Genomic DNA, 57671 nt, shown 5'->3' on the forward strand with positions numbered 1-57671 from the left:
TTGCCGCCTTGGCTGAACGACGCATCCGTCGAGGATCTGGGGCTCTACTGCGAGCTGCTCAAGCGCTATTACATGGCCAGCGACGGTGGCAAGGACTTTCTCTTCGACATCCCATCCATGCACCGCTATGCCCGTGAGCAATTACTGGGGCGCTTGACAGTGGATTTTCCTGGTCAGGACCTGGACCCGAATCTGATCACCGTGACCTCGCGCAGTTTCATCAGTGCCTTTCCGGCGGCCGGGGAGTTGCCCTCCGCAGTGCCCGCTGCGACGGTCGTGCACAGTGAGTCGCTGACCGAATATGCGATTAACCGTTTCGCCCCTGACCAGGGCAGCATCTTGAGTGTCAGCTGTGCAGAGCACCCCCTGATCGCGCAAACGATGACCTCGCAATACCTGCGCTCTCTGGCCCGTAGTCTGAATGTCGGCGCCGGCTACATCGGCTTGCTGCGCAAGGCGCTCAGTCCCGACGCCGAGCACTTCGCCGTACGCAAACGACTGTTCGTCGAGCAATTGCCTCCCATGCTGCTGGCCGTTGCCCTGACCGAGAAACTCAAAGGGCATCTCAGTGCCCAGGGCTATGACTTGCTGTCGTCGGTCTTCGAAATGCCTGATGGCATCGCGCGCGAGCCGGTCAACGGTGTGCGGGCACTCCTCAGTCCGTTGCAACTGGTTGCCGACGAGGGCATGACGCCGGACACCGTGACAGGGTTTTACATCGTCTGTTCTCAGGACATCGGCGTCGGGCCACTGGTGCTGTACATCATTCATCATTCGCTATTTACGCTGCGCGAATACCCAAGCCAGGCCGCTCTGCTGGAGGACATCCGCACGGACGCCGCGCTGCAGCAATTGCTGCTGCAAAGGTTGGAGCCTGAAGTCCAGCGGCGTTACGACCATGGCGGCTTTATCGAGCCGCACCTGCCGTTCTCGGTCGAGGGGCTGGGAGAGGTGCCGTTCAGCGCGCCGGGGCCGGTCACGCTGAGTATTGAAGAGGTCAAAGGTAATGCGCTGCAGTTTCTGTTCGAGCACACGGTGAAGCTGCTGCTGGATATCGGGATATCCAACGTGGTGACCAACGCGCAGGAAAACGCAGCGGGTCGTGCGTTCCTGACCACCCTTGGGATTGAGCAAGTCTTGAGCCTGTTGCCCAGCAAGCTGGCGGCGATGGTGACGCTGTGGCAGAGCCAGTCCTTGTTGCAGGCTTCGGCGACTTCCGTGTCCGAACGCCATTGGGGCGAGGCCTTTTCCGAATTCACGGCGGCATTGGGCGTCATGGTCACGGCGCGCGAACAAGCGCGTCTGGCGCATAGCCGCGATGAGCAGCGCTCGGCCGAATCGGGTGGCGCTGCCCCCGACGAGCAAATGCCCACCGCCTCGACCTGGCCGGCGCATACGCTGGATGCCGAGCAAGTACAACGCCTCAGAGGCCTTCAGGTGCAAGGCCTGTCGCTGAAAGATCTTCGCCACGACAATCTGCTGAACCTGTATGTCGACGCATCCACCGATAAGACCTACGCCGTCGTCAGTGGGAAGGTCTACCAGGTTCGCCACCTGGAGCAGGATAGCCAGTGGATCATCGTCGGCGCCGATGGCAGTGCCGGTCCGAATATCATGATCGACGATAACCAGCACTGGCGTCTGGACCTCAGGCTTCGACTCAGAGGAGGGGGCGGCGGCGTTACCAAGTACAAAGCGACCAAAGCCGAGCGGAGCGCCAAGGATATCCTTGTGGTGGAAGCCTCCGGAATGCCAGAGATTCGCTTGCTTTACCGAGACCGTGCCAGGCGTATCGGCCAGGCTCACTTGCAGGCCAAACGCTATCTGGAGACCTGCCTGGACAACCTCAGCCCCCACCAGAGCGGCCAGTCGCTGGACGTGCGGGCGAATCGGATCATCACGGATTTTTTCGGCATCACGGCACCCTCGACCGCGCTGCTGGACGACACGCTCAATGCAGCCAAGGCGCTTTTCGCCGCCATCATGGACCCTTCACTGTCGCCTTTTTCCTCGCAGCGATTCGTGGTTGGCACGACGCGTCCAGGGCACGAGCGGGTGACCGCCTTCGTTCTGAAAAGCGATCCGAAAAAACGCATCTACCTGACCGAAGAGTTTTTTCTACCGCCGGTGTTTGCTATCAGGCCGGACGCGTTGGCCAAGGGGTTCTCGCCCGAGGTGCATTACCGTGCGGCGAACCTGATCCATGAGCTGTCCCATCTGGTGCTCGATACGCAGGACATTGCTTATCTCAACGCCATGGCGCCTTATCCGGACTTGATGCTTGACGACACGCCCGACAATGTCGTGGCAAGGGACCATGTCAGGTCACTGCACGAAACCCGCCTTTCACACCGCGGTCAGCGCGATGAGTTATTCACGCTGGTAGAGGCTGGCATACGCCGTGACATCGAGCCCGATGACGGTCGCGGGTTCGAAACGATCCTGAAGATGACTCGCCGCCGCACGCTGGATGAGGCCAGAGACGTCTTCATGAGCGATGACGCGGTGCGCGGTGCGTTGATCCAAGCCAATGCCGATTCATTGACATTGCTGCTGCTGTTATTGGGACGGGAGAATTTTGTATTACCGAGCCCCTAGAGCTCGGTAATAGGGCAACGGCGAATCAGAGCAAGTAATGCCGAAGCTCGCGTGCGATCAACAAGCGCTGAATTTCGCTGGAGCCTTCGTAGATCTGGGTGATACGCGCGTCCCGGTAATATTTTTCCACGGGGTAGTCTTCGAGATAGCCATAACCGCCGTGGATCTGAACCGCCTTGGAGCAGACCCACTCGGCCATCTCCGAGGCGAACAGCTTGGCCTGGGAGGCTTCCGACAGACAGGGCTTGCCCGCCGTGCGCAAGCGTGCGGCGTGCAGCACCATCAGCCGTGAAGCGTTGATGCGGGTGTGCATGTCGGCGAGCAGGTTGGCGACGCTTTGGTGTTCGATGATGGGCTTGTCGAACTGCACCCGCTCACGGGCATAGGCCAGTGCCGCGTCGAACGCCGCACGGGCAATGCCCAGCGCCTGCGCCGCAATGCCGATGCGCCCGCCCTCGAGGTTGGAGAGGGCGATCGCCAGCCCTTTGCCGCGTTCGCCCAGCAGGTTGGCTTCGGGAATCCGGCAGTCGCTCAAGGTCACGGCGCAGGTGTCCGAAGCCTTGATGCCCATCTTGTGCTCCATGCGATCGACGGTGTAACCGGGGTTGTCGGTGGGCACCAGAAACGCCGACAAACCTTTCTTGCCTAACTCGGGATCGGTGACGGCAAAGACAATCGCCAGTTGCGCGCGCTTGCCGTTGCTGACGAACTGTTTGGCGCCGTTGAGCACCCATTCGCCGTTTTTCAGTTCCGCGCGAGTCCGCAGGTTGTGGGCTTCGGAACCGGCCTGGGGCTCGGTCAGGCAGAAACAGCCAATGGCCTTGCCGCTGGCCAGCGCCTCCAGCCACTGTTTTTTCTGCGCCTCGGTGCCGTAATTCAACACCGGGCCGCAGCCCACCGAACTGTGCACGCTCATCAGGGTGCCGGTGGCGGCGTCGCCTGCTGAAATTTCTTCGACCGCCAGCGCATAGGCCACGTAATCGATGTAGGTGCCGCCCCATTCCTCGGGGACGATCATGCCCAGCAGGCCCAGTTCGCCGAGCTTGCCTACCAGCGCGTCGTCGATCCAGCCGGCTTTTTCCCAGGCCTGCGCATGGGGCGCGATTTCATTGCGAGCGAATTCCCGCGCCATGTCGCGGATCATGATCTGTTCTTCGGTCAGTTCAAGGTCTTGCATAGGTCAGGCCTCATGACCGCTGAAAAAACTCGCCACGTGTTCGGCATCCAGTGCCTCGACGGTCGACGGGTTCCAGTGCGGTTTCTTGTCTTTGTCTACGATCAAGGCGCGCACGCCTTCGATCAGGTCTCCCCGCTCGAACCACTGACGGTCCAGATGCAACTCCAGATCGAAGCAGGCCTCCAGCGGCAGATGCCGGCCCCGGCGCAGCAGCTCCAGGGTCACGGCCATCGCCAGTGGCGAACGGGTTTTCATCAGGTGAGCGGTGTCGACGGCCCAGCTGTGGGTGTCGATCACGGTCACTTCCAACAGTTGCTGAATGATGCTCGGAATGTCCGGCAGGGCAAAGAAGTGGTCGATGGCCGGGCGCAGTGTTTGCAGCGGCGGCTCGGGCAGTTGCTGCACGGCGAGCTTCGCCAGCGCACCTTGCAGATCCTTGAGCGGCGTGAGGGTCCATTTCAGCGTGTCCAGCTGACGGTCGAAGTCCGCCAGCCGTGCGCTTTGCAGATACCAGTCGGCAAGGCCGCAATACAGTGCATCGGCCGCCTGAATCTGCACCCCCGTGACGCCGAGATAGACGCCCAGTTCCCCCGGCACCCTTGAGAGAAAATAACTGCCGCCGACGTCCGGGAAATAGCCGATGGCAACTTCCGGCATCGCCAGGCGGCTACGCTCGGTGACGACCCGCAGGTCCACCCCTTGGGCCAATCCCATACCGCCGCCCAGCACGAAGCCGTCCATCAAGGCGATAACCGGTTTGCGGTAGTGATGCAGGGTGAGGTCCAGCGCGTACTCTTCGACGAAGAACGCCTGGTGGTCGGTCCGATTCTGTATATAGCTGTCGTACAGCGAACGGATATCGCCCCCTGCGCAGAAGGCTTTTTCCCCGGCACCACGCAGGACGACCGCGTACACCTTGTCATCCTTCGCCCAGGCGTCGAGCTGCTGTTGCAGGTGCCGGACCATTTTCAGGTCAATGGCATTCAACCCTTGCGGACGATTAAGGGTGATGTGACCGATGTGATTGCGGACTTCGGACAGAACGGTGTCGCAGGCGGGTTCCCGCTCTGAAGACGTGGCCGATACTACCTGTGCCGTCATTGCTGACTCCCTGAGGTTCTTGTTCTTCTTGATCGTTCAGGCGGCCAGACCGCGGCCGCGCTCCGTGAAAATCATCCGGGATGCTAACAGCCACATTTTGTAATTGAAATGGAGAATCGAGGAATGGACCGGGTCAGGGGCGAGGAGGGGAGTGCAAGGCCAGCCTTCGCTGGCCTCGCGCTGGCGGGGCTGTTGTGTGTGCAGTCGACGCGAGCCGGCACATGTTAGGCCGCTGACAAACCGGGTGTGTCAGGTGGCTCATGTGCGACCTGAAACACCGCTTCGCGGCCGTCGTTCCTCCGGCGGCTCCTACAGGATTCGCGGCGTGCCGAGATCCGCGTATTCGATCGGATGATGGGGTCGCGTACGATGCGATTTGACGCGCTCCCACAACGCTCGTTCGACACAACCCTGTAGGAGACGCCGGAGGAACGACGGCAGCGACAGCGGTGTGTCAGTCATTCAACACGCAACTGACACGCTGCCGTCGCCAGCAAGGAGACGCACCGCCCGCGTCTATCCCCGATCCTGTAGGAGACGCCGGAGCAACGACGGCAGCGACAGCGGTGTCTCAGTCATTCATCACCTAACTGACTCACTGCCGTCGGCAGCAGGGTGAAGCGCGATCTAGCGGCGCTTGGTTGTGGCGATCAAGCTTGCAGACGAAACAGCGCCACTTCGGGTGCATCGCTGATCCAGTGTTGACTCACCGACCACCCCGCTTGTGCGGCCAAGTCGGTGAACGATTCAACGGTGAATTTGTGCGAGTTTTCCGTGTGCAGCCGCTCGCCTGCAGCGAAGTGAAAACGGTGACCTGCTACCGTCACTACTTGCTCGACCTGGCTCACCAAGTGCATTTCCATGCGCGCTTTTTCTTCGTTCCAGACAGCCAGATGCCTGAACGCCTCGACGTCGAAATTACCGCCCAGCTCGCGGTTGATACGGGTCAGCAGATTCTGATTGAAGCGCGCGGTCACGCCTTGCGCGTCGTCGTAAGCGGCGATCAGCGTGTCAACGTCCTTGACCATGTCCACGCCCACGATGAATTGCGCGTGGTCGCCCAATACCTGATGGACGCCGCGCAGAAAATCCACTGCTTCGTCATGGGTGAAATTGCCAATCGTCGAGCCCGGAAAGAAGCCCACCCGGGTCAGGCCGTCGACTTCCTCGGGCAGCGTCAGCACGCGGGTGAAGTCGTCGACCTGCGGCGCTACCACCAGATTGGGGTAGCTCTGCCGAAGGGCTTTCGCCGCTTTTTTCAATGCCGTGGCGCTGATGTCGATGGGCACATACGCTGCCACATGAGGCGCAGCATCCAGCACCAACCGGGTCTTTTCGCTGGCGCCGCTGCCGAATTCCACCAGCGCGGCCCCGTTCGGAATCGATGCCGCGATATCGCCAGCGATGCCCTTCAACAGCCCGGTCTCAGCGTTGGTAGGGTAGTACTCATCAGTCGCGCAAATGGCCTCGAACAGCTCGGAACCCTTCGCGTCGTAGAAATACTTCGGCGACAGGGATTTGTGTTCGGCCGACAGTCCCCCAATCACGTCACGGGCAAATTCGCTGTCCTGAGGATTCACCACGCCTGGCTGGCGACTGTCCCGTGCCAGACGCAGACCGGTGATCACCCAGCGTTTGTCAGTGGGGAAAAAGTTGCGGTAGGTCAGGCGGGAATGATCGGGGGAGGTGACGCTCGCGCCGCCGCGCAGGACCATCTGATTGACCATGAATTTGCCGTTGTACTCGCCCACGGCACCGACTGACGGCTTGAAGCCGGGATAGGCGCTGTACGCACTCTGGGTCCACTGCCAAGCCACGTCATCGACCTGCTCAAGCAAGCCGGCGCGGGCGGCCGCTTCCCATTCCGCTTCGGTGGGCAAGCGCGCGTCAGCCCACATGGCGAACGCTGCGGCTTCGTAATAACTGATGTGCGTGACCGGCGCGTTCGGATCGATGTCTTCCAGGCCGCGCAGGCTCATGCGTTTCCAACCGTTGTCGTCATGCTGCCAATAGAACGGTGCGGTCCAGCCCTGCTCCTGAATCAGCGTCCAGCCTTCGGACAGCCACAGCGCAGCGGTCTGGTAGCCGCCATCGGCCATGAAGCTCATCCATTCGCCGTTGGTGACCAGCCGATCGCTGATTTCGAACGACTGCAAATAGGTGGTATGACGCGGGCCTTCGTTGTCGAACGCAAAGCCTTCTCCGCTGTGACCGATCTGCGTCAGCCCCGCGCTCAACGGCTTGAACTGACCTCGACGGCCCGCAGCGTCTTTAGGCCAGCTCGGATCATAGGCAGGTTTCAGCGATGACAGGCTGAACAAGTGCAGGATGTCGATCAGCAACAACTCCTGATGCTGTTCTTCATGGGCCAGCCCCAGTTCGATCAGACTCGACAGCTCATCAGACAGACCGCCCATCAACAGCGCCGACATATGTTTATCGACGTATTTACGGTAGGCCTTGACCTGGTCCACGCCCGGCCGGGTCATCAGCCCCCGCTGCGGACGAGGATGACGCGGCCCGACAGCTTCGTAATACGAGTTGAAGAGGTAACCAAAGGCCGGATCGAATGGGGTGTAGTCGGCGACATTCGGAATCAGCAGGAAGGTCTCGAAGAACCAGGTGGTGTGCGCCATGTGCCACTTCGCTGGACTGGCGTCGGGCATCGACTGCACCACCATGTCTTCGGGGCCGAGCGGTGCGACCAACTGTTCGGTGCGACCACGAACGCTCTGATAGCGCTTGCACAACGGGTCCGTGGTGGGGGTTTCGCGTAGCTGGCGTGAGTGCCGCATCGGTTTCTCTCCGGGTATCGTGTAGCGCAAGCGCTTCGAGCAGAGTGGCGTCGGTTTCAGTGAATGTCGAAGGTCACCTTGTCGGGGTAAAACGCGACATGGCCCTCGATTTCCTTGACCGCTGGGTAGGCCTCTTCATAAGTCCAAACGGCGTTCTCCGCGATGCTGCCATTGGCGCTGAGGCTGAAATAGTTGGCATCCCCCTTATAGGGGCAATGGGTTCGATGTTCGGTTCTAACGTAATGTTCAATCGAAATATCCGAGCGGGGGACATAAATGACTGGCGGATAGCTCGCTTCTTTCAACGCCAGCGCCTTGTCAGTGTGCGCGACGCGGACGCCGTTGAACTGAACCGAAACCTTGCCTTGGACCGGAGTGATGGCGATGGGGTGATCGGGACCGGGGATTTTCATGGTAGTGACACCTGTCAGGCGGTTGGAGGGGAGGGTGAGTGTTCAGCGTCATACGGCAGGCGCCGAGGAAGATGGGGAGTGTAATAGCATAAGTTTGTGGCTATCGCCTGCTTGTCGGCTTCCGAAGTGCCGCTGGGTGCTGGCAGGCGATGCCCCATGCCTCAATCAACGTGTATCCGCTGCATACCGTCTATCCTGCCGCCCCCCGGCGTATCCCGAGGCCCTTGACTAGACTCCCTCTGCGACTTACGCCAGCCGAGACCCAATGACCTGAACACCGAATCGTCACCGGATCCGTCGTGGGCGTGAGTAATATCGTTCTGCCCACGGTCACAGGACTGCATCTATCAGGTCTGCTCGATGAACGACAAGTACACCCCCCACAACTGGGCACCCCATGAGCGGCCGACGATACCGGGCTCACCGTCCACGCCGCTGCATTCGACGCCCAAGCGTTGGGCGTACGCCATCGTGGGCGTGATCGTCGCGCTGACCGGTGGGCTGGGAAATGCGCTGGTTGTCGCCAATCTGCAATACCTGCAAGGCGCGTTGGGGGCGACGCAGGCGGAAATTGCCTGGCTGCCCGCTGCGTACGTGATGACCAACGTGTCAATGAACCTGCTGCTGGTCAAATTTCGTCAACAGTTCGGCCTGCGAGCGTTCACCGAAGTGTTTCTGGTGCTGTATGCGCTGGTAACCTTCGCCCACCTGTTCGTCAACGACATCGAATCCGCCGTGGCGGTGCGCGCCGCACACGGCATGGTCGGCGCGGCGCTCAGTTCGTTGGGGCTGTATTACATGATTCAGGCCTTCCCGCAGAAATGGCGGATGAAGGCGCTGGTGCTGGGCCTTGGCACGGCGCAGTTGGCGACCCCGCTGGCGCGTCTGGTCTCCGAAGACCTGCTGCAAATTGCCGAATGGCGCGGACTTTACCTGTTTGAGCTGGGGATGTGTTTGTTGGCCCTGGGGTGCGTGCTGATCCTCAAGCTGCCGCCGGGAGACCGCTTCAAAACCTTTGAAAAGCTTGATTTCCTCACCTTCGCCTTGCTCGCCTCCGGGTTTGCCGCGCTGTGTGCGGCGTTGTCACTGGGGCGCATCGAGTGGTGGCTGGAGGAACCTTGGATCGGCCTGGCGCTGGCGTTTTCCATCGCGTCCATCATGGCGGGGCTGTGCATCGAACATAACCGTACCCGACCGTTGCTGATCACCCGCTGGCTGGGCAGCGGGCGGATGATCCGCTTTGCACTGGGTGTGCTGCTGACGCGCATTGTGCTGTCGGAACAGTCCACCGGTGCCGTGGGTTTTCTGCAAGGCATGAACCAGGGCACCGAGCAGTTGCACACGCTGTACCTGTTCATGTTGCTCGGGAGTATTGCCGGGCTGCTGGTCAGCGCCCTGACCATCAACCCGCAACACCTGTTCAAGCCGCTGATCATTTCGCTAGCGCTGATGGCCGTTGGCTCGACGCTGGACAGCTTTTCCACCAGCCTGACCCGTGGCCCGCAGATGTATTTCAGTCAATTTCTGCTGGCCTTCGGCGGCACGTTCTTCCTCGGCCCGACCCTCGTGCTGGGGATCAGCGGGGTGATCAGCAACCCGCGCAACATGGTCAGTTTCTCGGTGATGTTCGGGATCTGCCAGAACGTCGGCAGCCTTATCGGCTCAGCGTTGCTGGGCACGTTCCAGGTGTGGCGGGAAAAATTCCATTCCGCGCACATCGTCGAGCACGTCACGCTGCTCAATCCCCAGGTTCAATCGCGCCTGCAAAGCTCCACCGGCGCCTATCTGTCTGCGATCGCCGACCCCTCGGCGCGCACCAATCAAGGCATTCGCGCGCTGGCCACGGCGGCCACGCGGGAAGCGAACACCCTGGCCTATAACGACGTGTTCATGCTGATTGCCTTGATCGCCGTGCTCACCGCGATCTGGATCACCGCCCGGGCGACCTGGCTGTGGATCACCACCGAACCTGTCGCACCCTTTGCACCCACGCAAACCTCGGTCACTTCCGTCCCTTCTTCCGGCGCCCAACCTTCATGACAGAACCCGAAAAGCCTTCCGCCAACGCACCTTCACCCCAAGCCACGAGTCCTGCGCCGGCGCCTGCGGTGATGCCCGCGACCAGCCAACCGCGCTCGGCACGAATTCGTCTGGTGTCGTCGATCCTGTTCGGCGGCATCGCACTGGCCGGCTTCCTGATCGTGCTGTACGCCTGGCAGTTGCCGCCATTCAGCAGCCCCATCGAAAGCACTGAAAACGCTCAGGTGCGGGGGCAGACGACGATCATCGGCCCGCAATTGAGTGGCTACGTGTACGAAGTGCCGGTGCAGGATTTTCAGTGGGTGAAGGCGGGTGACCTGCTGGTGCGTATCGACGACCGCATCTACCAACAGCATCTCGACCAGAGCCTGGCTCAGCTGGGCATTCAGCGGGCGTCGCTGGCCAACAATCTGCAACAGCGTCGCAGCGCCGAAGCGACCATCCTGCAACGTCAGGCCGCGGTGGCCAATGCCCAGGCGCAAAGCGAAAAGGCCGCGGCCGACCTGCGCCGTAATTCGGCGCTGGTCGGTGACGGCTCGGTGTCGAAAAGCGAACTGGACGTGACCCGCGCAGCGGATGCCCAGGCCCGCGCGGCATTGGCCGAAGCCAAGGCCTCGCTGGAGATCTCGCGGCAGGACCTGCAAACCGTGATCGTCAACCGGGGCTCGCCGGAGGCGTCGGTGAAGAACGCTGAAGCGGCCATCGAACTGGCGCGGATCGACCTGAGCAATACCCGCATCACCGCGCCCCGTGACGGGCAACTGGGCCAGATCGGCACCCGACTCGGCGCTTACGTGAATGCCGGGGCTCAGCTCATGGCGCTGGTGCCGCGCCCGCGCTGGATCATCGCCAACATGAAAGAAACCCAGATGGCCAACGTACGCTTGGGGCAGCCGGTGAGCTTCACCGTCGACGCCCTGGAAAACCGCAAGATGCGCGGGCGGGTGCAGCGCATCTCTCCGGCGGCAGGCTCGGAATTCAGCCTGCTGCCGGCGGACAACGCGACCGGCAACTTCGTGAAGATCGCCCAGCGCATTCCGGTGCGCATCACCGTGGACGATGATCAGGAGGCTGTCGAGCGCCTGCGGCCGGGCATGTCTGTGGTCGTCAGTATCGACACCAGCCAGGACGGTCCCGTCCCGCCAGACCCGGTGGACGGGACGGTGGATCAGAGCAAGTGATATTCGCTGACGTAGCGACGGCCGGCCGACCGGCCCATCGGGGCAGCATGCGCGCTTGAGCAAAACGTCTACAGACCGGTCTGCGCCCGGCGACGCTTACAGGCTGACGGCTGAAACACGCTCATTTAATCACTCAGGGGTTACAAGGCATCGGCTATTGCAACTAATGCAACTAAGGCTTGGGGTGTTTCATTCGTTTTAACCACATACGTTGGCGTAGAGGCTTCAGTTTTTTGTTTAAGGCACCGGCCATAGGTTGTCGGACTTACGACAACAGCTGTAATACCGGTCATCAAAATTCTGGCGCTTTCTTCAAATGCTTTCGTTTGAAGTCATTCAATCGAGTGAAGCGGTTTATATTTAAATAGGTTTGATTTTTAATAATTTAGAATCTTATTTTTATAATTATTCGTGATAAGCAATCCATCAAAACGGATTTGACAGGGAATCCGCTTGGATCCATCTTTACCTTCGACGGTTCAAGGCCCCGGACTATCAGTCTGAATAGACTGGCATTTTGCCCAGAATCCTTTGGGACCTCTTTTGTCATTCACGACACACCGCAGGAAGGACTCTTCTCATGGATGTCCCCGATTTCGTTCGCCTTCTAAAACAGAAAAACATGGATTCCGAAGTGTGGTGGGATGCGTCGCCGACGCTTTATGCAGCGTTTAAACATACGCTGTTGATGAAATACCCCAGCCTTAGTTCAATGATTGAAAACCTGTTGCCCGATGGTTTTTCCGATAATAAAACGGGCGTTAGTGGGGCGACTACCAATCCGAGGCTTATTACTCAAGCGGTCTTGAATGCGCCACAGCGCTGGCGTGAATATTTGTCGGCGCTACCAAGCCGTTTCAGCGACGAGGACAAGGCGCGGCAGGTCTACGAGCACATGATCACGGTAGGGGCCGCCGCTCTGGAGCCGAGGTGGGAGGCGTCGCGGCATCGGCAAGGCTGGCTGTCGGCGCAAATCGAAGGCGCCGTCGGCATGAGCGCCGACGCATTGGTTGCACGGGGGCTGCAATTGGCCAGCCTGGCGCCAAACGTCATGGTCAAAGTGCCGGGCAGCGAAGAGGGCTATCAGGCCATTGAAGAGCTGGTGGCGCAGGGCTGTTCCATCAACAACACGTTCTGCTTTTCGGTTTCTCAGGTGGCGGCGTGTCTGAAGGCTATCCATACCGGGCAGTTGCGGGCCCGGTTGCACGGTGTGGACACCGATCAGGCGCAGTACGTCATCAGCTTCATGATCGGGCGACTTGGCGCCGAACCCGAGTTCGAACGCCAGGCCGAGCAACGCCGCCTGCGCCTGACCGCTTCTGACCGGCGATGGGCGGAAATTGCGGTCTATCAGGCCATTCAGGCACTGATGCGCCGCCATCCGATACCGGCCCGGCTGTTGTTGTGTAGCCTGAAGATCGACGTCGATGCCTGCGGCCGGGAGCACTGCTGGCATCTGCAACGAACGGGCGCCGATACCACCCTGTACACGTTGACGCCGCACATCATCGAGTTCCTCATCCGGCGGCAGCAGCAGAAGCAGCCGATCACTCCGGCCGGAGGCTGGGTACAGATGCCGAAGCGCGTGTTGCAGCGCCTCATGGCCATTCCGTATTTCAATCAGGCGTACTTCGAAGGCGATCTGGCGCCGTGGGAGTTCAGTGCTCACCCCGCGTTCGTCACCGCAAGCCAGTATGCCCGCGAGGGGCAAGAGACCTTGCTGGCGTTCGTCAGGGGCGGGCATGTTCGGTCGCGGCCCAACCCTTGGCCACAGTCATCGCTGGAGCGCGCGTCATGAACCGCATGATCGCGCTCTGGGCGCATCCCCGCTCCCGGTCCACGGTACTGGAGCGGGTGTTCATCGAGCGCGGCGATTTCGAGGTGTTTCACGAACCCTTCGCTTCGGTTGCCTTCGATGAGCAGTCCGCCATCCCGCACGACGACCTCAATTGCGGCCTGCCCCGCACCTATGAAGGGGTGAAGACGTTGCTGCGTGCAGCCCGCCAACGACGAAACGTGTTCCACAAGGACATGTGCTACCACTGCCCGGACGAGCTGAGCGCCGACCCCGAATTTCTACTGGAGCAGCAGCACGTCTTCATCATTCGCGAGCCGGCGCGGGCCATCGTTTCGCACTTCGCGATGTTCGAGCAGATGCCTCTGGAAGCTATCGGCCATCGCGCGCTGTACGAAATCTTCTGCCGAGTGACCCGGCTCACCGGGAAGATTCCCTATGTCGTGAACGGCGATGATCTGGCCAGGCGCCCCGAAGACACTGTCCGCAGGCTCTGCGATCACCTGCAGCTGGCGTTCTTGCCCGAGGCGCTGAGCTGGGCGCCTGCCTGCCCGCCGCAGTGGAAAGCCTGGCGCAGCTGGCACCAGGCTGCCGAACGCAGCAGCGGCATCGTCGACACGGCATCGCCGTTCGACGACCAGCTTCTCCACACCCACCCGCACCTGATGGCGTACTACCAGACCCATCGGCCGTTTTATGAACGCATGAACCAGTTCGTGCAGCAGGAGCACTCATGAAGAAAATCGTCATCACGGGGGCAGGCAACGGCATCGGCATGGCCACGGCAAAAGCCTGCGTCGACGCAGGGTATTTCGTGATCGCCGCTGACAAGGACGCAGCAGGGCTGCGGGATTTGCAGGGCGAGATCCCTGTTAGCCGGCTGGAAACCTATCACGTCGATTTTTCGAAGGCCGACGTCTACAAGTCATTCATCGGCAACCTCTACAAGCACCATTCGGCGCTGGACGGGCTGATCAACAACGCAGGGCTCTATCACGGCAAAAGTGTTTACGACTACAGCGATGAGGAGATTGAAGAGATATGGGCGGTGAACCTCAAGTCGTTGATTTACCTGTCCAAGGATTTCGCCCAGCGGGAAGTGCACGCGCCGCACATCCGCAGCATCATCAATATCACCTCGGTAGCCGGTGAGGTCGGCAGCATGGACGCGCTGTACGGCGCCACCAAAGCCGGCGTCATCGGGCTGACCAAAGCCAACGCCTGGAATTTCGCGCCCCGGGTTCGGGTGAATGCCGTGTCACCGGCGTTGATTCGCAACACCTCGATCCACGACCGGATCCCTGAGCATCGCCGCCGAGAGTACGAGCGTCAGGAAATCCTCAAGGACCCGATCGAGCCCAGCGGGGTCGCCGACGTGATCCTCTTCTTGCTTTCCGCACAAAGCCGACACCTGACCGGCAAAGTCATCGCAGTGGACAACGGTGCTTATCCCCGCTAGCCCCGGCGCCATACAGTCCCTTCTGGAGATTCATCATGCAACGCAAAAAAAGGCTGCTGATCGTTGGCGGCGGGAATCTGTGCCTGCAGATTCTGCAAATCCTGGTGCCTCGCGACCAGTTCGAGTTTCACGTCGCCAGCCGCGACCTGGAAAAGGTCACGCGGATGTGCAACCTGGTGCGTCTGGCAGCGCTGCAACTGGACGTTCATGCGCAGATTCACTGCTGGAAGATGGACCTGGTCGAGTCGGACATCGAGCGTAACGCTGAAACCCTGACGCGGATCAGACCGGACATCATCCTCAATTGCGCCTCGCTGCAGTCCTGGCGGGTCATCACTCAGTTGCCGAAGGCGGCGTTCGAGGCGCTCGACCAGGCGCAGTTGGGGCCTTGGCTGCCGATGCACCTGGCCCCTGCCTACGCCTTGATGCGCGCCGTCAAACACGCCTGCCCAAAAACGCTGGTGGTCAACGCGGCGTTTCCCGACGCGGTCAACCCGGTGCTCTACAAGGTAGGCCTGGCGCCGACGGTGGGAATCGGCAATATCGCCAACCTCGTCCCGGCGACCCGATCCGCCATTGCCCGACTGGCACGCTGCGAGCCACACGACGTAAGGGTCAAGTTGATCGGCCAGCATTACTTCAGTCATTTCGTTCCCCGAGGGGGCATGCCGAGCAAGGCCCATTTCAACCTGAATTACTGGATCAACGGCAGGGACTTCTCCGGATTCCATGACCCCCGCGAGATTTTCAAATGCGTGGCCGAACACTTCCGGCGCCTGGGCGGGGTGGACGGGCAATACCTGACCGCCATGTCGGCCGTTTCGGTGATCAGCAATCTGTTCTCCGACACCGAAGTCCACACCCATGCGCCCGGTCCGGACGGCTTGCCGGGGGGATACCCCGTGAAAGTCGGCATGGGGCGCGTGCTGCTGGACATACCGTGGGGCGTCCTGCGCAGCGTCGCCCTCGAGATCAACAACGCGGGCTTGCGGCAAGACGGTATCGAAGCGATTCATGCCGACGGCTCTGTCACGTTCGGGGCCCCGCACATGGCCGTCATGGAGGAGGTGCTCAAATACAAATGGGCGTCGAACGAAAAACTGGACGTTCACAACGCGGCCGCACATGCCGACGCGTTGGGCCGTACCTACCAGACATACATCGACACGATCCGTCAGCAGGGAGACCGCTATGTTACTCGACCATCTGGCCATGCCCGTCGGGCTGGCTGACCCTGACCATCAGGATTACGCCCGCCAATACAACGCCGACTTCGTCGGCCGCTGGGACGAATTGATCGACTGGGACAAGCGCGCAGCAGGTGAAGGGCATTTCTTTACCGACATGCTGCTGACGGCCGGGGCCTGCCGCGTGTTCGACGTCTCCACGGGCAGTGGCTTTCATGCCGTGAAATTGCATGAGGCCGGCTTCGTCGTCGCGGCCTGCGACGGCAGCCCCACGATGGTCGAGCGTGCGCAGGCGAACCTGGCGAGGCGCAAGATCAAGTTGCCGGTGTACCACAGTGACTGGGCCGATCTCGACCGCCTGCAGCGCAAACATCGGCTTGAGCCGTTCGACGCGGTGCTGTGTCTGGGCAGTTCGTTGTGCCACATTTTCGATCGAGAACAGCGCATCGAGGTGCTGCGTCGTTTTCGAGGCCTGCTTAAACCCGGCGGCATGCTGCTGATCGACCAACGCAACTTCGAGGCCATTCGTGCCGGGCACTTCACATCCTCCGGCCAGTATTACTACTGCGGCAAAACGGCCAAGGTCTCGATCGGGGCCGTGCACGCGTCGCTGTGCGAATTCGTTTATTCCTTTGCTGACGGGGCGCAATACCGCTTGAAGGTGTATCCGATTCTGCCGGCGCAGTTACGCAGCGAATTGAGCATCGCGGGCTTTTCAGTGCAGGGCAGCTTCGGCGATTTCAAACGTGTCTACGACCCGATGCACACTGACTTCATCATTCATCAAGCCATCGCCTAATGAGCCGCGGAGGTTTTTCATGAACAGTCCACAGCACATTCCGCCCGTCGCCAGCCATCTGGTGACGTTCCCGTTCCGCCCGTGCACAGGTATCAGCGGTGCCACGACCGCCCGGGTGATCTGGCTGACCGGATTGTCGGCGGCGGGGAAGTCCACCCTGGCGGATAACCTGAATCCGATCTTGCAGGCGCGCGGTTTGACCACCTGCGTCCTCGATGGCGATGCCGTGCGAACCGGGTTGTGCCGCGATCTGGGTTTTTCCGACCACGATCGGGAAGAAAACGTGCGGCGCGTCGCGGAAGTGGCGGCCATCATGGCCGACGCCGGGTTGACTGTGCTGGTCGCGCTGATTTCGCCCTCACGTGCATCGCGCCACCACGCCCGCTCGATCATCGGCAACGCGCGGTTTGTCGAGGTGTTCGTCGACGTTCCGCTGGCCGTGGCCGAAGCCCGCGACCCTAAAGGGCTGTATGAGCGGGCAAGGCGCGGGGAGATTCTCGGTTTCACCGGTATCGACTCGGCTTACGAGGCACCGGTCTGGCCGGAGCTGCACATTCGCAGCGATCAGGTTGGGGTGTCCGAAGCGGCGGGCATCATCGATGAGTGGCTGCGGGCCTCCGAACGCGTACTGGCGTCGGGTTCGTAGCGCTCGATCACACCCTGCGACGCCCCGGACATCCCCGGGCTTTTATTTCACGGCTGTCAGAAACCCGGGCATATTTGCCCATCTCTGCCATTATTGAGCGCAATCAAGGGTGGAGGCGGGCGATGTCCATCGGTCAGTTGAAAATTAACGCGATTCGCTTGGTCGGCGGCGTGGGGGTGCTGGATTACTTGAACAGTTGCGACGGCAGACGTCCAGGCACCGCGTTGACGGAAGTCGTGGACAAGCTGTCGAACCTCGATGACATCGTGCACTGGTTCCTCCATGCAGCGTTGATCACTCCGGCTGAGCATCAGCGGCTCATCGAGCTGGTGGCAGCGTCGTCCTGGCATTCGATCACCGCGTTCAAGCGGTTGATCGTGGTGCGTGAGACGTTGTATCGGTTGTTCCTGGGTCTGGCCTTGGGAGCGTCCGCCGATCCCGAGGCGCTGGAGGCGCTGAACGAGATGCTGGTGGAGAGTGCGGATCAACGGGTGTTGGTGTCGACGCCGATGGGGGTGATCTGGCGGTGGCGCTCGCCTGAGACGCTGGACGCGATGGTCGCGGGTTTTACCGGGCGCCTGGCGGTGCAGGCCGCCGACTTGCTGACCTCTGCCGATCTGGCGCGGTTGAAGGTCTGCGGTACGCCGAACTGTGACTGGTTGTTTCTCGATACCTCGAAAAACGGACGTCGTCGCTGGTGCCAGATGAACGTATGTGGCGCGAAGGAAAAAGCGAAGAGGGCGGTGGGGCAGAACGCTTATCCGTGACGGGCCCCTCCACGTCGCCGTCCTCCTGACCTCACCCCGATAAAAACCACGGAACCTGCCTCGCTCCCAGGCTTCTTATCTCTTGTTCAGACCCGTCGCGGCATCCGCCGTGGGGGTGAGCACAGAGAGCACTTGCATGAGCGATATCCGAATCGGCATATCGGGCTGGCGCTATGTGCCATGGCGCGGGGATTTCTACCCGGAGAAACTGGCCCAGAAAAACGAACTCAAATTCGCCTCCAGAGCCGTGAACAGCATTGAAATCAATGGCTCGTTCTATTCTCTGCAGTCGCCGGATCTCTATGCCCGCTGGTACGCCGACACCCCCAAGGGCTTCGTGTTCAGCCTCAAGGCGCCGCGCTACATCACCCATGTCAAACGCCTGAACGACATCGATGAAGCTCTGGCTAATTTCTTCGCTTCGGGGATTTTCAAGCTCAGGGACAAGCTGGGGCCGATCCTTTGGCAGTTTCCACCGAACTTCAAATTCGACGCGGCGAAGTTCGAAGCCTTCCTCAAGCGACTGCCCCATGACGGAAAGGCCGCCAAGGCATGCGCCAAAGGCTGCGCCGAGCGGATGGAAAAACCGGGTTACCTCGACATTCCTGCCAAGGCCCGGCTGCGCCATGCCGTCGAAATCCGCCACGAAAGCTTTGCCGTGCCCGAATTCATTCGACTGCTGCGCACTTACAACGTGGCGCTGGTGGTCGCCGACACGGCCGGCAAGTGGCCGTACCTCGAAGACCTCACCTGTGATTTCGTCTACCTGCGTCTGCACGGTGACAAACAGCTGTATGCCAGCGGCTACACCGAAAACGCCCTCAAACGCTGGGGCGACCGGATCGAGTTGTGGCGCCACGGCGGGCAACCCGAGGACGCACACGTCGCCGAACCCAAGCCACCCCGGGCGCGCAAGACGCGCGACATTTATTGCTACTTCGACAACGACATCAAGGTACGCGCCCCTTACGACGCCAGGGCCTTGTTGCAACGTTTCGAACTGACCGCCGACCTGGAAGTCGCCCCCGGGGATCTGCAAGGAGTGACGTTTTGACCCGAGCCCTGACCCCCGAAGACATCACAGGCCGACGCCAGGCCGCGTCAACCGAGATTTCCCTGAATGTGCTGACCATGAACATGCACATGGGCTTCGGCTTTCTCAATCGCCGGTTCATCCTGCCGGAATTGCGCGACGCCGTGCGCAGCGTGTCGGCGGACGTGGTGTTTTTGCAGGAAGTCCACGGCGAGCAGCAAAACCATGCCCAGAAGGTCAAGGACTGGCCGACCCAGTCGCAGTACGAATTCCTCGCTGACAGCATGTGGAAAGACTTCGCCTACGGGCGTAACGCCGTCTACCCCCACGGCCATCATGGCAACGCGCTGTTGTCCAAATACCCGATCATCCGCCATGAAAACCTCGACATCTCGATCACCGGCACTGAAGAGCGCGGCCTGCTGCACTGTGTGCTGGACGTGCCGCGTTCCGGCGAGGTCCACGCGATCTGCGTGCACTTGGGCCTGAAAGAAGGGCACCGTCAGCAGCAACTCAAGCTGATGGCCGATTTAGTGGCGAGCCTGCCTGCCGACGCACCGGTGATCATCGCTGGCGACTTCAACGACTGGCGGCAGAAAGCCGATGCTGCGCTGAGCCCGACCGGCTTACGCGAGGTCTTCGTGGAGTCTTTCGGCGCGCCTGCCCGGAGCTTTCCGGCGCGTTTCCCGTTGCTGCGACTGGACCGAATTTACGTGCGTAATGCACACACCCGCGCGCCCAAGGTGCTGTCGAATCGCCCTTGGTCGCATCTTTCCGATCATGCGCCTCTGGCGGTGGAGGTGACCCTGTGAAAGCGTTCAGCGATCGATGTGGCGTGTGGCAGGACGGCAACTCCGCCGAGCTGCTGATTAACGGTGAGGATTTTTATGGCCGGGTATTCGAGTGCATTCGCGCCGCGCGGCACGAGGTGCTGATCGAAACCTTCATCATCTTTGAAGACCGCGTTGGCGAGGGCTTGCAGCAAGCCGTCATCGAAGCGGCGAGCCGGGGCGTGCGGGTGGTGATTACCGTGGACGACTACGGCACCAGCGATCTCAGCACCGCGTTCGTGCAAGCGATGATCAGCGCGGGCGTGCAAATCCAGCTGTTCGATCCACGCCCGAAGCTCATGGGCATGCGCACCAACCTGTTTCGCCGGTTGCACCGCAAAGTGGTGGTCATCGACGCTGAACTGGCGTTCATGGGCGGCATCAATTACAGCGTCGACCACATGACCGACACCGGCATCACGGCCAAACAGGATTACGCGGTGCTCGTTCGCGGCCCGATTGTGGCGGACATTTACCGCTCGACCCTGAACATGCTCAGCCCCGCGCTGCGTAAGGGCTTCACGCCGCTCAAAGTGGTGACCCGCAAGGCCGGCAGCGCACGCATGCTGATGGCTGAACGCGACAATCGGCGCCACACCACCGACATCGAAGAGCAGTACCTCTTGGCCATGCGCAGCGCCAATCAGCGCATCACCATCGCCAATGCCTATTTCTTCCCCAGCTACCGTTTCCTGCGGGAGCTGCGCAACGCCGCGCGGCGCGGGGTCAAGGTCACGCTGATTCTTCAGGGCCAGCCGGACATGCCGTTCGTGCGTGTGTGTTCGCGCCTGACCTACACCTGGCTGCTGCGCGAGGGCGTGATCATTCACGAATACAAACAGCGGGCGCTGCACGGCAAGGTCGCGCTGGTTGACCAGGAATGGTCCACCATCGGTTCCAGCAATCTGGATCCTCTGAGTCTGGCGCTGAACCTGGAGGCCAACCTGTTCATCCGTGATCGCGCGTTGAACCATCAGCTGCACGAGCATTTGCAGGAACTGGCGGCCACTCAAAGCAAACAGGTCAACCTCAAGGGCTTGGCCAAAGGGCAGTGGTGGCGGGCGCCGATGATCTTTTTCAGCTTTCACTTTCTGCGGCATTTTCCGGCCATTGCCGGATTGTTCCCGGTGCATGGGCCGCGACTGAAGCCAGTCCGCGCGCCAGATGCCATTCCCGAAGCCGAAGTGCTCAAGAACGAGCTGTCGCCCGACCAGGAGAAGTCGCTATGAGTGGCGTATCGCACGCGTCAACCCATCCGGAAAAGCCCGCAGCGGCTGGCAAACACAAGGTCTGGCTGACGTGGGCCAAGCGCGGTTTGACGGTGTTTTTCTTTATCGCCGTGCCGGTGATGCTGTTCATGCTGATGAAGAACCTCGACTGGAACGAGGTGATGCACGCGTTGGAGTCATACAAGGTCAGCACGCTGGCGCTGGGTTTCGTGATCGCGGCGGGCAGTTACCTCACGTACTGCGGCTTCGACGTGCTGGCCCGGCGTTACACCGAGCATAAGCTGTCGGTGGCGCAGATCGTGCCAGTGACGTTCGTCTGTTACGCGTTCAACCTGAACCTCAGTTCATGGGTCGGCGGCATCGCGTTGCGCTATCGTCTCTATTCGCGGCTGGGTCTGGACGTGCCGACCATCACCCGAATCCTCAGCCTGAGCCTGATCACCAACTGGCTCGGCTACATGCTGCTGGCCGGGTTCGTGTTTGCCGGCGGGTTTATCGATTTGCCAGACGGCTGGAAAATCGGTGACACCACGTTGCAGCTGATCGGCGTGGTGCTGTTGGTCGTGTGTTTCGGGTATTTCCTGGCGTGCCGCTTCTCGCGCAAACGCACCTTCACGATCCGCAAACAGCAGCTGGTTCTTCCCTCGCTGAATCAGGCACTGCGCCAGGCGCTGCTCGGGGCCTTGAACTGGGGGCTGATGGCGCTGTTGATTTACGTACTGCTGCCGGAAAAAGCCTTCTATCCGGCGGTGCTGGGAATCCTGCTGATCAGCAGCATCGCCGGGGTCATCGCGCACATACCGGCAGGGCTGGGCGTGCTGGAGACCGTGTTCATCACCCTGATGCAGCACCAGTTCAGCAAGGGTCAACTGCTGGCGGCGTTGATCGGGTATCGGGTGATCTATTTCCTGATTCCGCTGATGCTGGCGCTGATCGTTTACGCGGTGCTGGAGAAACGCGCCAAGGCCATGCGCAACAAGAACGAGGCGCGGATGGCGGATTGATCGCGAGACGTCTGGCACGCTGTGGTTAGAACTGTGGGAGCCGGCTTGCTGGCGAAAGCGGTGGGCCAGTCAAGGATGAGGTGACTGACACTCCACTTTCGCCAGCAAGCCGGCTCCCACAGTAGACCGACTTAGCCCCGACGTTTGGCGATCAATCCCGCCCGGCAAATATCCTTACCGCATCCACCGCTTCATTCGTCCCTTGGCTGATTTGCACGATCGCCGACCCTGCCTGATCCGCCAGGTCGACACCTTTGGCCGCGTTGCTGCGGGTGTTGTCCATGCTGAGGATGGCCTGTCGGGTTTCGGTCTGGATCAGTTGAATCATTTCGGAAATCTCCTGGGTCGAGCGGCTGGTGCGGCCTGCCAATTGCCGCACTTCGTCAGCCACCACGGCGAACCCGCGGCCCTGGTCGCCGGCGCGTGCCGCTTCAATCGCAGCGTTCAGCGCCAGCAGGTTGGTCTGATCGGCGATGCTGTGAATCGTATTGACGATGGCAGTGATCTGCTCGGAGCGCTCGCCCAACTGGCCGATGATGCGCGACGAATCTTCGATGTTCTGCGAAATCTGGCGCATTTCACCTGCCGCCTGCTGAATCACCTGGGTGCCTTGCTCGGCGACTTTCTGGGTCTGCACCGAAATGTGATACGCCTGCGCCGCGCTGTGGGCGTCCTGTTCGTGCTTCTCGATCCGCGCGGTGACGTCGGAGGCAAATTTGACGATTTTGCTCAGCTGGCCGCAGGCGTTGTAGACCGGGTTATACGAGGCCTCCAGCCACAAGGTCTGCCCGTGTTTGCCGATGCGTTTGAACTGGCCGCTGAAAAATTCGCCCTTGTTCAAGCGGCGCCAGAAGTCTTGATAGTCGGGGCTGCTGATGAGCTCGGGAGGACAGAGCTGCCTGTGCGGCTTGCCGATCAATTCCTGACGGCTGTAGCCCAGCAAACGCAGCAGATTGTCGTTGGCGGCCAGCACACGGCCTTCCAGGTCGAACTCGATCACCGCCATGGAGCGGTCAATGGCCTGCAGCTTGCTGCGTGATTCGGTTTCGGCCTTGAGCCGCTCCGTCACGTCCATCGCATATTTGACGATCTTGCACACCTTGCCACTGGCGTCCCGTACCGGGTTGTAGCTTGCCTCCAGCCACACTGTACTGCCGTCGCCAGCCACCCGCTGGAATGTCGCGGACACGAACTCGCCGTTGCGCAAGCGCGACCACAGCTGCGTGTACTCCTGACTGCGGGCGTGTTCAGGGGTGCAGAACATGCGGTGCGGCTGGCCGATCACCTGTTCGGGGCGATAGCGCATGGCCGTGTAGAAATTCTCGTTGGCGCTGAGCACGACCCCGTCCAGGTCGAATTCGATGCTCGCCATGGAGCGGCCGATGGCTTCCAGCAGGCTGGCCTGGTGCGCGACGGTCAGCTGCAGGTCCTGGATAGTCTTGGTCTTTGACGAGTCGAAAAACATGATGGCGGCCCAGGCAAGAGGAACGGAAAAGGGTGCCTTTCCGTGGCCGTGGAGCGTGTGGCTGTGCTCAGCTGCCATTTCCTTTTGCAGTGCATGGATCATCACAAACGTGATATCAAAAAGCTACACGTTAGTTGTACAGCTCGTCGGGTTTTGTACAGGATTTTGAGTGATGCGCAGATCCAGCGCTGCGGTAACAGCAACTTACGGTTCCGCCCATACGGCGAGTCACTTTTGGCAAACGCCCGGAACGCCGGCCCAGCCAGATGTAACCAAAAAAGGCTGGCTCCTGGTTTGGCCCTGACTTCGGCCTGCACCCAAGTCGGGTTCGGTGGTGTCTGTACGGTCGTGGGAGCAGAGCAACAGCCGGAGCGGAACTGCGCCTTTTTGCACTGCACGCGTTTGCTGGATACACGCGATCGAATGTAGGAGCCGCCGGAGGCACGACGGCCGCGATAGCGCTAGATCGGTGATAAACGATTTGCCTGATACACCGCTTCGCTGCCGTCGTCCCTCCGGCGGCTCCTACAGGAATAGCGCTGGGACGCAGCTCGGCGCTCGCCTTTGATCTTGACCTTGCTGCGCGAAATTCCACACCACCGAACGCGACTCGGGTGCAGGCTAAACCAGGAGCAGGGCCTTTTTGGTTACGTTTGTGTGGTTCGGCATTCCGACTCTTGGAAAAGTGAGCCGCCGTAAGGGCGAAGCCCCAAGTAGCCGTTACCGCAGCAATGGATATTCACACCACACCCAGGCCCAAAAACCTAATCCTCAAACCCCACCTGCTCCGACATTTCGTCCACCTTCAACTCCAACCGATACGCCACGGCTATGAACAGCGCCTGACACAAACACAACGTCGCGCTCAGCGAGCGGAACGCAAACGAACTGCCTTCGTTTACCAGCAACACGGCATTTGCGCGTTTGGCGAGGGGCGAGAGGTTGCTGTCGGTAATGATCAACGTCTTGGCCTGATGATGCTGGGCGATGCGCAGGCAGTGCTGGGTCTCTTTACCGTAGGGCGTGAAGCTGATCGCGATCACCAGGTCATTCGCCCGCACGCTGCGCATTTGCTCGCGGTAGCTGCCGCCCAACCCGGAGATCAGATGAATCCGCTTGTTGGTGTGTTGCAGGTTGTAGACCAGATAATCCGCCACCGCGAAGGAGCGTCGCACGCCGACGACATAGATGTTGTCGGCATTGACCACCAGATCCACCGCGCGCTCGAAGGCGTCGTCGTCCAACTCCAACGCCAGCCGTTCGAGCCCGGACAGCGTGGCGTTGACGCACTCCCGCGCGAGGTCGCCGCCGCTGGCTTTCTGCGACTTGTTGGCGATCATGCTGCGAATCCGCTGCTGGTAGTTCTGCACCGGGGTGGCTTTGTGGGTGTAGGCCTCGCGGAACAGCGCCTGCATTTCGCTGAACCCGCTAAAGCCGAAACGCTGGGAGAAACGCACGATGGCCGACGGGTGCACCTCGCATTCCCGCGCGATGTCGCTGATGCGGTCGACCATGATTCGGTCGCTCTGCTGGCTCATGTAAGTGGCGATGCGCTTGAGCTGACGGGGCAGGCCTTCGTATTCCGCAGTGATCAGCTTGAGCAGCGCGTCCGCCGTGTCTGGCGCACTGATCGACGAGGGCAAGGTGTCCTCGGTCTCGGGCGAGTTCGGCTGATCGGGGCTTGGCATGCGGATGAATCCTCTGACTCGTTCGTGTGTCACGCAAATGGCTGGTTTTGGCAGGGTTCCGCGGAGCGTGTGCCGGACCGTTGGCGAAGTTTACCGTGGCTTTTCCCTGCAGTGGCTTCTGTTTAGCACGATCTTCCGCCGTTTGCGCAAATTGGAATAAATATTCCACATGAAAATAATTTGGAAAAAATCATTGATCCGCGCGAGACCGCGTTCTAGTCTGCATGCCACAGACAGCGCTTCATCGAAGCCAGGCTTATAAAAATAAAAGGAGCCAGCATGGGCCAGACTCGTTTTGCCAGTGGACGTACGTTGGACGTGGTGTGCCTCGGGCGGATGGGCGTCGACCTCTATGCGCAGCAGATCGGCGCGCGCCTCGAAGACGTCAGCAGCTTCGCCAAATACCTGGGCGGTTCGTCTGCCAACATCGCCTTTGGCACGGCCCGACTGGGCGTGAAGTCGGCGATGGTGACCCGCGTCGGCGACGACCATATGGGGCGTTTTCTGGTCGAAACCCTCGCGCGCGAAGGCTGCGACGTCAGTGGCATCACCGTCGATGCCGAGCGCCTGACGGCCATGGTGCTGCTGGGCATCAAGGATCGCGAAACCTTCCCGCTGGTGTTCTACCGCGAGAACTGCGCCGACATGGCGCTGAACGCCGAAGACATCGACGAAGCACAGATCGCCTCCAGCAAGGCACTGCTGATCACCGGCACGCATTTCTCCACTGATCAGGTGTTCCAGGCCAGCAGCCAGGCACTGGACTACGCCGAAAAGCACCACGTCAAACGTGTCCTCGACATCGACTATCGCCCGGTCCTCTGGGGCCTGACCGGCAAGGCGGATGGTGAGACGCGCTTCGTGGCCAGCCAGAACGTCAGCCAGCACGTGCAACGCATCCTGCCGCGCTTCGATCTGATCGTCGGCACCGAAGAAGAATTCCTCATCGCCGGCGGCGCGAGCGATCTGCTCGGCGCCTTGCGCAGGGTGCGCGAACTGACCGCCGCGACGTTGGTGGTCAAGCTCGGCCCGCAAGGCTGCACAGTGATTCATGGCGCCATCCCTGCGCGACTCGAAGATGGCGCAATTTATCCCGGCGTACGCGTCGAAGTGCTGAACGTGCTGGGTGCAGGCGATGCCTTCATGTCGGGTTTTCTCAAAGGCTGGCTCAACGACCAAAGCGACGCACGCTGCTGCCAGCTGGCCAATGCCTGTGGCGGACTTGTCGTCTCCCGCCACGCCTGCGCCCCGGCCATGCCAACCCTGGTGGAGCTGGACTACCTGTTCAACAGCCCGCTGCCGATCACCCGGCCGGATCAGGATCAAACGCTGCAACGTCTGCATCGGGTCAGCGTGCCGCGCAAGACCTGGAAACAGTTGTTCATCTTCGCCTTCGATCATCGTGGGCAATTGGTCGAGCTGGCGCAGAAGGCCGGGCGCGATCTGGCCTGCATCGGCCTGCTCAAGCAGCTGTTCATACAGGCCGTCGAGCGCGTCGAGGCTGACTTGAACAAGCGTGGTATCGAGGCGGATGTGGGCCTGCTCGCGGATCAGCGTTTTGGCCAGGATGCCTTGAACGCCGCCAGCGGTCGCGACTGGTGGATCGCCCGTCCCGTTGAAGTCCAGGGTTCGCGCCCGTTGGCGTTCGAGCAAGGCCGGTCAGTGGGCAGCGACCTCGTGATGTGGCCCAAAGAGCAGATCATCAAGTGCCTGGTGCAATACCACCCGGACGACGAGCCCATGTTGCGGCTTGAGCAGGAGGCGCAACTGATGGGCCTCTACCAGGCCTCCCTGGTCAGCGGCCATGAACTGCTGCTGGAGATCATCCCGCCGAAAGACCTGCCCGGCGCACACCCTGACGTCATCTACCGTTCACTGAAACGCCTGTACAACCTCGGGATTTATCCCGCGTGGTGGAAGATCGAAAGCCAGTCCGCCGAGACGTGGGAACAACTCGACGCGCTGATTCAGGAACGCGACCCATACTGCCGGGGCGTGGTGCTGCTGGGCCTGAATGCCCCGGCGGAAACCCTCGCTGCCGGTTTTCGCGAAGCCCGCCACAGCACGACCTGTCGGGGTTTTGCCGTAGGCCGCACGATTTTCCACGAGCCCAGCCGTGCCTGGCTGGCGGGGGAAATCGACGACGCCGGGCTGATCAGCCGGGTGCAAAGCACCTTCGGCTTCCTGATCGAATCCTGGCGCGAGGCACGCGGCTGAGGCCCTACGCTGATCATGGTTCTGACCCGCGTGAACACTTTCCAAAGCGACAAGAACAATAAAGGTGCAGACATGCCCGCTTCCGCAATCCGAATTGGCATCAATCCGATTTCCTGGAGCAACGACGACCTCCCGGCCCTGGGCGGCGAAACCCCGCTGAGTACGGCGCTCAGCGAAGGCAAGGCCATCGGCTACGAGGGCTTTGAACTCAACGGCAAGTTTCCGAAAGACGCCAAGGGCGTCGCCGACGTCCTCAAGCCCTACGGGCTGGCGCTGGTGTCGGGCTGGTATTCCAGCCGTCTCGCGAGCCGTTCAGTGGCCGAGGAAATCGACGCCATCGCCGGCCATGTCGATCTGCTGAAACACAACGGCGCCCAGGTGCTGGTGTACGGCGAAGTGGCGGATTCGATTCAGGGCCAGCGTATTCGTCTGGTCGAGCGTCCGCGTTTTCACAGCGACCGCGCGTGGCAGACCTATGCCGACAAGCTCACCGAACTGGCGCGTTTCACCCTGTCCCAAGGCGTGCGGCTGGCGTATCACCACCACATGGGTGCCTACGTCGAATCCCCGGAAGACATCGATATGCTCATGGCGTTGACCGGCAGCGAAGTCGGCCTTTTGTTCGATTCCGGGCATTGCTACATGGGCGGCGGCGAGCCATTGCAGGTGTTGCGCAAACACATCGACCGGGTCTGTCACGTGCACTTCAAGGACGTGCGTAAACCGGTGGTGCAACTGGCGCGCAATCACTTGTGGAGCTTTCCGGACTGCATCGTCAACGGCACGTTCACGGTACCGGGGGACGGCGATATCGACTTCGCGGCCTTGCTCGACGTGTTGATCGAGGCGGATTACGCAGGGTGGCTGGTGGTGGAAGCCGAACAGGATCCGGCCGTGGCGCCGAGCTACGTGTACGCGAAGAAGGGCTATGACACGTTGCGCGCGCTTCTCGCGGCGGCCCACGAAACGAACGCTGCACAAAGGAGCGTCTGAACATGAATCTTCTGGTCAAAAGCAAAGCCGAAGGCCGCGACGTCGTGGCGTTGGGCGAGGGCGTGCTGGAATACGTCGGTTTTTCGGCTCATCGGTTGACGGTGGGCGAACGTCTGCCGGTCAAGTCGGGCGACAAGGAACTGTGCCTGGTGTTGCTCAGCGGTCGGGTCAGTGTCAGCGGCGAAGCGCCGGGGCAGGGTGCGTTCCACTGGGAAAACCTCGGCGACCGACAGTCGGTGTTCGAAGACAAATCGCCCTTCGCCGTGTACCTGCCGCCCAACAGTCACGCGCAGGTCACCGCCCTCAGCGCGGTGCAGATCGCGGTGTGTGCCGCGCCCGGCGATGCGTCGAAAGACCTGCCCGCGCGATTGATCGCACCCGACAGCATGAAGCGTAGTGTGCGCGGCAAGGCGGCCAATACCCGCTACATCTGCGACATTTTGCCGGACACCGAACTTGCGCATTCGCTGCTGGTGGTGGAAGTGCGCACGCCGTCGGGCCACTCGTCCAGCTACCCGCCGCACAAGCACGACAAGGACGACCTGCCCCACGAGAGTTTTCTCGAAGAGACCTACTATCACCAGATCAACCCGCCCCAAGGCTTCGTGTTCCAGCGGGTCTACACCGACGACCGCAGCATCGATCAGGCCATGGCGGTGGAGAACAACGACCTGGTGACCGTGCCGAAGGGCTATCACCCGGTCAGCGTGCCGTACGGCTACGAATCGTATTATCTGAACGTGATGGCGGGACCGAAACGCGCGTGGCAGTTTCACAACGATCCGCAGCATCAATGGTTGATCGATCTTTGATGCTGAATCCGGCAATTGATCGTTGCCATGCTCTGGGGCAACGATCTCACACTCGATGCGCATGCCTCTGTAGGAGTGAGCCTGCTCGCGATAGTGATCCAACAGTACCTCACGCGCTACCCGCTACACCGCCATCGCGAGCAAGCTCACTCCTACAACGTATTGCGGTGCGGTAGACAGATCGCATGCAGCTTCATCACCGCCCATACAAACAAGGTGCAAGCATGAGCACGACACGATTGACCATGGCCCAGGCCCTGGTGAAGTTTCTCGATAACCAGTACGTCGAAGTCGATGGCGTGCAGAGCAAATTCGTCGCCGGGGTGTTCACCATTTTTGGCCACGGCAACGTGCTGGGCGTGGGCCAGGCGCTGGAGCAGGACAGCGGCGAGTTGATCGTGCATCAAGGCCGCAACGAGCAGGGCATGTGCCACGCCGCGATGGGCTTCGCCAAGCAGCACCTGCGGCGCAAAATCTACGCCTGCACCTCGTCGGTCGGCCCCGGTGCGGCGAACATGATCACCGCTGCCGCCACCGCATCGGCCAACCGCATTCCACTGTTGCTGCTGCCCGGCGACGTGTACGCCAGCCGCCAGCCGGACCCCGTGCTGCAACAGATCGAACACTTCCACGACCTCAGCATCAGCACCAACGACGCCTTCAAGGCGGTGAGCAAATACTGGGACCGGATCAATCGCCCCGAGCAGTTGATGAGCGCCGCGCTGAATGCAATGCGCGTGCTCATCGACCCTGCAGACACCGGCGCGGTCACCCTGGCGCTGCCCCAGGATGTACAGGGCGAGGCCTACGATTACCCGGATACCTTCCTGCAAAAGCGCGTGCACCGCATCGACCGTCGCCCGCCGACTCAAGCCATGCTCAAAGACGCGGTGACGCTGCTCAAGGGCAAGCGCAAACCGCTGCTGATCTGTGGCGGCGGCGTTCGCTATTCCGGCGCAGCCGCAGAATTGCAAGCGTTCGCCGAACGTTTCGACATCCCCTTCAGCGAAACCCAGGCGGGCAAAAGCGCGATTGTCTCGGCGCACCCGCTGAACATGGGCGGCATCGGCGAAACCGGTTCTCTGGCGGCCAACACCCTGGCCCGCGAAGCTGACCTGATCATCGGCGTCGGCACCCGTTACAGCGACTTCACCACCGGCTCCAAATCGCTGTTCCAACACCCGGAGGTGCAGTTCCTCAACCTCAATGTCGGCGCCTTCGACGTGCAGAAGCTCGACGGCGTGCAGGTGCTGGCCGACGCGCAACTGGCGTTGCAGGCACTGACCGAAGCGTTGGGCGACTACCGTTCGCAATGGGGCGATGCACCGCGCGAGGCTCGGACGGCGCTGGATGCGGAAGTGGACCGCTTATACGCCGTCGACTACCAGGCTGAGGATTTCCAACCGGAAGTCGCCGGGCATCTGGACCCGCAGGTGCTGCGTGATTTCATCGAAATGACCGGCTCGTGCCTGACCCAAAGCCGCGTGCTCGGCGTGCTCAATCAGCAGTTGCCGCAAGACGCGGTGATCGTGGCGGCGGCGGGCAGTCTGCCGGGCGATCTACAGCGGGCCTGGCGCAGCACCAGTGTCGACAGCTATCACGTCGAGTACGGCTATTCCTGCATGGGTTACGAAGTGAACGCGGCGCTGGGTGTGAAGATGGCCGCGCCCGAGCGTGAGGTGTATGCGCTGGTCGGCGACGGCTCGTACATGATGCTGCACTCGGAGCTGGCGACGTCGATTCAGGAGCGGCGCAAGGTCAACGTGGTGCTGCTGGACAACATGGCCTTCGGTTGCATCAACAACCTGCAAATGGGCAACGGCATGGGCAGCTTCGGTACCGAGTTCCGTTATCGAAATCCCGAGACCGGGCTGCTGGACGGTGACTTCGTGCCCGTGGATTTCGCCATGAGCGCGGCGGCCTACGGCTGCAAGACGTATAAAGTGACGACCGTCGACGAGCTGGAAGCGGCGCTGGCCGATGCGCGCCAGCAAAGCGTTTCGACGTTGATCGACATCAAGGTGCTGCCCAAAACCATGATCCATGGTTACCTGTCCTGGTGGCGGGTGGGCGTGGCAGAAGTGTCCACCACCGGTGGCACCGCCGACGCGTATGAACGGCAGAAAACGATGCTCGCCAAAGCGCGGAAATATTGATGCACACAAAACGTGTAGGAGCGTGGCTTGTCCCGCGATCGGCTGCGCAGCAGCCGTAAAATCGGTGTACGCGGAGTGTCACGCAAATGGCGTCGTCAGAGTTCACGACTGCTGCGCAGCCGATCGCGGGACAAGCCACGCTCCTACAGTGGAGAGGAGTAGACCTTTATGAAAATCGGACTCATCGGTTACGGCAAAGGCGGGCGGTTCTTTCACGCGCCGTTGCTGGCCAGCCTGCCGGGCGCGACGTTTGCCGGGGTGGTGACGCGTTCCCCCGAGCGGCGCCAGACGTTGAATAAGGATTACCCCAACGTCCCGGCATTCGACAGCCTGGGCGACCTGGTCGCGGCAGGGGTCGATGCGGTAGTGATTTCCACGCCGCTGGCGTCGCGTCGTGCGCTGATTCTGGAGGCCATCGAGCTCGGCATTCCGGTGGTCAGCGACAAGCCGTTTGCCCCTTCGGCCAACGATGCGCAGGCGCTGGTCGACGCCGCCGAACGCAAGGGCGTATTGCTCGGCGTGTACCAGAACCGCCGCTGGGATTCGGATTTCCTCACCGTGCGCAAACTGATCGATCAAGGTGTGCTGGGTGAAATCACGCGGTTTGAATCGCGCGTCGAACGTTATTCGCCGTCGTCGGTGGGCAAGGAAAGTGGGGGCGGAATTTTGCGGGATTTGGGCAGCCATCTGGTGGATCAAGCGCTGCTGTTGTTCGGCCCGGTCACGCGGGTGTATGCCGAACTGTTATTCCCCACACCCGAGCAAACGGTCGATCACGGCTTTTTCGTGTCATTGATTCATGAACAGGGTGTGACCTCCCATCTGTGGGGCAACTGCCTGCAAAACGCCCAAGGCCCGCGCTTTCGGGTTAACGGCTCCCAGGGCTGCTATACCGTTGAAGGCCTCGACGGCCAGGAAGCGGCTGCCCTGGCCGGGTTGTCGCCCCGCTCCGAAGGCGAACGCTGGGGCGTCGAAGAACACCGCCGCTGGGGCTGGTTCGAGCAGGGCGAACACCGCGAACGCGTCCCGTCTGAACGAGGCGATTGGCTGGCGTTCTACCGGCAATGGCAAGAAGCCGTGATGAATCAGCGCCCAAATCCGGTGGATGCACGGGACGCGGTGGCGTCCGCGAAGGTGCTGGATGCTGCCAGAATCAGCGCCTTGGAAGGACGAGTTATAGCGCTGTAACTCAAACGCCATGGCTCAGCATTCTGTAGGAGTGAGCTTGCTCGCGATTGCGGTCATGCTGACACCCTCGAATTGTCTGGCCGGACGCAATCGCGGGCAAGCGCGCTCCTGCAATGGGCTGGCTTGCACCCATGAAAACACGTGGTTGAACATCGAAATAGAAAAATAGAAATAAATTCTAAAACCGGTTGAAGTAGAAATTATTTTCCAATAGAGTCGTTTCCAGGTTGCCGAATCTCGACGTTCAGACCCGATCCGCTACGCTTCCGGCCTGATCGATTCACACAAAAACAAGAATGCCAAGAAGACAGGTACCGTCGATGAAGATGTTCAAAACAGCCGTCAAGGTCTGCCGTTCCGCATCACGTTCGTTGCTCGCCGCCCCCCAGGCGCCGTCGCGTATTGCCCTCGACAGCACGCTCGACAAAACCCTCGAAACCATCGCCCGCGTTCTCTGCGTTCAAAGCAGGGGCGTGATGGTCTGCGGCTCGGCGAGTGTGTCGGTGGCACATTTTCCCTCCCCGGCCTTTTCCCCGCCCGGCAATACCCTCTGAACACAGCTGTCGTTAGCCAATTCATACAACAACAAGAATTTGGAGAAAGACCGTTCATGAACACCAAAGCCCGTTTTACCTCGCTGGCACTGGCCCTGATGCTCAGCAGCGGCGCTGCGTTGGCGGCCGACCTGAAAATTGGTGTGGCCATGTCGCAGTTTGACGACACCTACCTGACCTACATGCGCGAAGACATGGGCAAAAAGGTCAAGGACATGGGCGGCGTCGACCTGCAATTCGTCGACGGCCGCAATGACGTCAACAAACAGCTCGACCAGGTGCAGGAGCTGATCGGCAAAAAAGTCGACGCGCTGATCGTCAACCCGGTGGACACCGCCGCCACCGCCCGTATCACCAAAGCCGCCACGGCTGCCGGGATCCCGCTGGTCTACGTCAACCGTCGCCCGGATGACCCGAAACTTCCCGAAGGCGTGGCCTCCGTGACTTCCGACGACAAGGAAGCCGGACGGATGCAGATGGAATACCTCGCCAAGAAGATGGACAGCAAAGGCTCGGTGGTGATTCTGCTGGGCGAGCTGGCCAACAACTCGACCCGCGACCGCACCGAGGGCGTGAAAGAAGTCCTGAAAAAATACCCGGACATCAAGATCACCCAAGAGCAGACCGGCGCCTGGCAGCGTCAAAAGGGCATGGACCTGACCAACGACTGGCTCACCCAGGGCCGCGATTTCAACGCCGTGATCGCCAACAACGATGAAATGGCGATCGGCGCTGCGATGGCCTTGAAAAGCGCGGGCAAGAAGAAAGGCGACGTGCTGGTCGCCGGTGTCGACGGCACGCCGGATGGCCTGGCGGCAGTCAAGAACGGCGACCTGACCGTCTCGGTGTTTCAAGACGCCAAAGGCCAGGGCGAAGGCGCCATCGATGCTGCCGTGAAGCTGGCCAAGAAGGAGACCCTGCCGCAACAGGCCATCGTCATTCCCTTCAAATTGATCACGCCGGAAAACGTCAACACCTTCAAATAACGTTCACACCACGACAACGCACTGGGTGCAGCGGCCGACCTGAGGCCCGCTGCGCCGATGTCGCTTGAGGAGCCTGTGATCATGTTTGCTTCGGCTACTGCTTCAACGTCCGTTACCACCACCGCCGACCTCGCGGCCTCCGCTGCGCCGCCTCCTTATCTGCTGGAAATCAGCAACATCAGCAAAGGCTTCCCGGGCGTGGTGGCGCTGGACAACGTCGAACTGCGGGTGCGTCCCGGCAGTGTGCTGGCGTTGATGGGCGAGAACGGCGCGGGCAAGTCCACGTTGATGAAAATCATCGCCGGGATCTATCAGCCTGACGCCGGCGAAATCCGTTTGCGGGGCAAACCGGTGGTGTTCGACACGCCGCTGTCGGCGTTGCAATCGGGCATCGCGATGATCCATCAGGAACTCAACCTGATGCCGCACATGACCATCGCCGAGAACATCTGGATCGGTCGCGAACAGCTCAATGGCCTGCACATGGTCGATCACCGCGCCATGCACCGCTGCACCGCCGAACTGCTGGAGCGGCTGCGCATTGACCTCGATCCCGAAGAACATGTGGGCAACCTGAGCATCGCCGAGCGGCAGATGGTCGAGATTGCCAAGGCGGTGTCTTACGACTCGGACGTGCTGATCATGGACGAGCCGACCTCGGCCATCACCGAAAAGGAAGTCGCACACCTTTTTTCGATCATTGCCGACCTGCGGGCGCAGGGTAAGGGCATCATCTACATCACTCATAAAATGAATGAAGTGTTCGCCATCGCCGATGAAGTGGCGGTGTTTCGCGATGGCGCCTATATCGGCCTGCAGCGCGCCGACAGCATGGACGGCGATAGCCTGATTTCGATGATGGTGGGGCGCGAACTCACCCAACTGTTCCCCGAGCGCGACACGCCAATCGGTCAACGGCTGCTGTCGGTGCGCAACCTGTCACTGGACGGCGTGTTCAAGGACGTGTCTTTCGATTTGCATGCTGGTGAAGTGCTGGGCATTGCCGGATTGATGGGCTCCGGCCGCACCAACGTCGCCGAAACACTGTTCGGCATCACCCCCTGCACCGGCGGTGAAATTCAGCTGGATGGCGTGCCGATCAGAATCAGCGACCCGCACTTCGCCATCGAAAAAGGCTTCGCGCTGTTGACCGAAGATCGCAAGCTGAGCGGCCTGTTTCCGTGCCTGTCGGTGCTGGAAAACATGGAAATGGCAGTCCTGCCGCATTACGTCGGCAACGGCTTCGTGCATCAGAAAGCGCTGCGCGCGTTGTGCGAAGACATGTGCAAAAAGCTGCGGGTCAAGACCCCGTCGCTGGAGCAGTGCATCGACACGCTGTCCGGCGGCAATCAACAAAAAGCGCTGCTGGCGCGCTGGCTGATGACCCATCCACGAGTGCTGATTCTCGACGAGCCAACCCGGGGCATCGATGTCGGCGCCAAGGCCGAAATCTACCGGCTGATTTCCCTGCTCGCCAGCGAAGGCATGGCCGTGATCATGATTTCTTCGGAGCTGCCTGAAGTGCTGGGCATGAGCGACCGGGTGATGGTCATGCACGAAGGCGAACTGATGGGCACGCTGGACCGCGCCGAGGCGACTCAGGAGCGGGTCATGCACCTGGCATCGGGGCATTCGATCCATTGACGGCCTGCCACGGGGCTTGAAGCCCGCGACGTTCCCGACGCGGCTCTGCAGAAGAACAAGAGGCACAGATGAAGATGAACGCGATACTCGACAATAAACCTGCCCTGGCGCCGACTCGGCACAAGCGCCGGATGCCCACCGAGCTGAGCATCTTTCTGGTATTGATCGGCATCGGCCTGATCTTTGAAATCTTCGGCTGGGTCGTCCGCGACCAGAGCTTTTTGATGAACTCCCAGCGCCTGGTGCTGATGATCCTGCAGGTGTCGATCATCGGCATGATCGCCATTGGCGTGACCCAAGTGATCATCACCACGGGCATCGACCTGTCGTCGGGCTCGGTGCTGGCCCTGACCGCGATGATCGCCGCCAGCCTCGCGCAATCCTCCGATTACACCCGTGCCGTGTTCCCGTCGCTGACCGACCTGCCAGTGTGGATCCCCATCGCCGCCGGGCTTGGGGTAGGGCTGCTGGCCGGCGCGATCAACGGCAGCATCATCGCCATCACCGGCATCCCGCCGTTCATTGCCACCCTGGGCATGATGGTCTCGGCCCGTGGCTTGGCGCGTTTTTACACCGGCGGTCAACCGGTGAGCATGCTCAACGATTCCTACACCGCCATCGGACAGGGGGCGATGCCAGTGATCATCTTTCTGGTCGTTGCGGTGATCTTTCACGTCGCCCTGCGCTACACCAAGTACGGCAAATACACGTATGCCATCGGCGGCAACATGCAGGCAGCGCGCACTTCCGGGATCAACGTCAAGCGCCATCTGGTGATTGTCTACAGCATCGCCGGGCTGCTGGCCGGTCTGGCCGGAGTAGTGGCCTCGGCGCGTGCTGCCACCGGGCAAGCGGGCATGGGTGTCTCGTACGAACTGGACGCGATTGCCGCAGCCGTCATCGGCGGCACGAGCCTGGCAGGCGGCGTGGGTCGTATCACCGGGACCGTGATCGGCGCGCTGATCCTGGGCGTGATGGCCAGCGGGTTCACCTTCGTCGGCGTCGATGCCTATGTGCAAGACATCATCAAAGGCCTGATCATCGTGGTCGCGGTGGTGATCGACCAATACCGCAACAAGCGCAAACTCAAGCGCTGAAGCCTCGAGCAATATCGACAAAGGGCCTGGATTCAGGCCCTTTTCGTTTTCAGGCGGCTTGAACCGAAAAGCGACAGACCTGTCAGAAGGCGTCTTCAACGAAAACATCACGCCGTAATCAATCGAAACATAGGTTTGGCTCAATACCACAAGGGTTTTGGGGGCTTGTTGAGCGAATCTTGTTCAATTATGTTGCCGAGTACGACACCCGGCCTTAGACTGCCGCCCCTCGTAAATGGAGTGTCGGGTGCGGCTGGAGACGACGGCGCTGGTGACTCGCGACCATTACGACGGGCCAAGATGCTCCCTGGATTGGCCCTCATGCACGTTTTTTTATTAGAGAAATCAATGACCAAGGAAAAGTTGCTGGCGATGCCGGCCGATGACTACATGAATGCGGAGCAACACGCTTTCTTCATCGAGCTGCTGCAAGCCATGAAAGTGGAAATCCACGAGCGCATCGAGCAGAGCCGTATCGCTATCGAAAGCCTGGACACCCCGGCTGATCCCGCCGACGCCGCTTCCGTCGAAGAAGAGCGCCATTGGCTGGTCAACGTGATCGATCGCGATCAGCGCATGTTGCCTCAACTGGAAATGGCCCTGACCCGTATTGCCGAAGACACCTTCGGCTGGTGCGATGACAGTGGTGAGCCCATCGGCCTGAAGCGTCTGCTGATCAGCCCGACCACCAAATACTGCATCGAAGCGCAGGAACGCCACGAGCAGATTGATCGGCACCAGCGTCAGGCCTGATCCGCCCACGGTGGCTTGAAGCCCGATTGCCTCGCGAGGCCGTCGGGCTTTTTGTCGCCTGCGATATGTGAATCCACCCACTGATCGAGCGGCAGAAATCCGACCGGCTACCACTAACGGCTCATGGCGCATGGCCGCTATCTGGCGTTTAATGCTTTCAAAATAACGATAAGCAGGGTGGTCACGGATATGACGGCTAACGGCATCGGCACAGGGGCACTTACATCACCTGACCACTCGGCGAAGCGCGTTGCGCCTTCGTCACATCCCCGCCGGCTGGCGCTTGCGCTGCAAAGTCTGGCGCTGTGCCTGCTGTTTGCGGCGATGGCATGGGGCGAGGTTTCGGTCTATGTGTGCTTGCCCCTTGGCTTGCTGACCCTGTGGCTGCCACGTTTTTTTCCCCGCCGAACTGAGGCCGAGTCTGCCGGCCAGCCCGAAGACACCCTCGAACGCCTGACCCAAGACCTGTCCCGCAGCACCAGCCACAACGCGTTGTCGGCGGCGGCGGTGGCGTTTTCGGTCAAGCAACTGGCGGGCAAACTGCAATCGCAAGTCGATGCCGCCGAACAGATCGTCAACAGCGCCGACGTGATGATTGCCACCGAGCGGGCCACGTCCTCCCTCAGCCAGCAAGCCTTGGGCGCGGCCAGCGAAGTGCGGCAAAGCAGCGATGCGGGGCTGACCGTGCTCAACACATCCATTGCCTTGATGCACCAGCTCAGCGAGCGCGCCGACAGCAGCCGTCAGTTGATCGAAGCGTTGAGCCAGCGCAGCGAAGACATTCAGCGGGTGACGGCGGTTATCCAGTCGATTGCCAGCCAGACCAACTTGCTGGCGCTCAATGCAGCCATCGAAGCTGCTCGGGCCGGAGAACATGGGCGCGGGTTCGCAGTGGTGGCGGACGAGGTGCGCGGGCTGGCAGGGCGAACCGCCACGGCCACCGGCGAAGTGGGCGGGATGGTCGCAGACATTCAGCAGCGCACGGCGCAAGTGGTCGAGCAGATTCGCCAGCTGTCGAGCGATCTGCAAAGCGGCGTGGAGCAGGTCGAAACCACGGGCCGTCAACTGGCGAGCATTGCGCGACTGGCTGCCGGGGTCGAAGGGCAGGTCAGCGAGATCGCCTCGGGTGCCGAGAACAATCAGGGCCAATTGAGCAGCCTGTTCGTGGCGATTGAACAAATGCGCAGTGATCTGGCGATCAGTGACGATCAGACCCGTCAACTGGCGAAATCCGCCGTGCAGATGGAAGGCCAGGCCGAAACCATCAGCGAACGTCTGGCCGAAGTGGGTCTGGATGACTATCACCAACGCATCTACGACCTGGCTCGCGAGGGCGCCGCTCAGATTGCGCGCCAGTTCGAGCAGGACATCGATCAGGGCCGCGTCAGCCTGGACGACCTGTTCGACCGCCGCTATCAACCCATCGCCAATACCTCGCCAGCGAAATTTCAGACGCGCTTCGACCGCTACACCGATCAGGTGCTGCCAGCGATCCAAGAGCCACTGCTGAGCCGGCACGAAGGCCTGGTGTTCGCCATTGCCTGCACCCAGGAGGGTTATGTGCCGACTCACAACCAGGCGTTCAGCCAGCCGCTCACCGGGGATGCGGCCGTCGACACCGTGAGCAACCGCACCAAACGCAAATTCGACGACCGCACCGGAATTCGCTGTGGCAGCCATCAGCAGGCCGTGCTGTTGCAAACCTATACCCGCGACACTGGCGAGCTGATGCACGATCTGTCCGTACCGATCAAGGTCAAAGGACGGCATTGGGGCGGCTTGCGGCTGGGCTACAAGCCCGAAAGCGGCCTTGACCCTCGACGTTGAGCGTGAACGTTGGAAGGCACTTGGCGTGGGAACACGTGGGCCGAGTGCTTCGCCGACACAAAAGAAAAATGCAGAAGTAATATTTATTTATTGTTCGCGTTAATAATGCATGTTTATGTGTAGTTGTTGCTTGTCAGTCAGCGCCCGATAAGTTGTGGGAAGTTGGGTGGTGAATTTATTAATAGTCTGATAATCCGGTGGGAAGTTTCTGAAGTGCTCTTTGCGGTATTGACGTTTCCCTGTGTGCACGCATTCTGTGAGTTATATGTCCGAATATGTAAATTCTCTCTTCGGACGGTAACCAAACATACACAGGTAATGACAGATGACAGCACTACACTGGGGTACGGGATCACGCTCTGCAGCGGGCAAATTGAGTGTCATCGTCCGCATGGGCATTTTCTTCGATGGCACGGGCAATAACCGCGTCAACAGCCAGATTGGCGCCGATTGTCAGGCCATGTTAGAGGTCTACAACGGCGCCCATATCAAAGAGTGCGGGGGTCGCCACTCCGACCCCTCCAGCAGTTACAGTAACGACTTCACCAATATTGCAAGGTTGGCTGATTTATATCGGCATCAACCCCGGGCATCCAATGAAGGCGGTGGACTGAGGCTTTATCAGGCTTTCTATATAAGCGGCATTGGCACGACATCCGGCGGTCGCGATTCACGCCTGTCGGGACAAGGGTTTGGGCGGGGGAATACCGGAGTCGTCGCGAAAGTGTCGAGTGCAATTAAAAAGGTCTACGCGTTTCTTCAAACGTTTGAACTTCATAACCCTGGCTGCGTCATTGCTGGCCTGGAGTTGGACCTCTTCGGCTTCAGCCGGGGGGCGGCGGCGGCGCGGCACCTTGCCAATGAAGTGCTTAAACAGTCCCGTGGCGCGTTGGGGCCGATTCTGGACCCGCGCAAGTTGCCGCTGGCGGTGGATTTTTCCTGGGCCAGAGGCAGCGTTCAACTGAAGGTCATTGGCCTGTTCGATACCGTGGCAGCGGTCGGTGGGCTGGCGGATCTGGGCAACGTGCGTGACGCCGCCAATGCCCGGGTCAATCTGTTCCTGCCCCCGGGGTGCGCGCAACAGGTGCTGCACCTGGTGGCTGCCGACGAACACCGTCGCAACTTTGCGCTGAACAGCATCCTGCCCGGTTGGCCCAAGGAAATCGTCCTGCCCGGCAGCCATTCGGATATCGGCGGCGGGTATCAGCCCCAGAGCATCGAGACGGTCTCCTTGACCCGGCCGCGGCGGAGTCTGGTCAGCGTCAACACCCCGTTCGACACCACGGATGCCTGGCTGCAGACCCATGCCGAAATGAGCGAGCTGGATGCCCAGCGCTGGATCGACCCGACCGATGACACATCCTCTATCAGCGTGGAATGCCACGAGCGCCTGGGCCAGGGAAAGCACGGCATGAAAACCGTGGTCGCCAGCGTCAAGCTGCAACGGCGGGTGTTCGGTCACTTGTCGCGGGTGTATTTGCGGGTGATGCACGGCCTGGCCTGCGATGAGGGTGTGCCGTTCTTGCCCATTCCGGATGTGGCGGACCTGAGCCTGCCGCCTGAGCTGCGGGGTGTGGCGGACAAACTCATGAAGTACGCCCGAGGGCAGGGCGATTCACTGACGATCGAGGAGCGAGCGATGCTGTATCAGCGCTATATCCACTGCTCCGCCCACTGGAATGCCACGCTGGGGCGGCGAGGCGCACTGGTGGACACGTTGTTCGTGCACGCCCCCGAAATGCACGGGCGGCAACGGTTTCCCAACGTGTCGCAACGAGGTTATCCGATGTGATGGTGCCGCTCGAAACGAAGGCGGCCTGAATCAGGTCGCCCTCACTTCATGCCCCGTGTCACTTCTGGTCATGCAGCCGCTGATTGAGCTCATCAACGATTGGCGCCCATTCGGCATCAACGCGCAGCTCTTCTTTCAGAAAGCGTGCTTGCTGTGGGCTCCAGAAATCGGCATCGATCAGCTTGACGTCATCGGGCAGCGGGTGGGCTTCGATGAAAGCATCAATGCTTTGCTCATCGGCATCCAGTCCCAGTTGTTCGAACAGTGTCGCAAGCGTCGGGGTCGTGAGTTCCATGGTGTCTCCCTTTAAGGCCTTGGCCGTGATTGGCGTGATCAGGGATAACCCTGTGTTGCATGTGAGTGTGCGATGCACGCCAGAGTTCGACACATCTGCCTGAACGATTCAGCCTTCGTCTGCCGCGGCTCGATCCGATTGGACACCGCGCCGTCGACACCTCCGTGTACAAAAACAGCCACATTACGGACGAAAGGCATATATCCCGGATAGACTCACAGCCGGTAGAATCCAGCGTCGTGCCACGTCCGGCACCCGAAGCGCACTTTTTTCTTGTCATTACCCTTGCCTGGCCGGTTGCCGGGCGAGTTCATATCAGGTTGGGAGTTTGTACATTGGCAGTCAGTAATCTGGATACCCACGCGTTATTTGTGCTTGGCGATTTGCGCGCGAAGTTGGTAAAGCTGTTCCAGGCACGTTTCGTTTATGTCATCGAGCAGTCCCCCGACGGCATTTACATGTCGGAAATCGACACCGAGAGCGCCATGGTCGTCGATGACAAACCGCGTCTGGAACTCAAGGTGGGTGATCACTTCCGCGCAGCCGTGTTACCCAGCCGTGAAGGCGGCAAGTTCGACATCCGCTTCCGCGACATCAAGATGACCATTTATGGCCTGGGCGAGTACGCCTTCGTCGAAGTGCCCGAAGGCCATGGCATTGTGTTCAAGGAATCGCATACCGTGTTCATGGTGTTCGCAGCCCATGAGCAGATTCCATCGGGCCTGAGCAAGGTTCTGAAAGCCGCCACCGCCAAAGCCGCCAAGTGGCGCAAGGGCGAACTGGTGTTCAAGGCCAGCGAATGATTCGCCGACCCTGAAACGCCAGGCAGTTGATCCCCCTTTCGCCACCTGTAGCAGACAGCCCGGAACCTTTAGCTCGCCGTTGCCTCAGCCCTCTTCGGACACCTCAGGCGGCACGTCCTGATCCCCGGCCATGCGCTTGCGGAACAAACCGGTCCGCGCCAGCAGCAGGGTGGTGACCGGCACGGTGATCGCCAGCAGAATCGGGATCAGCCATGCGTGCAGCACCGGGCCTTCGTTGAGCGCCGAGAAATAGACGATCGAGGCGAGCGCGACGCACCACGCGCCAATCGTCGAGGCCAGGGCGGGCGGGTGCATGCGCTGGAAAAAATCTTTCATCCGCACCAGGCCCAATGCACCGATCAAGGCAAACAGGCTGCTTGCCACCAACAGCAACGCCGTCAGCGCTTCTACCCAAAACGGCAACACGTGCAGCGAATTCATTCGATCACCTCGCCGCGCAGGAGGAATTTCGCCAACGCGAACGACCCTACGAAACCGAACAGCGCGATCAGCAGCGCCGCTTCGAAATAGGTGTCACTGGCGTAGCGAATCCCGAGGACCAGCATCATCAGCATCGCCAACAGGTACAGGTAATCCAGCGCCAGCACCCTGTCCTGCGCGGAAGGGCCTTTGAACAGGCGTAGAAGCGTCAGGATCATCGCCAGCGTAAACAGCGACAGGCTGATCAGGATCGCGTAGGTCAACAACGGGCTCATTGAAAGATCTCCATCAACGGGCGTTCGTAAGTGGACTTGAAGTGCTCGATAAAGCGCGCTTCGTCGTCCAGATCGAACACGTGCATCAGCAACACACTGCGGTCCAGCGCCAATTCCGACCACACCGTCCCCGGCACCACGGTGCAAATCATCGACAGCGCCGCCAGCCCGTGGGCATCGTGCAGATCGAGGGGCACTTTGACGAACGCCGAGCGCGGCGGCGTTCGACCCGCGCGCAACACGCCCCAGGCGACGAGCAGGTTCGATACCACCACGTCACGGCCCACCAGAAAGAACAGCTTCAGCGCCACGCCGGGTTGGCGAATCCGTGCCGGCTGCGGACGCAGGGGGGCAAACAGGATCGGCGCGAGAAACCCCAGCAGCGCGCCGAGCAACAGATTGCCCGCGCTCAGCGACAGGTTCAGCAACAGCCACAGGGCCCACAACGACAACGACACCAGCGGCGCGGGAAACAGGCGTTTCATGGCTGCACCTCCGCGCCGGCGCTGCTGGGGGACGGCACCGGTTTCGCGGCCATCACCGACAACACGTATTGCTGCGGGTCATGCAACGCCTGCGCGGTGTCCTGGGTGTAATGCAGCAGCCCCTGCGCCTTGAAGGTCAGCACGATGCAGGCGCCGAGCAGCAGCGCGATGGGGATGCATTCATAGCGGCGCAGGGCAGGGGACGGGCGATCCTGAGCGGTCCAGAAACGCTTGATGCCCACCCGGACGAAGGCGAACAGCGACGCCAGGCCCGAGACGATCAGCAGCGTGACCAGCGACCAACTGGCACCGCGAATCGCCTCGTCTTTCGCCACGTCCAGCCCCAGCGGATTGATCAGCGCGCTGATCAGCGTCAGCTTGCCCAGAAAGCCTGACAACGGCGGCATGCCGATGATCAGCAAGGCGCAGACGATGAAGCTCAGGCCGAGGAATGCCATGGTCCAGGGAATCACTTGGCCGACCATGGCCTTCTGTTCGTCATCCAGATTGGTACCCGGCAGCGGATGCAGCGATTCCAGCGCCTTGGGCAGCTGATCGGCGTCGTCCTCCAGCGGGATTTCATTGGCCGAGCGCGAACGCTCCACCAACTCGGCGAGCAAGAACAGCGCGCTGAGGGCCAGGGTCGAGCTGACCAGATAGAACAGCGCGCCCGCCGTGAGGCTCGGTTGGCCGAAGCCGATGGCCGACAGCAGAATGCCTGCCGACACCAGAATGCTCAGGCTGGCCATGCGTTCCAGCCGCTGGGCGGCGACGATGGACACCGCCGCGACGACCAGGGTCGCCATGCCACCCCAGATCAGCCAGTCGCCACCGAAGAACGCCGAAGCGCCTGCTTGCCCCGAGAACAGCAGCGTCCACAGGCGCAGCAAGGTGTAGGCGCCGACTTTGGTCATCAGCGCAAACAGCGCCGCCACCGGGGCACTGGCGGCGGAATAGGCCGGAACCAGCCAGAAGTTCAGCGGCCACATGCCGGCCTTGGCCAGAAACGCCACCGCCAGGATCGCAGCCCCCGCGTGCAGCAGGCCAAGATCGGCCTCGGAGACTTGTGGGATTTTGACCGCGAGGTCGGCCAGATTCAGGGTGCCGGTGACGCCGTAAATCAGCGCGGCGCCAATCAGAAACAGCGACGAGGCCAGCAGGTTGATGGTGATGTAATGCAGCCCCGCCGACACCCGCGCGCGACCCGAGCCGTGGAGCATCAGGCCGTAGGACGCAGCCAGCAAGACCTCGAAGAACACGAACAGATTGAACAGATCCGCCGTCAGAAACGCGCCATACAGGCCCATCAACTGAATCTGGAACAGCGCATGAAAACTCGCGCCCGCCCGGTCCCAGCGAGCCAGCGCGAAGAGCAACGCGCAGAACGCGACGATGCCAGTCAGCACCAACATCAGCGCCGACAGGTGATCGACCACCAGCACGATGCCGAAGGGCGATTCCCAATTGCCCGGCAAATACACGCCAATCGAGCCGGTGGTGCCGGTCTTTTGCACCCACACCATCAGCGTGATGGAGATGGCCAGGCCCAATGCCGTCGACAGCACGTTGATCGCGGCCTTGATCGGGCGACGCTTCTCGCCGATCCACAGCATCAGCGCGGCGGTCAGCACCGGCAGCAGGATCGGCGCGATGATCAGTTGATTCATCAGGCTCATTCACTGCCCTCCCGACCGTCGACGTGGTCGTTGCCGGTCAGCCCGCGCGAGGCCAGCAATACCACCAGAAACAGCGCGGTCATGGCGAAGCTGATGACAATGGCGGTAAGGACCAACGCTTGAGGCAGCGGGTCGGTGTAGTTGAGCAAGTCCTGCGGCACGCCGTCCTTGATGATCGGCTCCTTGCCGATGAACAGGCTGCCCATGCTGAAGATGAACAGGTTCACGCCATACGACAGCAGGCACAGCCCCATGACCACCTGAAAGGTCCGCGGGCGCAGGATCAGCCACACCCCGGACGCAGCCAGCACGCCAATGGCAATCGCAATGACTTCTTCCATCACAGGGCTCCTTGTGAAACGGCAGGGGGTGTCGGTGCGGCGTGGGCCGGGTCGATGGGCTGCGGCAGCGAGGTCGGACGATGGCTGCGCACCGATTGGTGAGCCAGCGCGGTGAGGATCAGCAGCGTCGAACCCACCACCACGGCATACACGCCGATGTCGAAGAACAGCGCGCTGGCGACGTGCAGATCGCCGAGAATCGGCACATGCAGATGCGCGGTATGGGTGGTCATGAACGGATAACCCAGCGCCATCGAACCCAGCCCGGTCGCCAGGGCGAAGATCAGGCCGGTGCCCATCCAGCGCAGCGGTCGCAGGCTCATGTGTGCTTCGACCCACTGCGTGCCCGCCACCATGTACTGAAGAATGAACGCCACCGACATCACCAGCCCGGCGACGAATCCGCCGCCCGGCTGGTTATGGCCGCGCATGAACAGGTACATCGAGACCACGAACGCCACCGGCAGCAGCAGGCGCACCAGCACGGCGGGCACCATCATGAAGCCCAGCGCAGTGTCTTTGGCGTGGCGCGGGTTGACCAGATCAGTGACCACGTCCCGCGCCAGCAGGCGTTGTTGCGAGGGCAGGGCGATGCTCTCTTTCGGCGGACGGAAGCGGCGCAGCAGGGCGAAGACCGTCAGCGCCACCACCGCCAGCACGGTGATTTCGCCGAAGGTGTCGAAGCCGCGGAAATCCACCAGCATCACGTTGACGGCGTTGGTGCCGCCGCCCTGGCTCAACGCGCGGCTGAGGTAAAACTCGGAAATGGCATTGGGCGTCGGGCGGGTCAGCATTGCGTAGGACAGCAGCGCCATGCCGCCGCCGACGCCGACCGCGAGGATGAAGTCGCGGATCCGCCGCGCCCGCGCGCGATGGCGGGCGCGGGTGGTTGAGACGACGTTTTCGTTACGCCGGGGCAGCCAGCGCAGGCCGAGCAGAATCAGCACCGTGGTCACCACTTCCACGGCCAGTTGAGTCAAGGCGAGGTCCGGCGCAGAGAACCAAACGAAGGTCACGCAGGTCATCAAGCCGCACACACCGACCATGGTGACCGCCGCCAGTCGGTGATATTTGGCCTGCCATGCCGCGCCCAGGGCACAGGCGATGGCGATCAACCAGAGCATGACGAACACGCCGGAGCCCGGAATTTTCGGCCGATCACCCCAGGTCAGGCCGCTTTCATACATCGGCACGAACCCTGCGACCAACGCCACCAATACCATCAAAAACAGTTGGGCCTGCAGGCGCCGGGTCGTCAGCAGATCTTCCAGCCCGCGTGCTACGCGCAGTTGGCGGATCAGCACGGCTTCGAACAGGCGCTTGCCGTTCAGCCGCCCGATCACAGGGGTCTGTTTGAACCGATCACGTTTGAAATGCGGACGCAGGAATAGATAGAGGACTATGCCCGCCGCCATGGCGATCAGGCTCATGATCATTGGCGCGTTCCAGCCGTGCCAGATGGCGAGGCTGTAGTCGGGCAATGTGCCGCCCACCACCGGCTGCGCCGCAGCGGCCAGCAGAGGGCCTACCGACAGCGCAGGGAAAATCCCGACGATCAGACAGGCCAGCACCAGCAGCTCCACGGGCACCCGCATCCAGCGCGGCGGCTCGTGGGGCGTGAGGGGCAGATCGGTGGCTTTCGGGCCGAAGAACACATCCACGGTGAATCGCAGGGAATAGGCGACGCTGAAGGTCCCGGCGATGGTGGCAATCACCGGCAGCGCCGCTTCCACCCACGCGGTGGAGGTGATGAACACGGTTTCGGCGAAGAACATTTCTTTCGACAGAAAGCCGTTGAGCAGCGGTACACCCGCCATGGCGGCGCTGGCGACCATGGCCAGCGTCGCGGTATAGGGCATCAGCCTGATCAGACCACTGAGTTTGCGAATGTCGCGGGTGCCGCTTTCGTGATCGATGATCCCGGCGGCCATGAACAGCGAAGCTTTGAAGGTCGCGTGGTTGAGGATGTGAAACACCGCTGCGACCGCCGCTAGCGGACTGTTGAGGCCCAGCAGCAAGGTGATCAGGCCCAGATGGCTGATGGTGGAATAGGCCAGCAGACCTTTGAGGTCGGTCTGGAAAATCGCCGAATACGCGCCGATCACCAGGGTGCAAGCCCCGGCGCCGCTGACGATCCAGAACCACTGCTCACTGCCGGACAGCGCCGGCCACAGTCGGGCAAGGAGAAACACGCCGGCTTTGACCATCGTCGCCGAGTGCAGGTACGCCGACACCGGCGTCGGCGCGGCCATGGCGTGGGGCAGCCAGAAGTGGAAAGGGAATTGCGCGCTTTTGCTCAGGGCACCGATGAGGATCAGCGTCAACAGAATGGGGTAGAGGGCGTGGGCGCGGATTGCATCGCCGGACGCCAGCACCCGGTCGAGGTCGTAGCTGCCGACCACGTGGCCCAGCAGCATGACCCCGACCAACAGCGCCAGGCCGCCCGCGCCGGTGACCATCAACGCCATGTAGGCGCCGCGTCGAGCGTCGGCGCGGTGATGCCAGTAGCCGATCAACAGGAAGGAGAAGACGCTGGTCAGCTCCCAGAAGAACACGATTTGAATCAGGTGGCCGGACATCACCAGACCAAGCATCGCGCCCATGAACGCGAGGAAAAACGAGAAGAAGCGTGGCACCGGGTCGTCCGGCGACATGTAATAGCGGGCATACAGCGAGACGAGGGTGCCGATGCCCAGCACCAGCATCGAGAACAGCCAGGCGAAGCCATCGAGACGCAGCACGAAGTTGAGGCCCAGGCTGGGCAGCCAGAAGAACTCTTCGCGGATCACCCCACCGTGGGCGATTTGCGGGTACCAGAACGCGACCTGCACCGCGCCGATCAGGGCGATCAAGCCGGCGAGAAGGGATTCAGCGTTACGGGCGTTATGCGGCAAGAGCGCCGCCAGACAGCTGCCGATGAAAGGCAGAAGCAGTAGAACTATCAGGGACATAGGCTTCTAATCTGCGCAAAAATGTCAAGGATCATACGGGCTGGGTCCAACATCACCAACCGTCAAGATGTCGCAGAATCCTACAAAGGCTGTAGGCAGCAGCGTAGTTGACCGCGGTAAATGACGTTCGTTGAACCGTCGAGGCCGACGCCAACTTCGGGCACGCCTCCGCTCCTGTTGGAGACGCCGGAGGTCACGACGGCAGCGTGTCAGCGGCGCAGAAGTCGGCTGATCCTCCGCTATCACGGCCGTCGTAACCTCCGGCTGGTCCCGCAGGTCTTGTGTTGGGCTCGGACATGGAGGACGTCAGCACGTTCAGCGAGACCAACGACGATTGGCGGCTCTGTTCATTTAAGCGACAATGCCCGCCAGTTTCCGGAGCGCCTCATGTCTGATTCCATCCAAAGCCTTGCCGTTGACGCCGTTCTCGACGCGTCGGGTCTCAATTGCCCTGAACCTGTGATGATGCTGCACCAGAAGGTGCGCGATCTGCCGGCCGGTGGCTTGCTCAAGGTCATCGCGACGGACCCGTCGACCCAGCGCGACATTCCCAAGTTTTGTGTCTTTCTCGACCACGAATTGGTCGAGAAGCAGGCGGCTGACGGTGTTTACCTGTACTGGATTCGCAAGAAATCCGCCTGAGCACGGCCCTGATGTGAGTGCGGCGCTGGCCCCCTCGAACGCCAGCGCCTACACTGCCGCCACTTCAGGGAGCCCCCACCATGCGCATCGTTGCCGACGAAAACATTCCACTGCTTGACGCCTTCTTTTCCGGATTTGGCGACATCCGTCGTTATCCCGGCCGCACCCTCGACCGCGCTGCCGTCGTCGACGCCGATGTCCTGCTGGTGCGCTCGGTGACGAAAGTGACCCGCGAATTGCTGGAAGGCACGCCGGTCCGTTTCGTCGGCACGTGCACCATCGGCACCGATCACCTCGACCTCGATTATCTGACTGAAGCCGGCATCCAGTGGTCCAGCGCGCCGGGCTGTAACGCCCGTGGCGTGGTGGATTACGTGCTGGGCAGCCTGCTGACCCTCGCTGAAATCGAAGGCGCCGACCTGACACGCCGCACCTACGGCGTAGTGGGTGCGGGGCAGGTCGGCGGTCGTCTGGTCAAGGTGCTGCGTGGGTTAGGCTGGAACGTGCTGGTGTGCGATCCGCCCCGCCAGGCGGCAGGAGGCGGCGATTACGTCAGCCTCGACGACATCATCGCCCGCTGCGACGTGATCAGCCTGCACACCCCCCTGAATAAAAACGGCGACCTGCCCACCTGGCACCTGTTCGACCGGGCTCGGCTCGACGCCCTCAAACCCGGCGCCTGGCTGATCAACGCGGCGCGCGGCCCGGTGGTGGACAATGCAGCACTGCGCGACGTCCTCCTCGAACGGGAAGACCTGCAGGCCGTGTTGGATGTGTGGGAAGCAGAGCCGCGTGTCGATGTGGAGCTGGCCGACCTGTGCGTCATCGGCACCCCGCACATCGCCGGTTACAGCCTCGACGGTCGTCAGCGCGGGACCGCGCAGATTTATCAGGCGCTGTGCGCGCACCTCGGTCAGCCCGCGTCGATTCAGCTCGACGATCTGCTGCCCAAGCCTTGGCTGGCGCAGGTCGCTCTCGATGCCAGCGCCGACCCGATCTGGGCACTGAACATGCTCTGCCGGGGGGTGTACGACCCCCGCCGCGATGACGCGGATTTTCGCCGCAGCCTGGTGGGTGATTCGGCGAGCCAGCGCCTGGCCTTCGACGCCCTGCGCAAACATTACCCGCCGCGCCGGGAGATCGAAGGCCTGCGGGTGAGCCTCAATGGCCCATCCGCGGCGTTGCAACAGATCCTTCAGGCGCTGGGCGCCATTGAGGTTTAGCGGAATACGTATTTCACGACGTAGGCGTACAGATCGTTGAAGACCGGGTAAGGCACCGGTTCGACACAGCGTTCGGCGTTCGCCAGCGCCAAGTGCGCGGCTTTGAGAGTTTCGCCGCGCTCCTCCAGCGAGATGATCGGGGCGTTGACCAGTTTGGCGTAATTGTTGAACGCGCAAGGTTTATTGGCTTCGGCTGTTCGCAGGATGCGCATCGCGTGGTGTTCCGGGGCAACGGTCATGCCGCGCTCGTCGGTGATCGGTTGTGGCGTCAGTTCACTGTCTCGGGTACACAGGCTGCTGCAGACGACCCTTCGATTTCGCAGGACACCGAAACCTCGTTCGTACAGGGTGATCGTCGAGCCCACCGATGCCGCGCAAGCATTCTCGAACGCGTTCAGAATCGACTGAGCGTTGGCCATGCTGTCGTCGATGTTGGAGAGCGTGACGAAGCGCTCGAGCGTCTTATCCTTGATGCTCTTCAGTGCGCGTTCGATCGTCGACACATGGGCGAACTCGCGCTTGCAGCCGATCAGGTGCACCTCGAACTGATAGCCCTTGCTGGCGGCGTACATCGGCAAGCTGGCGAAGTCGATGCTGTCCAATGCCGTTTCAATGATGATGTTGTAGCTGTTTTCGAAGGCATCCTGAAAAATTCTGCGCCCCAGGTCCCAAATGAACGCTTCGGTGTGTTCGTAGGCATGCAATACGCCGTGCTCGATCATCTGTGCGTATTGCGGGTGATGCGCTCGGTATTCAAGGAGATACGGCCGAATATAGTCGGCGTATCGGTCGCTTTTCAGCAGTGTGTTTTCCAACAGATACGTCTTTCCAGACCCCTGAGACCCCGCCACGACCAGCATCTTGGGGGGCTCATTGGAGCGTTCGGTGCCTGACACGGCATTGAAGATGCCAGGTGCGATCAGACTGTAAGTCCGGTGGATATCGTCTTGGGTATGGGTATAGCGGCTGTCAATCGTCATGGAGCGGTCCTTCTGCTCAAGTGGAATTAATGTGTTGAACAGGGGGGGACGTAATCGCGACCGACTGTTTCAGTCAATCACGTTCGAGTGGGACGATTCCGCGTTTTTTGTCAGATGCTGATGGGGGCGCGCCCGTGAGGGCAGAAAAAACCCGGCGCGAGGGCCAGGTTTCAAGAGAGTCTATGCATCAGTCTTGTTTTGCGGGCTTGACCCAGTACTTTTCACATTCCTGACATGCGGCCTGAACCATCTCTTCAGTAATCAGGACCTGATTCCCGTACTCGTCCAGAATGGCGCCGCCCAGCTGTGCATCAGGCTGCGGCCGTACCACGGGTTCTTGATTGCTGCTGTTTTGCAAGCTCATGGCCTGTCTCCTCATCAGGGGTGCGCTTCAGGTTATCCACGCTCGATGACCACGCCATGACATCCGAGGACGCTTCGGGCGCCCTGTCTGTCCACGCTGACCATCATCGGGGGCGTCACAACGCGGCGCTTCACTGTCGTTGACACCTTTATCCTGACTGGCATCTCGCGCTTGAGTTCAGCAAAACACGACGAGCGTGCGACGCAAGGCAGGTGTAGGCTCTGCTGAATTTTCTTACAGGTGACTTCATGGCTTCTGTGTTTTCCGGTCGCCAGCGGCAGGCCATTCGTCTGGCGCTGCGGATGATCGCACCGTACCGCAAGCAGGCCATCGGCGCATTGGTGGCGCTCATCGTCACCGCAGCCATCACCCTGTCGATGGGGCAGGGCATCAAGATGATGGTCGATCAAGGCTTTCTGACCCGCTCACCGACGCTGCTCAATGAAAGCATCGGCCTGTTCATGGTTCTGGTGATCGCGTTGGCCATCGGCACCTTTACCCGCTTTTATCTGGTGTCCTGGATCGGCGAACGGGTAGTCGCGGATCTGCGCAAGCAGGTGTTCGATCATCTGGTCAGCCTGCACCCCGGTTTCTACGAGAACAATCGCAGCTCGGAAATCCAGTCGCGTCTCACGGCAGACACCACCTTGCTGCAATCAGTGATCGGTTCGTCGCTGTCAATGTTCCTGCGCAATGCGCTGATGGTGATCGGCGGGGTGATCCTGTTGTTTTTCACCAACCCCAAGCTGACCAGCATCGTGGTGGTGGCGCTGCCGCTGGTGGTGGCGCCGATTCTGATTTTTGGCCGACGGGTGCGCAGCCTGTCGCGGGAAAGCCAGGACCGGGTGGCGGACGTCGGCAGTTACGTTTCCGAAGCGCTGGGTCAGATCAAGACGGTTCAGGCCTATAACCATCAGGAACAGGACCGACAGCGTTTTTCCCAGACCGCGGAAGACGCGTTCGAAACCGCCCGTAAGCGTATCCTTCAGCGCTCGTGGCTGATCACGCTGGTCATCGTGCTGGTGCTGGGGGCGGTGGCCGTGATGCTTTGGGTCGGCGGCATGGACGTCATCGCGGGGCGGATTACCGGGGGCGAACTGGCCGCATTTGTGTTCTACAGCCTGATCGTCGGCAGCGCGTTCGGCACCCTCAGCGAGGTAATCGGCGAGTTGCAACGGGCGGCAGGGGCGGCCGAGCGCATCACTGAACTGCTGCAGGCCCGCAGCGACATCACGGCCCCGAGCCACGATCTGCTGACCTTGCCGGCACGCGTCAGTGGCCGTCTGGCGTTGGAGGACCTCAGCTTTGCCTACCCATCGCGCCCAGAGCGCAATGCGGTCGAGGGCCTGAACCTGACCATCGAAGCAGGAGAAACGCTGGCGTTGGTGGGGCCTTCGGGGGCGGGCAAGTCGACGCTGTTCGACCTGCTGCTGCGTTTTTATGACCCACAGCAGGGGCGAGTGCTGGTCGAGGGTCTGCCTGCCGATCGTCTGGACCCGCTGGACCTGCGCCGATGTTTCGCCTGGGTGTCGCAGACGCCAGCGCTGTTTTTCGGCAGCGTCGAGGACAACATTCGCTATGGCAACCCCGGCGCCAGCGATGAGCAGGTCGAAGCCGCCGCGCGGATCGCCCACGCCCATGAATTCATTCAACTGCTGCCACAGGGGTATCAGACCCATCTGGGTGACAATGGCATAGGCCTTTCAGGCGGGCAGCGTCAGCGTCTGGCGATTGCCCGCGCGCTGCTGGCGGATGCTCCGATTTTGCTGCTTGACGAGGCCACCAGCGCGCTGGATGCCCAAAGTGAACATTTGATTCAGCAAGCGTTGCCGACGTTGATGAGGGACCGCACGACCCTGGTGATCGCGCACCGTTTGGCCACGGTGCAGAACGCCGACCGGATTGCCGTGATGGATCAGGGGAAGCTGGTGGCGGTGGGAACACACCGGGAATTGATCGCCAGCAACCCGCTGTATGCGCGGTTGGCGGCGTTGCAGTTCAATGGGGGGTGAAGCCTTGACGAATATGTTCAGCGGGAGGGGAAATCTGTAGGAGCGTGGCTTATCTGGGCCGCATCCGGATGCGGCCCAGAGACGGGTCACGCTTCTACACTGAGTCCGTTCTGATAAAAAACTGCGCCCGTGATGGGTGGGGCCGTCGTATCAGCCCTTACGGTATTCACACAAATAGGCGGTTTCGACCGCGACTTCCAGGTCGAACTTGATGTTGGCCGGCAGGTGAAATTTTTTGCCAGCATTATAGGTTTGCCACTGGGTTTCATCCGGCAGCCGCACTTTCAGCGAGCCGGAAATCACATGCATGATTTCTGGATCAGCGGTTCCGAAATTGTAGTTGCCGGGCGCCATCACGCCGATGGTGGCAGCCCCTTCTGCTTGCTGGAAGGCGATGGACTTGACGGTGCCGTCGAAATACTCGTTGACCTTGAACATGGCTGATCTCCTCGAAAGGGGTGAGAAAGGGCGGACAGTATGCCGAACGTACAAAAGGCCGTCATCCGCTTTGATATGGGGGGCATTACTCAGGAAGGAATGACCAACGGTATCAATCGTGCGGTGTTGCGGGCGTCGGTCAGTGCCCGATGTTGCTGGCCGTTGAAGTGCATGCCCGCCAGCTGCAGCGCAGAGTTCAGGCCGCACGGCTTCTGCAGTTGACGCGCTTGGGCGAAGCGTTGTTTGAGGTTGATGTGCGGCAGGTTGCTCAGGTCGCTGGTCAATTGGTGCTCCTGCCATTGCACGGTCAGTTGTTCCCGGTCGTAATCGCCCCAGCTGATCCAACCCACCAATCGCGAGCGGTGATGACTCATCCAGCGCTCGAATTGCGGCCAGATCGTAGTCAGCGGCATCGCCGTGTCGACCTGGCTTTGTTGAATGTGGGTCAGCTCCCGGCAGAACGGGGTCAATTGAGGTCGACGCGCCGGGCGGACAAACCGTTCGAAATGGTCAATTTCGCGTCCTTCCGAATTGACCACACAGGCGCCGATTTCAATGATTTCCATCTCTGCCACTGGCCATCCGCCTTCTTCGGTGGTGGCCTCCAGATCTATCACCAGCCAATGGGGCATTGCTCGCTCCCGTTCCTAATCCGTGGCACCGTCATGCAGCGTAGTCAACTTCCGCCCGCCGCGTCCAACCTGGCGATCACCCTCGAGTAATGGGTGGGACTCGTCCGACAGACGATTGTTTAATCCTCGGGTCAGATTTTTTTCGTCGGACAGACACGCCAAATGCTGGCCAAGCGCTTGCTTGGCGGCAGCGGTCAGCATAAATTGCCGCGCGACCCAGGGTTTTGTAGGCGTTTTTTTCGCGATGCACGAAACGGGCTCGCCGCTGGCTAAGCCCATGATTTGAAGGTGCCAGGGCTGGCCTGAGGTTGAAATGACTGGCCGAGCGAGCGTTGCTTCAAGAGCAGAGGCCGTAGGATCTGGCATAAAGCCAGCTTCGATGTCGTTTGACCGTTGTCTAATTGTTCGCGAACGCATAGCTTACGCGTACTCCGATTCGCCAGAGGTGCTTTGTGTTGATGTCTACGCCGGTGCGAATGGCTTTGAAAACGTTGCTGTTGGCCACGACGACGCTGTGGGCCTGGCACGCGAACGCGGCGCAGGTCGTGCGCATTGGTGCGGCGCATTTCCCGCCCTACACGATCCGTCCCGAGCGCGGTGAGGACACGGGGCTGTTGCCGCAAATGGTCGAGGCATTGAACGCCATGCAGAGCGACTACCGCTTCGAGATGGTGCCGACCTCGATCCCTCGGCGGTTTCGCGATTTCCAGCAGGAGCGCTTCGACATGGCCATCTTCGAGAACCCGGCCTGGGGCTGGAAAGACATTCCCCATGAGGATGTCGACATGGGCCTCGAAGATGCGGAAATTTTCGTCGCCCATCGGATCTCGGGGCGCACGCAGAATTATTTCGATGACCTCAAAGGCAAACGGCTGGCGCTGTTCAGCGGTTATCACTACGCCTTCGCCCAGTTCGACGCCGACCCCAAGTTTCTGACTGATCACTACAACGCCACGCTGACGTATTCCCACGACAGCAACCTGCTGATGGTGCTGCGCGATCGTGCGGACATCGCGCTGGTCACCCGCTCGTACTTGAGCACGTTTATGGCCGGCAATCCTGGGGAGGCGGATCAGTTTCTGATTTCCGATCGCGTCGATCAGGTCTATCGCCACTATGCGCTGCTGCGACCGAACGCGCCGATCACCGGGGAAAAGTTCGCCGAGCTGCTGAAACAGCTGCGGGAGAACGGACAGATGTTCAAGATTTTCCAGCCGTTCCGGATTGCCGTAACCCCGCAGGCCATGCATCACGCGGTGGTGCTGGATAAGAATGACGGGATGGAGTGAAACGAGGGCAAGTCGAAAGCGGGCGGCGAGGGGAGCACCGCCCGGCGGTGTTAACGGTCGCGCGCTTCCTTGGCGTCCATTTCCGCGTTGCGCTCGTGGACGCGCTTAAGCTGTTCTTCGGTCAGGGGCAGTTTTTTCGCTGAATCCTTCAGCATGACCAAACCGCCGACGATCGAGCCGATTGCAACGACCAGAATCAACCAGGCATACCAGGGCATGAGGCTCTCTCCTTACTGTGATATCGCTTTGAGCAGCGGCGCTGCCCAGTGGTTCCATTGTAGGAGCAATGCTCTGTCGCCACGACGACGGCTGCGGCGTCGTTGACCGGTTGCCGGGATTAGCGATCGCCGGGTCCCGCCCCGCCGGATGTTCAGCTACAATGCGCGCCGATTTCGACTTGCCAGAGAACCCGCTCATGTCCGCCTGCCAGACCCCCATCATCGTCGCCCTGGATTTTCCGACCCGCGAAGCCGCGTTGAAACTGGCCGATCAGCTCGACCCTCAATTGTGCAGGGTCAAAGTGGGCAAGGAGCTGTTCACCAGCAGCGCGTCGGGCATCGTCGAGACCTTGAACGACAAGGGCTTCGAGGTGTTCCTGGACCTCAAATTCCACGACATCCCCAACACCACGGCGATGGCCGTCAAGGCCGCTGCGCAAATGGGCGTGTGGATGGTCAACGTGCACTGCTCCGGCGGCATGCGCATGATGTCTGCCTGCCGTGACGTGCTGGAACAGCGCAGCGGCCCGAAACCTTTGCTGATTGGCGTGACCGTGTTGACCAGCATGGAGCGCGAGGATCTGGCGGGCATCGGCCTGGACATCGAGCCCCAGGAGCAGGTGTTGCGCCTGGCGGCGCTGGCGGAAAAGGCGGGGATGGACGGCTTGGTGTGCTCGGCGCTGGAAGCCCAGGCCCTGAAGACAGCGCACCCGTCCTTGCAATTGGTCACGCCGGGGATTCGTCCCGCTGGCAGCGCGCAGGATGACCAACGCCGGATCCTGACGCCGCGTCAGGCACTGGACGCCGGCTCCGACTACCTCGTCATTGGCCGTCCGATCAGCCAGGCGGCCGATCCGGCCAAGGCCTTGGCAGCCGTGGTTGCCGAGTTGGCGTAACGCTGAGCACGCCCCTAGGGATTTTCGGCGTATCGGGATTGATGGTTCGCGCCGTTTATCGCGGGAGCCGGCTTGCTGACGAAAGCGCTGAGGCAGTCGCCGATAAGCTGACGGTCACTCAGCCTTCGCCAGCAAGCCGGCTCCCACGGGTACGACGTCGGTCGCAGATGTTATGACCTATGCGCGATCCTGTGCGAGCCGCCTTGGAGCAGGCCGCGATAGCTGTACGCCGCACGCCATAGCGTCAAGCGTTTAGTAGCCGATCCGTTTCAGGATCGATTCCACGCTCTCCTTCGAAGGCCGACCGTAGAACTTCAACAGCTCCGAAGCGCGGTTGGTGAAGAACCCGTCCACGCCCCGGGCGCTGATGGCCTTGAAGTCCACGGCATCGTCCACGGTGTACGGATGGATGATCAGGCCGCGATCATGGGCCATTGTGTTCATCCACGGCTGTACCAGATCCATGTAGCTCTGGTCTCCACCG

Annotated in this window: 51 protein-coding genes and 1 pseudogene (2 of these 52 running past the window's edge); 32 read left to right on the forward strand and 20 right to left on the reverse strand. The window is 61.0% G+C overall.

The window, feature by feature from the left end; all coding sequences use genetic code 11:
• On the forward strand, positions 1-2598 hold the 3' portion of the coding sequence (locus B3N48_RS07270; RefSeq protein WP_296181330.1) for a dermonecrotic toxin domain-containing protein. Its footprint begins 2430 nt before the window's first position; the window shows 2598 of its 5028 coding nt (coding positions 2431-5028); its start codon lies beyond the left edge, outside the window; the stop codon is at positions 2596-2598.
• Between the two features lie 25 nt (positions 2599-2623).
• On the opposite strand, the gene B3N48_RS07275 is transcribed toward B3N48_RS07270, so the two are convergent.
• The 4 genes from B3N48_RS07275 to B3N48_RS07290 all read right to left on the reverse strand — a co-directional run bounded on the left by B3N48_RS07275 (position 2624) and on the right by B3N48_RS07290 (position 8084).
• Positions 2624-3775: an acyl-CoA dehydrogenase family protein gene (locus B3N48_RS07275; protein WP_296181333.1), complete on the reverse strand. Its 1152-nt coding sequence runs from the start codon at positions 3773-3775 to the stop codon at positions 2624-2626.
• Between the two features lie 3 nt (positions 3776-3778).
• On the reverse strand, positions 3779-4876 hold the full coding sequence (locus B3N48_RS07280) for an enoyl-CoA hydratase/isomerase family protein (RefSeq protein ID WP_296181336.1): 1098 nt from the start codon (positions 4874-4876) through the stop codon (positions 3779-3781).
• Positions 4877-5526: 650 nt separating this feature from the next.
• Complete coding sequence (gene egtB / locus B3N48_RS07285; RefSeq protein ID WP_296181339.1) at positions 5527-7671, reverse strand: ergothioneine biosynthesis protein EgtB; 2145 nt, start codon at positions 7669-7671, stop codon at positions 5527-5529.
• A gap of 56 nt (positions 7672-7727) precedes the next feature.
• Positions 7728-8084, reverse strand: coding sequence for a DUF427 domain-containing protein (locus B3N48_RS07290; protein WP_296181343.1), 357 nt, complete (start codon positions 8082-8084; stop codon positions 7728-7730).
• Between the two features lie 360 nt (positions 8085-8444).
• On the opposite strand from B3N48_RS07290, the gene B3N48_RS07295 reads away from it, so the two are divergent.
• The 13 genes from B3N48_RS07295 to B3N48_RS07355 all read left to right on the forward strand — a co-directional run bounded on the left by B3N48_RS07295 (position 8445) and on the right by B3N48_RS07355 (position 22054).
• Complete coding sequence (locus B3N48_RS07295) at positions 8445-10124, forward strand: MFS transporter (protein WP_296181345.1); 1680 nt, start codon at positions 8445-8447, stop codon at positions 10122-10124.
• Positions 10121-11305 carry an HlyD family secretion protein gene (locus tag B3N48_RS07300; protein ID WP_296181348.1) on the forward strand — a complete coding sequence of 395 codons (1185 nt, stop codon included), beginning with the start codon at positions 10121-10123 and terminating at the stop codon, positions 11303-11305. The genes B3N48_RS07295 and B3N48_RS07300 overlap by 4 nt, the downstream gene beginning before the upstream one ends.
• 580 nt (positions 11306-11885) lie before the next feature.
• Positions 11886-13103, forward strand: a complete 1218-nt coding sequence (locus B3N48_RS07305) for a transaldolase family protein (protein WP_296181351.1) — start codon at positions 11886-11888, stop codon at positions 13101-13103.
• The gene (locus tag B3N48_RS07310) at positions 13100-13837 is read left to right on the forward strand and encodes a sulfotransferase family protein (protein WP_296181354.1); all 738 of its coding nucleotides are present in this window, start codon (positions 13100-13102) and stop codon (positions 13835-13837) included. Before B3N48_RS07305 ends, B3N48_RS07310 begins: the two co-directional genes overlap by 4 nt.
• Positions 13834-14559 carry an SDR family NAD(P)-dependent oxidoreductase gene (locus B3N48_RS07315; RefSeq protein ID WP_296181356.1) on the forward strand — a complete coding sequence of 242 codons (726 nt, stop codon included), beginning with the start codon at positions 13834-13836 and terminating at the stop codon, positions 14557-14559. The genes B3N48_RS07310 and B3N48_RS07315 overlap by 4 nt, the downstream gene beginning before the upstream one ends.
• A gap of 35 nt (positions 14560-14594) precedes the next feature.
• A complete protein-coding gene (locus tag B3N48_RS07320; RefSeq protein WP_296181359.1) occupies positions 14595-15791 on the forward strand; it encodes a hypothetical protein in 1197 nt (398 codons plus the stop codon).
• Positions 15751-16545, forward strand: coding sequence for a class I SAM-dependent methyltransferase (locus B3N48_RS07325; RefSeq protein WP_296181361.1), 795 nt, complete (start codon positions 15751-15753; stop codon positions 16543-16545). The genes B3N48_RS07320 and B3N48_RS07325 overlap by 41 nt, the downstream gene beginning before the upstream one ends.
• A 19-nt stretch (positions 16546-16564) precedes the next feature.
• The gene (gene cysC / locus B3N48_RS07330; RefSeq protein ID WP_296181363.1) at positions 16565-17191 is read left to right on the forward strand and encodes an adenylyl-sulfate kinase; all 627 of its coding nucleotides are present in this window, start codon (positions 16565-16567) and stop codon (positions 17189-17191) included.
• 122 nt (positions 17192-17313) lie between these two features.
• On the forward strand, positions 17314-17958 hold the full coding sequence (locus B3N48_RS07335) for a CGNR zinc finger domain-containing protein (protein ID WP_296181366.1): 645 nt from the start codon (positions 17314-17316) through the stop codon (positions 17956-17958).
• A gap of 136 nt (positions 17959-18094) precedes the next feature.
• Positions 18095-19012 (forward strand): DUF72 domain-containing protein, encoded by a 918-nt coding sequence (locus B3N48_RS07340; protein ID WP_296181368.1) that lies wholly within the window; start codon positions 18095-18097, stop codon positions 19010-19012.
• 77 nt (positions 19013-19089) lie between these two features.
• A complete protein-coding gene (locus tag B3N48_RS07345; protein ID WP_296181662.1) occupies positions 19090-19803 on the forward strand; it encodes an endonuclease/exonuclease/phosphatase family protein in 714 nt (237 codons plus the stop codon).
• The gene (clsB, locus tag B3N48_RS07350) at positions 19800-21050 is read left to right on the forward strand and encodes a cardiolipin synthase ClsB (protein WP_296181371.1); all 1251 of its coding nucleotides are present in this window, start codon (positions 19800-19802) and stop codon (positions 21048-21050) included. The genes B3N48_RS07345 and clsB overlap by 4 nt, the downstream gene beginning before the upstream one ends.
• The gene (locus B3N48_RS07355; RefSeq protein WP_296181373.1) at positions 21047-22054 is read left to right on the forward strand and encodes a lysylphosphatidylglycerol synthase domain-containing protein; all 1008 of its coding nucleotides are present in this window, start codon (positions 21047-21049) and stop codon (positions 22052-22054) included. Before clsB ends, B3N48_RS07355 begins: the two co-directional genes overlap by 4 nt.
• A 151-nt stretch (positions 22055-22205) precedes the next feature.
• Here B3N48_RS07355 and B3N48_RS26820 read toward each other — a convergent pair whose 3' ends face one another.
• The 3 genes and pseudogenes from B3N48_RS26820 to B3N48_RS07365 form a co-directional block, all read right to left on the reverse strand.
• The gene (locus B3N48_RS26820) at positions 22206-22691 is read right to left on the reverse strand and encodes a methyl-accepting chemotaxis protein (protein ID WP_414704209.1); all 486 of its coding nucleotides are present in this window, start codon (positions 22689-22691) and stop codon (positions 22206-22208) included.
• 51 nt (positions 22692-22742) lie between these two features.
• Positions 22743-23621: pseudogene (locus tag B3N48_RS26825) on the reverse strand (PAS domain-containing protein); the annotation flags it as partial.
• 662 nt (positions 23622-24283) lie between these two features.
• Positions 24284-25207, reverse strand: coding sequence for a MurR/RpiR family transcriptional regulator (locus B3N48_RS07365; protein WP_296181378.1), 924 nt, complete (start codon positions 25205-25207; stop codon positions 24284-24286).
• Positions 25208-25486: 279 nt separating this feature from the next.
• Here B3N48_RS07365 and B3N48_RS07370 point away from each other — a divergent pair, with 279 nt between their 5' ends.
• The 12 genes from B3N48_RS07370 to B3N48_RS07425 all read left to right on the forward strand — a co-directional run bounded on the left by B3N48_RS07370 (position 25487) and on the right by B3N48_RS07425 (position 41226).
• Complete coding sequence (locus B3N48_RS07370; protein ID WP_296181380.1) at positions 25487-27424, forward strand: bifunctional 5-dehydro-2-deoxygluconokinase/5-dehydro-2-deoxyphosphogluconate aldolase; 1938 nt, start codon at positions 25487-25489, stop codon at positions 27422-27424.
• Positions 27425-27496: 72 nt separating this feature from the next.
• On the forward strand, positions 27497-28417 hold the full coding sequence (iolE, locus tag B3N48_RS07375; protein WP_296181385.1) for a myo-inosose-2 dehydratase: 921 nt from the start codon (positions 27497-27499) through the stop codon (positions 28415-28417).
• Between the two features lie 2 nt (positions 28418-28419).
• Positions 28420-29229 (forward strand): 5-deoxy-glucuronate isomerase, encoded by an 810-nt coding sequence (iolB, locus tag B3N48_RS07380; protein ID WP_296181387.1) that lies wholly within the window; start codon positions 28420-28422, stop codon positions 29227-29229.
• A 224-nt stretch (positions 29230-29453) separates the two neighbouring features.
• Complete coding sequence (gene iolD / locus B3N48_RS07385) at positions 29454-31385, forward strand: 3D-(3,5/4)-trihydroxycyclohexane-1,2-dione acylhydrolase (decyclizing) (protein WP_296181389.1); 1932 nt, start codon at positions 29454-29456, stop codon at positions 31383-31385.
• 168 nt (positions 31386-31553) lie between these two features.
• Positions 31554-32573, forward strand: a complete 1020-nt coding sequence (locus B3N48_RS07390; RefSeq protein ID WP_296181392.1) for a Gfo/Idh/MocA family protein — start codon at positions 31554-31556, stop codon at positions 32571-32573.
• 320 nt (positions 32574-32893) lie between these two features.
• Positions 32894-33127, forward strand: a complete 234-nt coding sequence (locus B3N48_RS07395) for a hypothetical protein (RefSeq protein ID WP_296181395.1) — start codon at positions 32894-32896, stop codon at positions 33125-33127.
• A gap of 56 nt (positions 33128-33183) precedes the next feature.
• Positions 33184-34113 carry a sugar ABC transporter substrate-binding protein gene (locus B3N48_RS07400; protein ID WP_296181397.1) on the forward strand — a complete coding sequence of 310 codons (930 nt, stop codon included), beginning with the start codon at positions 33184-33186 and terminating at the stop codon, positions 34111-34113.
• 81 nt (positions 34114-34194) lie between these two features.
• Complete coding sequence (locus B3N48_RS07405; protein ID WP_296181400.1) at positions 34195-35757, forward strand: sugar ABC transporter ATP-binding protein; 1563 nt, start codon at positions 34195-34197, stop codon at positions 35755-35757.
• Positions 35758-35831: 74 nt separating this feature from the next.
• Complete coding sequence (locus tag B3N48_RS07410; protein WP_296181665.1) at positions 35832-36854, forward strand: ABC transporter permease; 1023 nt, start codon at positions 35832-35834, stop codon at positions 36852-36854.
• A 348-nt stretch (positions 36855-37202) separates the two neighbouring features.
• The gene (locus B3N48_RS07415) at positions 37203-37607 is read left to right on the forward strand and encodes a TraR/DksA family transcriptional regulator (protein WP_166597929.1); all 405 of its coding nucleotides are present in this window, start codon (positions 37203-37205) and stop codon (positions 37605-37607) included.
• Between the two features lie 189 nt (positions 37608-37796).
• Complete coding sequence (locus tag B3N48_RS07420) at positions 37797-39434, forward strand: methyl-accepting chemotaxis protein (RefSeq protein ID WP_296181404.1); 1638 nt, start codon at positions 37797-37799, stop codon at positions 39432-39434.
• Positions 39435-39759: 325 nt separating this feature from the next.
• Complete coding sequence (locus B3N48_RS07425) at positions 39760-41226, forward strand: T6SS phospholipase effector Tle1-like catalytic domain-containing protein (protein ID WP_414704198.1); 1467 nt, start codon at positions 39760-39762, stop codon at positions 41224-41226.
• Between the two features lie 58 nt (positions 41227-41284).
• Here the strand turns inward: B3N48_RS07425 and B3N48_RS07430 are convergent, their stop codons facing one another.
• Complete coding sequence (locus tag B3N48_RS07430) at positions 41285-41521, reverse strand: DUF2789 domain-containing protein (protein ID WP_296181408.1); 237 nt, start codon at positions 41519-41521, stop codon at positions 41285-41287.
• Positions 41522-41856: 335 nt separating this feature from the next.
• Here B3N48_RS07430 and B3N48_RS07435 point away from each other — a divergent pair, with 335 nt between their 5' ends.
• On the forward strand, positions 41857-42324 hold the full coding sequence (locus tag B3N48_RS07435) for a hypothetical protein (RefSeq protein WP_296181411.1): 468 nt from the start codon (positions 41857-41859) through the stop codon (positions 42322-42324).
• An 84-nt stretch (positions 42325-42408) separates the two neighbouring features.
• Here B3N48_RS07435 and B3N48_RS07440 read toward each other — a convergent pair whose 3' ends face one another.
• The 6 genes from B3N48_RS07440 to B3N48_RS07465 are packed head-to-tail and all read right to left on the reverse strand — an operon-like array spanning position 42409 to position 48493.
• Positions 42409-42765: a Na+/H+ antiporter subunit G gene (locus B3N48_RS07440; RefSeq protein WP_296181414.1), complete on the reverse strand. Its 357-nt coding sequence runs from the start codon at positions 42763-42765 to the stop codon at positions 42409-42411.
• Positions 42762-43040, reverse strand: a complete 279-nt coding sequence (locus B3N48_RS07445) for a K+/H+ antiporter subunit F (RefSeq protein ID WP_296181417.1) — start codon at positions 43038-43040, stop codon at positions 42762-42764. Before B3N48_RS07445 ends, B3N48_RS07440 begins: the two co-directional genes overlap by 4 nt.
• On the reverse strand, positions 43037-43525 hold the full coding sequence (locus B3N48_RS07450; RefSeq protein WP_296181419.1) for a Na+/H+ antiporter subunit E: 489 nt from the start codon (positions 43523-43525) through the stop codon (positions 43037-43039). The genes B3N48_RS07445 and B3N48_RS07450 overlap by 4 nt, the downstream gene beginning before the upstream one ends.
• Positions 43522-45201 (reverse strand): monovalent cation/H+ antiporter subunit D, encoded by a 1680-nt coding sequence (locus B3N48_RS07455; protein ID WP_296181421.1) that lies wholly within the window; start codon positions 45199-45201, stop codon positions 43522-43524. Before B3N48_RS07455 ends, B3N48_RS07450 begins: the two co-directional genes overlap by 4 nt.
• Entirely contained in the window at positions 45198-45542 is a 345-nt protein-coding gene (locus B3N48_RS07460) for a Na+/H+ antiporter subunit C (protein ID WP_108237088.1), read from the reverse strand. The genes B3N48_RS07455 and B3N48_RS07460 overlap by 4 nt, the downstream gene beginning before the upstream one ends.
• Positions 45542-48493, reverse strand: a complete 2952-nt coding sequence (locus B3N48_RS07465) for a monovalent cation/H+ antiporter subunit A (protein ID WP_296181428.1) — start codon at positions 48491-48493, stop codon at positions 45542-45544. Before B3N48_RS07465 ends, B3N48_RS07460 begins: the two co-directional genes overlap by 1 nt.
• A gap of 387 nt (positions 48494-48880) precedes the next feature.
• Between B3N48_RS07465 and tusA the strand changes: the two genes are divergently transcribed.
• Both tusA and pdxB read left to right on the forward strand, forming a co-directional pair.
• Positions 48881-49135, forward strand: coding sequence for a sulfurtransferase TusA (gene tusA / locus B3N48_RS07470; RefSeq protein WP_296181430.1), 255 nt, complete (start codon positions 48881-48883; stop codon positions 49133-49135).
• 80 nt (positions 49136-49215) lie between these two features.
• Complete coding sequence (gene pdxB, locus B3N48_RS07475) at positions 49216-50358, forward strand: 4-phosphoerythronate dehydrogenase PdxB (RefSeq protein WP_296181431.1); 1143 nt, start codon at positions 49216-49218, stop codon at positions 50356-50358.
• Here the strand turns inward: pdxB and B3N48_RS07480 are convergent.
• Complete coding sequence (locus B3N48_RS07480) at positions 50355-51338, reverse strand: zeta toxin family protein (RefSeq protein ID WP_296181435.1); 984 nt, start codon at positions 51336-51338, stop codon at positions 50355-50357. The genes pdxB and B3N48_RS07480 overlap by 4 nt on opposite strands.
• 187 nt (positions 51339-51525) lie before the next feature.
• Positions 51526-51702: a PA1571 family protein gene (locus B3N48_RS07485; RefSeq protein WP_296181439.1), complete on the reverse strand. Its 177-nt coding sequence runs from the start codon at positions 51700-51702 to the stop codon at positions 51526-51528.
• 248 nt (positions 51703-51950) lie between these two features.
• Here B3N48_RS07485 and B3N48_RS07490 point away from each other — a divergent pair, with 248 nt between their 5' ends.
• A complete protein-coding gene (locus B3N48_RS07490) occupies positions 51951-53714 on the forward strand; it encodes an ABC transporter transmembrane domain-containing protein (RefSeq protein ID WP_296181444.1) in 1764 nt (587 codons plus the stop codon).
• A gap of 150 nt (positions 53715-53864) precedes the next feature.
• Here B3N48_RS07490 and B3N48_RS07495 read toward each other — a convergent pair whose 3' ends face one another.
• Positions 53865-54152 (reverse strand): pyrimidine/purine nucleoside phosphorylase, encoded by a 288-nt coding sequence (locus B3N48_RS07495; RefSeq protein ID WP_296181447.1) that lies wholly within the window; start codon positions 54150-54152, stop codon positions 53865-53867.
• Positions 54153-54241: 89 nt separating this feature from the next.
• Positions 54242-54784, reverse strand: coding sequence for an exonuclease domain-containing protein (locus B3N48_RS07500; protein WP_296181450.1), 543 nt, complete (start codon positions 54782-54784; stop codon positions 54242-54244).
• A 458-nt stretch (positions 54785-55242) separates the two neighbouring features.
• Between B3N48_RS07500 and B3N48_RS07505 the strand changes: the two genes are divergently transcribed.
• Positions 55243-56073, forward strand: coding sequence for a substrate-binding periplasmic protein (locus B3N48_RS07505; protein WP_296181453.1), 831 nt, complete (start codon positions 55243-55245; stop codon positions 56071-56073).
• A gap of 50 nt (positions 56074-56123) precedes the next feature.
• On the opposite strand, the gene B3N48_RS07510 is transcribed toward B3N48_RS07505, so the two are convergent.
• Positions 56124-56291, reverse strand: a complete 168-nt coding sequence (locus tag B3N48_RS07510; RefSeq protein ID WP_296181455.1) for a DUF2897 family protein — start codon at positions 56289-56291, stop codon at positions 56124-56126.
• A gap of 197 nt (positions 56292-56488) precedes the next feature.
• Between B3N48_RS07510 and pyrF the strand changes: the two genes are divergently transcribed.
• Positions 56489-57187 carry an orotidine-5'-phosphate decarboxylase gene (gene pyrF, locus B3N48_RS07515; protein ID WP_296181669.1) on the forward strand — a complete coding sequence of 233 codons (699 nt, stop codon included), beginning with the start codon at positions 56489-56491 and terminating at the stop codon, positions 57185-57187.
• A 252-nt stretch (positions 57188-57439) separates the two neighbouring features.
• Here the strand turns inward: pyrF and B3N48_RS07520 are convergent, their stop codons facing one another.
• Positions 57440-57671, reverse strand: partial view of a glycerophosphodiester phosphodiesterase gene (locus tag B3N48_RS07520; RefSeq protein WP_414704199.1) — the 3' portion only. It continues 911 nt past the right edge of the window; 232 of the gene's 1143 nt are visible here — the last part of the coding sequence; its start codon lies beyond the right edge, outside the window — the gene reads right to left on this strand; it ends in the stop codon at positions 57440-57442.

Origin of the sequence: Pseudomonas sp. UBA1879, assembly GCF_002338065.1 — a bacterium.
Lineage (GTDB): Bacteria > Pseudomonadota > Gammaproteobacteria > Pseudomonadales > Pseudomonadaceae > Aquipseudomonas.

Coding starts and splice junctions, on each gene's coding strand:
- B3N48_RS07335 (WP_296181366.1), top strand. CDS start 17,314: ATGTCCATCGGTCAGTTGAAAATTAACGCGATTCGCTTGGTCGGCGGC.
- egtB (WP_296181339.1), bottom strand. CDS start 7,671: ATGCGGCACTCACGCCAGCTACGCGAAACCCCCACCACGGACCCGTTG.
- B3N48_RS07505 (WP_296181453.1), top strand. CDS start 55,243: ATGTCTACGCCGGTGCGAATGGCTTTGAAAACGTTGCTGTTGGCCACG.
- B3N48_RS07500 (WP_296181450.1), bottom strand. CDS start 54,784: ATGCCCCATTGGCTGGTGATAGATCTGGAGGCCACCACCGAAGAAGGC.
- B3N48_RS07430 (WP_296181408.1), bottom strand. CDS start 41,521: ATGGAACTCACGACCCCGACGCTTGCGACACTGTTCGAACAACTGGGA.
- B3N48_RS07510 (WP_296181455.1), bottom strand. CDS start 56,291: ATGCCCTGGTATGCCTGGTTGATTCTGGTCGTTGCAATCGGCTCGATC.
- B3N48_RS07480 (WP_296181435.1), bottom strand. CDS start 51,338: ATGACGATTGACAGCCGCTATACCCATACCCAAGACGATATCCACCGG.
- iolB (WP_296181387.1), top strand. CDS start 28,420: ATGAATCTTCTGGTCAAAAGCAAAGCCGAAGGCCGCGACGTCGTGGCG.
- B3N48_RS07355 (WP_296181373.1), top strand. CDS start 21,047: ATGAGTGGCGTATCGCACGCGTCAACCCATCCGGAAAAGCCCGCAGCG.
- iolE (WP_296181385.1), top strand. CDS start 27,497: ATGCCCGCTTCCGCAATCCGAATTGGCATCAATCCGATTTCCTGGAGC.
- B3N48_RS07405 (WP_296181400.1), top strand. CDS start 34,195: ATGTTTGCTTCGGCTACTGCTTCAACGTCCGTTACCACCACCGCCGAC.
- pyrF (WP_296181669.1), top strand. CDS start 56,489: ATGTCCGCCTGCCAGACCCCCATCATCGTCGCCCTGGATTTTCCGACC.
- B3N48_RS07365 (WP_296181378.1), bottom strand. CDS start 25,207: ATGCCAAGCCCCGATCAGCCGAACTCGCCCGAGACCGAGGACACCTTG.
- B3N48_RS07495 (WP_296181447.1), bottom strand. CDS start 54,152: ATGTTCAAGGTCAACGAGTATTTCGACGGCACCGTCAAGTCCATCGCC.
- B3N48_RS07275 (WP_296181333.1), bottom strand. CDS start 3,775: ATGCAAGACCTTGAACTGACCGAAGAACAGATCATGATCCGCGACATG.
- B3N48_RS07290 (WP_296181343.1), bottom strand. CDS start 8,084: ATGAAAATCCCCGGTCCCGATCACCCCATCGCCATCACTCCGGTCCAA.
- cysC (WP_296181363.1), top strand. CDS start 16,565: ATGAACAGTCCACAGCACATTCCGCCCGTCGCCAGCCATCTGGTGACG.
- B3N48_RS07315 (WP_296181356.1), top strand. CDS start 13,834: ATGAAGAAAATCGTCATCACGGGGGCAGGCAACGGCATCGGCATGGCC.
- B3N48_RS07460 (WP_108237088.1), bottom strand. CDS start 45,542: ATGGAAGAAGTCATTGCGATTGCCATTGGCGTGCTGGCTGCGTCCGGG.
- B3N48_RS07280 (WP_296181336.1), bottom strand. CDS start 4,876: ATGACGGCACAGGTAGTATCGGCCACGTCTTCAGAGCGGGAACCCGCC.
- B3N48_RS07415 (WP_166597929.1), top strand. CDS start 37,203: ATGACCAAGGAAAAGTTGCTGGCGATGCCGGCCGATGACTACATGAAT.
- B3N48_RS07370 (WP_296181380.1), top strand. CDS start 25,487: ATGGGCCAGACTCGTTTTGCCAGTGGACGTACGTTGGACGTGGTGTGC.
- B3N48_RS07400 (WP_296181397.1), top strand. CDS start 33,184: ATGAACACCAAAGCCCGTTTTACCTCGCTGGCACTGGCCCTGATGCTC.
- B3N48_RS07465 (WP_296181428.1), bottom strand. CDS start 48,493: ATGTCCCTGATAGTTCTACTGCTTCTGCCTTTCATCGGCAGCTGTCTG.
- B3N48_RS07440 (WP_296181414.1), bottom strand. CDS start 42,765: ATGAATTCGCTGCACGTGTTGCCGTTTTGGGTAGAAGCGCTGACGGCG.
- B3N48_RS07445 (WP_296181417.1), bottom strand. CDS start 43,040: ATGAGCCCGTTGTTGACCTACGCGATCCTGATCAGCCTGTCGCTGTTT.
- B3N48_RS07320 (WP_296181359.1), top strand. CDS start 14,595: ATGCAACGCAAAAAAAGGCTGCTGATCGTTGGCGGCGGGAATCTGTGC.
- B3N48_RS07390 (WP_296181392.1), top strand. CDS start 31,554: ATGAAAATCGGACTCATCGGTTACGGCAAAGGCGGGCGGTTCTTTCAC.
- B3N48_RS07425 (WP_414704198.1), top strand. CDS start 39,760: ATGACAGCACTACACTGGGGTACGGGATCACGCTCTGCAGCGGGCAAA.
- B3N48_RS07490 (WP_296181444.1), top strand. CDS start 51,951: ATGGCTTCTGTGTTTTCCGGTCGCCAGCGGCAGGCCATTCGTCTGGCG.
- iolD (WP_296181389.1), top strand. CDS start 29,454: ATGAGCACGACACGATTGACCATGGCCCAGGCCCTGGTGAAGTTTCTC.
- B3N48_RS07310 (WP_296181354.1), top strand. CDS start 13,100: ATGAACCGCATGATCGCGCTCTGGGCGCATCCCCGCTCCCGGTCCACG.
- B3N48_RS07340 (WP_296181368.1), top strand. CDS start 18,095: ATGAGCGATATCCGAATCGGCATATCGGGCTGGCGCTATGTGCCATGG.
- B3N48_RS07450 (WP_296181419.1), bottom strand. CDS start 43,525: ATGAAACGCCTGTTTCCCGCGCCGCTGGTGTCGTTGTCGTTGTGGGCC.
- B3N48_RS07395 (WP_296181395.1), top strand. CDS start 32,894: ATGAAGATGTTCAAAACAGCCGTCAAGGTCTGCCGTTCCGCATCACGT.
- tusA (WP_296181430.1), top strand. CDS start 48,881: ATGTCTGATTCCATCCAAAGCCTTGCCGTTGACGCCGTTCTCGACGCG.
- B3N48_RS07345 (WP_296181662.1), top strand. CDS start 19,090: ATGAACATGCACATGGGCTTCGGCTTTCTCAATCGCCGGTTCATCCTG.
- B3N48_RS07305 (WP_296181351.1), top strand. CDS start 11,886: ATGGATGTCCCCGATTTCGTTCGCCTTCTAAAACAGAAAAACATGGAT.
- B3N48_RS07295 (WP_296181345.1), top strand. CDS start 8,445: ATGAACGACAAGTACACCCCCCACAACTGGGCACCCCATGAGCGGCCG.
- B3N48_RS07420 (WP_296181404.1), top strand. CDS start 37,797: ATGACGGCTAACGGCATCGGCACAGGGGCACTTACATCACCTGACCAC.
- B3N48_RS07485 (WP_296181439.1), bottom strand. CDS start 51,702: ATGAGCTTGCAAAACAGCAGCAATCAAGAACCCGTGGTACGGCCGCAG.
- B3N48_RS07325 (WP_296181361.1), top strand. CDS start 15,751: ATGTTACTCGACCATCTGGCCATGCCCGTCGGGCTGGCTGACCCTGAC.
- B3N48_RS07300 (WP_296181348.1), top strand. CDS start 10,121: ATGACAGAACCCGAAAAGCCTTCCGCCAACGCACCTTCACCCCAAGCC.
- B3N48_RS07410 (WP_296181665.1), top strand. CDS start 35,832: ATGAACGCGATACTCGACAATAAACCTGCCCTGGCGCCGACTCGGCAC.
- pdxB (WP_296181431.1), top strand. CDS start 49,216: ATGCGCATCGTTGCCGACGAAAACATTCCACTGCTTGACGCCTTCTTT.
- B3N48_RS07455 (WP_296181421.1), bottom strand. CDS start 45,201: ATGAGCCTGATGAATCAACTGATCATCGCGCCGATCCTGCTGCCGGTG.